We start from the raw sequence: 57,671 nt of genomic DNA on the forward strand, positions 1-57,671 counted from the left end.
TACCAAAGCAATTTATTTTGGTAAAGCTGTAAAATCAACTTTTGAAAACGAAGTAATTTCTTGGGATCGTAAACATTACGAATATCCAGATAATCCTAAAAATATACAGATTACACAGTTTCATAACCCTGTAATTCCTGATGGACAAGTTTCTTGTTTCAGAAATGATGGATCTCAATTTACTGTGAATTTAACGCAAGTTCATATTGAAGAAGATGCTGCTAAATTGATGCATGAAAAGAAAGTCTCTTTAGTCGATTTTAACAAAGCTGGTGTTCCTTTAATTGAAATTGTTACAGAGCCTTGCATCAGACATATTGAGGATGCGTCTACGTATGCGCAATATATTCAGAGAATTGTTCAAAATTTAAAAATCTCTGAAGCAAATCTTGAAAAGGGGGAATTTAAATCTGATGTTTCTGTATCACTTAGAAAAAAACACAGCTATAATTTAAACCCAAGAACAGAAATCAAGAACTTAAATTCTTTTAAGTTTATGATTGAAGCTTTAAAAGAAGAAGTAGAAAAACAATTAAACTATTATATAGAGCACAAAGAATTTAGACCAGACCAAACTACAGTATTGTTTGATGCAGATTTAAAGCAAACCAAAACAATGCGTAAAAAGGAGTTTGAAGCGGATTATCGTTTTATTTCTGAACCAGATTTACCTTTTGTAAGTATTAAAAATGTTGTAGAAAGTATAGATGTTGATGTTAGTTCTTTACCTTTTGCTGTTGAATCTATTTTGATAAAAGGAGGAGTTTTACCACAAGATGCTAAGTTTTTTACTGCAGATTCATTGCGTTCTGAAACTTTTATTGCTATTAATAACGTGATAAAAGATCCGTCTTTTGTAGCTAAAACTTTGGTAAATAATATTGCTGCTGATGAATATGCCAATATTCATAATGTAGATCAGTTAATTGAAATTTTTCAATTATTTAAAGCAGATAAAATTACGTCTGTTTTAGTTCAAAATGGAATTACAAGATATTTAAAAGATAGAACTTTCGATTACAATAAATATTTTGAAGACAATACCATTTCTGAAGATAAAATTAAGGACGCTGTATCTAAAGTAATATCTGAAAACGAAGCAATTGCCAACGACATCAAAAACGGAAATCAGGGTAAAGCTGGAATTTTAGTTGGTAAAGTCATCAAAATTATTGGTAAAGGAGCTTCAGGAAAAGTGATTCGTGAAGAAATTTTATCTCAAGTTAAAAGTTCAGGGTCAAAAGTTCAGAGTTCTGAAACTGTAAAAACATCTAAAACTGAAACTAACAAAGACAAATCAAAATCTAAAGTTGAAGAGGAATTAAAAGAAACTCCAATCATCATAAAAGATGAATATAGAACCCATAAAATATCGGAATTATCTGATGATTCTATAAATACAGAAGTAACATTATCTGGCTGGGTTTCTAGTGTTCGTGATCATGGAGAATTAATTTTTATCGATTTACGCGATTCTAGTTATCAAGTTTTTCAGGTTCGTTTAAGTAGAGAAACTTTCCCAAATTTAGATGAATTGGTAAAATTAAAACCAGAAACTGTAATTATGGTTACTGGTATTGTTGTTCAGAGAAGAGAAGATGATTATAATGCAGGTTTAAGAACTGGTAAAATAGAACTTGAAACATCTGCATTAGAAATTTTAAACCTATCTAAAACTTTGCCTTTTGAAATAAAAAGAGCAATGAAAACCAATGAAAATGTTCGTTTTCAATATAAGTTTTTAGATCATAGAAATGATGAAGTTCGCAAAGCAATTGTAAATCGTCATAAAGTTATAAAGTTATTACGTGATATTTTAGATGAAGAAGAGTTTTTAGAAATAGAAACGCCAATTTTAACTGCAGGAACTGATGAAGGGGCAAGAGAATTTATTGTGCCAACCAGAAAACAAGCAGGTTCTTTTTATACGTTACCACAAGCACCTCAACAATTTAAGCAAATGTTGATGGTTGGTGGATTTGAGAAATACTTTCAAATAGCACGTTGTTTTAGAGATGAAGATTCTAGAGGAGATCGTCAACCAGAATTTACACAATTAGATATAGAAATGGCATACGCAAGTATGCAGCAAATTATAGATTTAAACACAAAAATGTTTAATGAAATAGTGAAGAAAATCTATGGTAAAAAATGGATTTTACGTCCTTTTGAAGTAATTACTTACAAAGAAGCTATGGATAAATATGGTTGTGATAGACCAGATTTACGTTATGGTTTAGAAATGCAAGATATTACAGACATAGTAAAAGACACTACTTTCCAGGTATTTAGTAAACCTATTGATCAAGGTGGAATTGTAAAATGTATAAAAGTTTCTGCGGAAGAACAAGGAAACAAACGTATGTCTAAAGGTCAGATAGAAAATTTGACTGCAATTGCGCAACAAAATGGTTTAGGTGGTTTGGCATATATTATTGTAAATGAAAATGATTTACAATCGCCAATTATTAAGTTCTTAGGTGAAGAAATTGCAGCCAACATTATAAAAGCAACTGATGCTCAAATTGGTGATATTGTATTTTTCTCTGCTGCTGATTATGCAACCGCAAACAAAGCTTTAGATGCTGTTCGTCAAGAAATGGGACGAATTTTAAGACTGATAAATCCGAAGGAATTAAGACCTGCTTGGGTAGTAGATTTCCCGATGTTTGAAAAAACAGATGAAGGCAGATGGACGTTTACACATAATCCATTCTCAATGCCAGCCGTATACGATTTAGAAAAACATATGAATGGTGAAGATGAAGAAATAGGAACAATCATCGCTCAACAATACGATTTAATCTTAAATGGTTATGAAATTGGTGGTGGTTCTGTACGTGCACACAAAGCAGAAATTCTAGAAGCAACCTATAAAAATATGGGTTACAACAAAGAAGAAATGATAAAAAGTGTTGGAACAATGTACAAAGCGTTTCAATATGGTGCACCTCCTCATGGAGGAATTGCTTGGGGTGTAGATCGTTTAATGATGATTTTAGAGAAAAAAGCTTCTATTAGAGAAGTAATGGCTTTCCCTAAAACTGGAACATCAGAAGATTTATTATTTAATGCACCATCAATTCTTTCTGATAAAAAAGTAGAAGAAATGAATGTTAAGATTATGAGATAGATTAATAATTTTATCGAATTAATAAACAAAAAAAATCCTGCTTTACGCAGGATTTTCTTTTATCAACAATACAAACAATATAACTATTTTAATAAAAATTACTTTCTTAAAGGAACTGCGATATTAGGATAATCTGTAATAATACCATCAACACCCATTTTAAGTAAATTTATCATATCTTCTTTTTTATTAACTGTCCAAGGAATTACTTTCATATTTCGCTGATGTATTGCATCAACTTCATTTTTGTTTACTAAAATGTAATATGGACTATAAATCTGAGGTACAAAACTTAACATTTTTAGATTCGTTTTTGCATCATTTTGGTAAGTTAAAAACGCCAATCTATATTCTGGATATGTTTTATGAAGGTACTCAAGAACTCTCGGATCAAAACTTTGTAAAGTGATTCGTTTTACTGGTAATTTCGATTTTTTTAATTGCGTAATAACCAAATCAGAAAAATCTTTTACGGATGGTTGATACCCTTTTTTCTCATCATTTGGAGTACTTTTAATTTCTATATTATAATAAACTTGTGAATTTATATGTTCTACATAATTAATCACTTCAGATAACAAAGGTTTGTAAGCAATACTCTTTTCTTGCTCAGAAAACTTTGCATTACCTAAAGAACCTACATCGTATTTTTTTATTTTTTTATAATTATTTTTATAAAAATTAAATGCCAAACCTTCTTCTTTAGTAATTCTTTCGCCTTTTGCATCTAAAACAATTTCAGCATTTAAATAAGGTTCATGAGATACTACTACTTTATCATCTTTACTAATTACAACATCTAACTCTATTGTATTTACGTTTATATCTAATGCTTTTTTAAAAGCTTGAAGCGTATTTTCTGGAGATAAACCTCTGGCTCCTCTATGCCCTTGAAGATCAAAATTATATTGTTGCTTTTTTTCTAAAATTACATCATCAATAAATTGAACAGTTTCTTTGTAAACACTTTGCCAATCTTTAGATCTTAAATCGCAACCAATTACATGATTCCCAGTTTCTGGAAAAGCAATTTTTACTTTTTTTTCTGTTGATGTTCCTAAATCATCAAACATTTTTAACATGGCAGGTACAGAAACTACTTGATCTTGTTCTTGCTCATTTTTGTAATAATACCCAACAAATACAGGTGCTTTTACTTTAGAAAAAGTTTCGGGTTTCATAGTAGCTACAATCATCTTTATTAGAGCTTCATAACCATCTATATGATAAATTGTAGACCAAAATTTAGCTTCCTCTGCTGGTCTTTCTTGCTTCATAATTTCACTCCCTTTGTTCATTTTGATAAATCCTGCTTTACCTTCTGGGGTAACAATCATTTTAAAAGCCGGATTTTTAAGATCTATAAAAGGCGAATACATAATTAAACCCGCAATAGAACTCTCTTCTGATGCTAATTTTAAACTTAAAGAACCACCAGTAGAAGTACTTACTAAAATTATTTTTTTTCCGATAATTTTACCAATTGACAATGCTTCTTTTGCTGATGCTAAATAGTTTTCTGGTGTTAAATGTTTAAAACTATCTTCTCTATTAATTCCATGTTCTTTTAAACGAGACATGTAAACATTGGCCTTGTATTTTTTAGAAAGCTGGCTCATAATTGGTTCTCCTTCTCTGCTGCTTGCTCCAAAACCATGTAAATACACAAACGCAATTTCCGATTGTTTTTGATTAAAATTATCTGCCCAAATAATTTTTGCTTGATTATTTGGTTTGATATTTAAAATGCTTTTTTCTTTAGCATTTACAATACTTTCTATTGTTTTTATCGATTTTACTTCTTGTCCAAAAACTGCCAAATGAATAGCAAATAATAAAACTGAAATTAAAAATGTTCTTTGCATAGGTATTCAATTTAAAAAGCTGACTAAATCTAATTAGTCAGCTTTTAATTCTCTTTATCTTATTATTAAAATTTTGCTTTTACTTGAACACCAAAAAATCTTGGAGCACCTGCAATAAAAGTTGGAATGCCAAATGCACCACCAGTATTACCAGCATCAACAATAAATTCTTTGTCTAAAACATTGGTCATATAAAAGTTAATTTCATAATTTTTATCAACAACTAAACCTGTTCTAAAGTTTAACAAACCATAAGCATCTTGCGAAATTTCAGGTAAGTTAGTTTCTTCAAAAAATACTTTAGATTTATAAGTATATGTAGGTCTAAAAAAGTAATCTAATTTATTATTGACTTCTATATTAATATTAAAACCTGCTGAAAAAGAATTCTCTGGAGTTAATCTAAAAGTATTACCTGCTAATTCTTGCACATTTCCATCAGAATCTACATCATCAAAAGAAGCATCTATATACCCATAATTTGCAAAGAAACTAGACGTTTTAGAAAAAGCATATTGCAAAGCAACTTCAAAACCAAAAGAACTTGCATTACCACTATCTTCTGTTGTAGCTGTTAACACTCCGTTTTCTAATTTAGCCACTGATGTTTGAAAGTTAGAATAATCGTATATGTAAGCGTTTACATCAAATTGCAATCTATTGTCTAAAAATAATGATTTTGCACCTACCTCATAAGACCAAACAATTTCATCTGATAAAACATTGGTTTCTGTTGCAGTTACATTGATAACATTAGGTCTTCTTCCTATAGAGGTTGTACCAAATAATGTAATATTTTCGTTAACATCATAATTTACTGCAAAACGTCCTACAGCAGATAAAAAGTTTTCACTAGCTGATATTTTTCCATTGGTTAACGCAAATAATGTATTTGGAAAATTACCTGACAAATAACCTAAAAAAGATGGTGTTTCTGCATCTTCTACTTCGTAAGCTGCGTTAATATTTTCTAGAGTTGCTCTTAAACCTAAGGTAAATGATAATTTATCTGTAACATCATAAGAAGCATCAATAAAAACATCACCTGAATAATTTTCTCCAAAATTTGTATACGTTTCTTTGTTAAAAGCACTTAATGGAGCACCAGCAATTGCACCAAATGTAGCTGGATCGTTAGGAATATTTGGCAATAAAATAGGCAATCCGTTTACAACAAGATTTGCAGGATTTAAAAGTAACATTGCCACACTTCTCTCATCATATTCCCAAGGCACACTTTGCGAACCATCTTCGTAGAAGAAATTAGCTCCAAAAAAACCTCTGAATTTATCATCATTATCAAAATTAAATCTAAATTCTTGACTGAATTGTTTACCAATTGATATTTCATTGAAGAATAAAGCTGGAGCTACAGTCCCATCTGCATCAAAAGCTTCATTAGAATCGAATTCTCTGTATGCAGTAGTTGATGTTAAATCCCAAACATCGTTAAAGCTATGCTTTAAAATTGCAGTTATACCCCAAACTGTTCTATCTAAACCTAATTCTTCTCCTCTTTCTAAATCTGCAAAAGTATTAGGGTTTGTATCTCCACCTAAAGGCGCATAAGTTCCGCTTTTAAAAGAAGTACCTGGAGGTGTGTCTTTTTGCCAATTTGCAATAACATCTAAACTTGTATTATCATTTAATAAATATTTAAAAGAAGTTCTAAATGCTACTGTTTCTTTTCCGTTTAAATCGCCACCAGAAATATTTTCAATAAAACCATCTCTACCATTGTAAATTGCAGCAGCTCTAAAAAATAATTTATCATCTACTAAAGGCGTATTAAAATGTCCTGTTGCTAAAAATTGATTAAAATTACCATATCCTAATTTTACAGAACCAGAAGTTTCGTTTTTTGCTTTATTTTGAATGATATGCATTGCGCCTATTTGAGCACCTCTACCAAACAATGTTCCTTGTGGCCCTTTTAAAACTTCTACACGTTCTATATCAAACAACTCAACAACAGAACCTCTAGATTTACTAATAGAAACTCCGTCTTGAAAAATAGAAACTCTTGGCTCTACTCTAGAATCTCCACTATCACTTGTAATTCCTCTAACCACAATACCTGGGTTATTTACACTCTGAATTTGAACTTGAAAACCTGGCACATATTCTGATAAAGCATCATATTCAAAAGTTCCTTGATTTTCTAAAAAATCTGTACCATAAGATGTAATTGCAATTGGTACATCTTTATTTTTTTGTTCTCTTTTTTGAGATGTTACCACAACACCCTCTAACATATAAGAACTTTCTTTTAACACAAAGTTCTGCACAGATACTGGCTTATTAATTACAATTTCTTTTGTAATTGTATTGTACCCAACATAAGACACTTGAATAGTGTAGGTTTCATTTGGTATATTTTTTAATAAAAATGCACCATCAAAATCTGTAGTTGTTCCAATAGATAAGTCTTTTAGAAAAATACTAGCCCCCATAATTGGCTCTCCCTGTTCTGTAGCAACTACACCTTTTAACGTATTCGAATTTTGAGCATTAATACTAAGTATACCCAAAAAAATTATTGATACTGTAAATAAAAATTTTAAACGCATTGTATTTTTGAATTTTATGAATTGTTATAAAGTTCAAATTTATACCTGCGGTTTTAGAAACTTGTTAGCTTATTGTAATCTTAGAGTTACTTATTTTATTACATATTGTTAATTTTTAGTAAAAGTTTTACCAAATATTAATAATTTATTTAACTCTTATTAATGATATTTTTTTTCGAATTTAAAAATCTTTTTAATGTAATGAAACTTGATATTGTAAAACAGCCATTCCTTTATAATTTTTTTGTTGCATTGTAGTAGCATCAAAAACAGGGCGATGTTGGTATCCCAAACTCAACTTATTATTATGAGTTCCATTCAATAAAAAGTTTAGTGTAAAATCGTAAACTGTCATTTGCTCATTTAAAGCATCCCAATTAGAACTCTGAACAGCAATATTTGGCTGAATAACTATTGGGTAATTTAAAACCTTTGTTTCTTTAAAAGCATAACCTAATTGCAAGTACAATGTTGTTCCTGTACCAATCATCGGAAATGCAACTCCTGCCCCATTAAAATCTGTACCACCTCCAGTTGTTGGATTATTTGCTCCAATATTTCTAATATAATCCTTTCCAAAATCATAATCAAAATAACCTAAATAGCCAGTAAATGCATCTCCATTAGATATAGGAAGGTTTAAAAAAGAATCTACTGCCCAATGTTTCATATCATACAAATTAGTATTTGTTAACAATGCATCACCATTACTCATACTTTTTTCTTGATATTGAAAACCAGCACCAATATTAAACACTTTTTTTCCTTTAACATAAGTACCAGGTAAATAAGCTGACTTATTAGATTCGTGATTTAAAAATTGATATTTTACATAAGAAGATGTTCTTATTCTTGGTCTATTATTTGCAAAATCTACTTTTCCATTTGGCACACTTGTTACCAAAGTTGGTCTACTAAAAGAAATTCTATAATCTATTTTACTAATTTGTCCTTTAGCCCAAATACCTAATGAACGACCTATATGATCGTTTTTATTTACAGTTGTTAATACAAATAAAGGTGAATCTAACCCCATTAAAGATTTACTAGAACGCACATTATATCTACTTAAACCTTGCCAACCAGATTTACCAAAACCTACTTCAAGCTTTTTACTGAAAGAATACTCTGCATATAAATCTAAAATTTCAATAGGAAAACTACGATCTTGAAAATTATAATTATTACCTCCAAAAATTGAATATAAAAACAATTTTGGAGTTACTTGAGATGAAATAGGAATACGTAATCGTCTTAAAGAAACATCTAAATAACTATTTGTAGTTTCTCCATTTATTAAAGATCCCTCATTTAAATCAGAATACCTAAACCAAATCTGAGTAGTTAAATTCCATTTAATTTTAGGTGTAAATTTTTCTTTTTCTTGTCCTTTTAAATTAATTGTAGAAAAAAGTACAATTAACATCAAACATTTTATAATTACCTTCATTTTTTATTGCTCATTTATAAGACAAAATTAGAATGAACTTTCCTTATAAAATGTGACATTAATCATATCTAAAGAACTTTTTAGACCGCATTCTAGTTTTAGAAAAACATCAAAACATTTAAATTAAAGAACTTTGAGTTTTCTGTAAAAAAGAGACTCATCAAAAAACACTGAAATCTAATTTAAAACACTTTTTAGAGGTTTTAAGACACTTTTAAACTTATCAACAATTCAGACTTTTATCAATAAAAAACTTTTAAAACTTATGTTTTTCCTTATATTTGATAGGTTGTATTTTTTACAATCAACAATCAAATAATAGAAAATTTAGACAGATAATGAGCGAAGAAAAAAAGCATAATTATGATGCCTCCAGTATTCAGGCATTAGAAGGTATGGAGCACGTAAGAATGCGTCCTTCAATGTATATTGGTGATGTTGGAGTGCGTGGTTTACATCATTTAGTGTATGAAGTTGTAGATAACTCTATTGATGAAGCAATGGGTGGTTATTGTGACACTATTAATGTTACAATTAATGAAGACAACTCTATAACTACCAAAGATAATGGACGTGGAATCCCAGTAGGTTTACACAAAAAAGAAGGTGTTTCTGCATTACAGGTTGTAATGACAAAAATTGGTGCAGGTGGTAAATTTGACAAAGATTCTTATAAGGTTTCTGGTGGTTTACATGGTGTTGGTGTAAGTTGTGTTAATGCATTATCAGATCATTTAACAGCTACAGTTCATAAAGAAGGTAAAGTTTGGCAACAAGAATACGAAAAAGGAAAAACTTTATATCCAGTAAAAACAATTGGAGAAACTGATTTTACAGGTACCATAGTTACTTTTTTACCAGATAAATCTATTTTTCAACAAACTACAGAATACAATTACGAAACTCTAGCAACTAGAATGCGTGAATTAGCGTATTTAAATAAAGGAATTACTATTACTTTAACTGACAAAAGAAATTCTGATGATGAAGGTAATTTTATCTCAGAAACTTTTCATTCTGATAAAGGTTTGCCAGAATTCATTCAATATTTAGATTCTACACGTGAGCAGTTGATTGCAAACGTAATTTCTATGGAAGGCGAAAAAAACGGAATTCCTGTAGAAGTTGCTATGGTTTACAATACTTCTTATGCAGAAAATTTACACTCTTATGTAAATAACATCAACACTCACGAAGGAGGAACACATTTATCTGGGTTTAGACGTGGTTTAACAGGTACTTTAAAAAAGTATGCAGATGAATCTGGATTATTAAAAAATGTAAAGTTTGATATTGCTGGTGATGATTTTAGAGAAGGTTTAACAGCAATTGTTTCTGTAAAAGTTTCAGAACCACAATTTGAAGGACAGACAAAAACGAAACTTGGTAACAGAGAAGTTACTTCTGCAGTATCTCAAGCAGTATCAGAAATGTTATCAGATTATTTAGAAGAAAACCCAATTGATGCTAAAACTATTGTACAAAAAGTAATTTTAGCTGCAACTGCAAGACACGCTGCACGTAAAGCACGAGAAATGGTGCAACGTAAAACAGTAATGTCTATTGGTGGTTTACCTGGTAAATTATCTGACTGTTCAGAAACAGATCCTGCTCAATGTGAAATATTTTTAGTTGAGGGAGATTCTGCAGGTGGAACAGCAAAACAAGGTAGAGACAGAAACTTCCAAGCTATACTTCCACTTCGTGGAAAAATCTTGAATGTTGAAAAAGCAATGCAACATAAAGTTTTTGAAAACGAAGAAATTAAAAACATGTTTACTGCTTTAGGTGTTTCTATTGGTACAGAAGAAGATCCAAGAGCTTTAAACTTAACTAAAGTACGTTATCATAAAGTAGTTATTATGTGTGATGCCGATGTTGATGGTTCTCACATTGCTACCTTAATTTTAACTTTCTTCTTTAGATATATGAGAGAAATGGTAGAGCAAGGTTACATTTACATTGCTACTCCACCTTTATATTTAGTAAAAAAAGGTCAGAAAAGAGAATATGCTTGGGATGATAACCAACGTGATTTAATTGCTCAAAAATTAGGTGGTGGTGTTAACATTCAAAGATATAAAGGTCTTGGAGAGATGAATGCAGAACAACTTTGGGATACAACTATGAATCCTGAATTTAGAACTTTACGTAAAGTAGTTATCGACAACGCTACAGAAGCAGATAGAGTATTCTCTATGCTAATGGGAGATGAAGTTCCTCCTCGTAGAGATTTTATTGAAAGAAATGCAAAATATGCGAATATAGACGCATAATACCTAAAAGGTAAATAAACAAAAAAGGTGTAAGAAAATTCTTACACCTTTTTTTATTTCTATATTCTATTTTTATCTGATACTAAAACCTGCTCTCAATGAAAATACATCATACTCTTGTGTTGCATATTCAGCTGCAATATTTAAGAATAATAATTTTATACTTAAACCTAAATTAGCTTTCATAGAGCTACCATCATATTTTAAACTAATTGGGTCTGTATATGTAGTATTAGAAGCTGATGTTGTGTAAGAACCCAACATATTAACATCTGTTTTATAGTTTGTTGTACCTACACCACCATAAATAGTAAAAATCGAAAGTTTTTTAGATGCCAAAACTTGAAAGATAAAAGTCTTTGTATTAAACTCTAATGCTTGAGTTGGCTGATCTTCTGGATCTATAAAGAATTTAGATTTTACATCATTCCATCCAACTAAAGCAGAAACATCAAAAGGTAAACGTTTAACGAAAGGTATCCATTGTTTTAAATCGTGTTTAATACCAAAACCAAATGTTGAAAATTGATAATCTGTATCATTTTGCTCTGGAATGTATCTTATTATTAAATCTGTATTTTTAAACAAACCAATACCAGCTTGCAACATTGCAGAAGGAACAACATTGTACCCAATAGCTTCTTTTAAACCTGAACCTGGTAAAGATGACGTAGAAATAGAATTACCTGTGTCATCTGTAAATGTTAGTAAAGGTCTATCATCTAACTTTTGAGACCCAAATAATGTTGGTAATTCTGCAGAAGAAATACTAGAATCTTCTAATTTAATGTTAGAATAATCTGCATTATTAAAAGTAAAAGTTTCTGCTGAAGAAGGCACAGAAGCACCATTTGCAATTACAGCAATATCAAATCCAAATAATTTGTGAGTTTTTGCAGTTGAATACCAACCTCCATTAATTCCATTTCCAAAACCTGTAGGAAAAGGTTCTACATATCCTTGTAATAAAGCTCTTGCATCTGCAACACCACCTTCTAAAATAGATTCTAATTCAATTTGTGAATATGAAGTTAACGTAAATGCAGTAAATAAAAATAAAAATACTTTTTTCATATAGTTTATAGTTTAGTTAATTTTAGATAAGTTATTGCACTTTACTGTACAGTAGCTTTAATTTTAAATTTCAAATTGATAGTAAAATTATCATCTGCAGGTGTTTGAGTAAAATCAGCTTTAATTACATAAGGAAAAACACCAGCATTAACTACTGATAAAATACTTGATGCGTTTGTAGGTATAATTACTTCTACACCTTCTCCTTTAGTTAAAGTTAGAGTTTGATTTATATTAATAGGCCCTACTGTTAAATCAAAATTACCTGTAATCGCTTCTCCAGAAAAATCATCTTCTAAGGTTAATGTAACTTTTTCAATTTCTGCTTCAACAAATTCACTTGCATTGTCTAATAAATCTTGAATATTAGTAGAATTAGAAGTTTCAAATGAAGTTGCAGTGTTTAATCCTGTAACCACAGCATTACTCTCAAATTCATCTATTACAATAAATTGTATTTCTCCATCTTCTTCACAATTACTAAATGTAAAAGCTACAAAAAGCACTAGCATTGTTTGAATAATTTTAAATTTTTTCATAATTTTTTTATTTATAAGTTATTAAATGTTGTTTAACAAATATAGAAAAATAATGTAGGTATTATTTACAATTCATACAAGATTCAATACAATTGATACAACTTTTACACATAAACTCGTAATATTCTTTCCAATTTATAGATAAAATCAATAAAATTCGTAACTTTTTTTATGACATATATCACAATAAAACATTCAGAATATTGTATTTTTGTGATTAGATTTATTTAACAAATTTTAAAAATATTTATATGAAAGTTACAGTTGTTGGTGCAGGTGCAGTAGGTGCAAGTTGTGCAGAATACATTGCAATCAAAAATTTTGCTTCTGAAGTAGTAATTTTAGACATTAAAGAAGGTTTTGCAGAAGGTAAAGCAATGGATTTAATGCAAACAGCTTCTTTAAACGGTTTTGATACTAAAATCACTGGAAGCACAAGCGATTATACAAAAACTGCAAATTCTGATGTTTGTGTAATTACTTCTGGTATTCCTAGAAAACCAGGTATGACTAGAGAAGAATTAATTGGTATTAACGCAGGAATCGTAAAAACTGTTTCTTCTAGCTTAATCGAACATTCTCCTAATACAATAATTATTGTGGTTTCTAACCCTATGGATACTATGACGTATTTAGTTCATAAAACTACAGGTTTACCAAAAAACAGAATTATTGGTATGGGTGGTGCTTTAGATTCTGCTCGTTTTAAATATAGATTAGCAGAAGCTTTAGGTGCGCCTATTTCTGATGTTGATGGTATGGTTATTGGTGGGCACTCAGATAAAGGGATGGTTCCTTTAACAAGATTAGCTACTCGTAACTCTGTACCTGTTTCAGAATTTATTTCTGAAGAAAGATTAGAACAAGTAAAACAAGATACTAAAGTTGGTGGTGCTACTTTAACTGGTTTATTAGGCACATCTGCTTGGTATGCTCCAGGTGCTGCAGTTTCTGGTATGGTACAAGCTATTGCTTGCGATACTAAAAAAATATTCCCATGTTCTTCTTTATTAGAAGGTGAATTTGGTTTAAATGATTTATGTATTGGTGTACCTGTTGTTTTAGGTAAAGATGGCATAGAAAGCATTGTAGAAATTAGTTTAAGTGATGCTGAAAAAGCTCATTTAGAAGAATCTGCTGTAGGTGTTTCTAAAACTAATGGTTTATTAGAATTATAATATAAAGTCTTTTTTATGACTTATAAAAATCCAGCTCAATGAGCTGGATTTTTTGTTGCATCTATTTAAAAATTAGATTCTCTTTTTCAGACAATCCATTATTCTAATTTTTATTTAGCAATGTAAAGTATGTATTTTTGTAAAGTAATTGCTAAAAGATGACAAACCAAACAAACACTATTTTAAAAAAAATATTCGGTTATGATAATTTTCGTCCTCTGCAAGAGGAAATTATCAACAGAACTTTAGAAGGTAAAGATAGTTTTGTTTTAATGCCAACTGGAGGAGGAAAATCGATGTGTTTTCAAATCCCTGCCTTACTTTTTAACGGTATAACTATTGTAGTTTCGCCATTAATTTCATTGATGAAAGACCAAGTACAAGCCTTAAAATCAAACGGAATTAAGGCAGATTTCTTTAACAGCTCTATTTCTGTTGAAGAAGAAAACAACGTCATCAACAAAGCAATTAATGGCGATTTACAACTCTTATATTTATCCCCAGAAAAACTAATATCAGTAAGTAATTCTTGGCTTAAACAATTAAAAATAAAATTAGTTGCTATAGATGAAGCGCATTGTGTAAGTATGTGGGGGCATGATTTTAGACCAGAGTATACTCAACTAAAAGTATTTAGAAACTCGTTAGCCAATGTACCTTTTATAGCTTTAACTGCTACTGCAGATAAATCTGCTAGAAAAGATATTGAAGCACAATTAGGTTTAAATAATTCAAAATTATTTATCTCTTCTTTCGATAGAAAAAACTTGAGTATTGAAGTAAGAGGACAAGTTACTAAAAAGAAAAAATTACAAGAAATTATCAATTTTATAAAAAGGAGAAAAAATGAAAGTGGTATTATTTATTGTTTAAGTAGAAAAAACACAGAAGAAGTAGCTAACTATCTTCAAAAAGAAGGGCATTCTGTGGCTTTTTATCATGCAGGAATGAGTAACGAAGAAAGAGAAAAAACTCAAACTGATTTTATAAATGATGATACAAAAATAATTGTAGCAACTATTGCTTTTGGTATGGGCATAGATAAATCTAATGTTCGTTTTGTAATTCATTACAATTTACCTAAAAATCTTGAAGGTTATTATCAAGAAATTGGTAGAGCAGGTAGAGATGGTTTACCTTCTGAAACCCTACTTTATTACAATATGAGAGATTTTGTATTGTACAGCCAATTTGCAGACGAAGGTGCAAACACTGCAATGCAAAAAGAAAAGCTAAATAGAATGTTGCAATTTGCAGAAGCAAAATCTTGTAGAAGAAAAATATTATTGTCTTATTTTGGAGAACATCTTACCCAAAATTGTGGCAATTGTGATGTTTGTGAAAATCCACCACAAGATTTTGATGGTACTATTTTATCACAAAAGGCACTTTCTGGAATTGCTAGAATGAAAGAAAAAGACGGAATTACAATGCTAATTAATGTTTTAAGAGGTAGCAATAATGCAGATATACACTCAAAACAATATTTTAATCTAAAAACTTACGGAATAGGAAAAGATGTTTCTTTTTTCGATTGGAGAGATTATATAATTCAAATGGCAAACCAAGGTTTGATAGAAATAATGTATGCAGAAAACTCTGCTTTAAAAATAACACCTATTGGTTGGCAAGTTTTAAAAGGCGAAAAAAAGATTAGATTAACAACGCCTATTAGTCCAAATGATAAAAAGAACAAACAAAAAACAGTAAAAGCGACCATTATAGGTGATGTAAATAACGATTTATTTACAGCCCTAAAAAAATTAAGACATTCTATATCTAAAGAAGAAAATATGCCTGCTTACATTGTTTTTAATGATAAAACATTAAAATTAATGGCAAGTGAATTACCAACATCAGAAAATGAATTTTTAGCCATTTCTGGAGTAGGTATAAATAAAATGGAAAAATATGGTGAAGATTTTATGCAGATAATTCGCCAATTTAAAAATGTGGAAAAACCACGTAAAACACCTACAACACAAAAAACTTTAGATCTTTATAAACAAGGCTTAAATCCAAAAGAAATTGCAGAAAAAAGAGAATTATCTGTAACTACTATTTTTTCTCATTTATCTCAACTATATACAGAAGGCAAAAATATTGATCTTAAAAAATATGTTACACAAGATATTATTGATAAAGTTAAAACCGTTTTTAATCAATTTAATCAAAAAATGGAATTAAAACCCATTTACGAAAAACTTAACGAAGAAGTTTCTTACAGCCAAATTAGAATCAGCATAACTTTAATTCTAAAAAAAGAGTAATTTTATTGCTTTCTGTAGTTATTGATTATCAGTTTTATATTACTTTTTTAAGAAAAAAACTGTTATTGCTAAATTTGAAGTTTTATACTTCTACAAAAAGCAATCTTTTTTTATATATTTGGCGCATGAACCCAAAATGGTACTTTAGTGCACTTTTAGTTTTATTTACTTTTCTTGGTACTTTCCACGAAAATATTCCTGTACCCAATCAAGAAATTGTTTTAGAGTTTAATAATTCTAAAATAAATGATTCTGAAAAGGAATTTACATTAGCCGATATAAAAAATCGCTTGACTACTGCTGGCGCATCAAATATTAAAATTCAAGAAGCTAAAAATGGTAGGTTAAAAATTTCATATTACAGTTCAGACCAAGTTTCTTATATTAAAGAAGCACTTTCTCAAAAAAATGAAATTGCTGTTAGAGAATCATCTAACAACCAAAAAAAATATCCATCAGAAAAAAAATCTAAATTTAATTTTGATGTTTATGAATTAGAAAATGAGGCAGATTCATCAAATTTTGATGGTAATTCTATTATAGAAATCAAATATGATTCAGAGAGGTACACAAATCAACAAAATTATGCTTCATCAGAAAAAATATTATTAATTGAAGCCAATACTGTTTATAAATCAAAATCTAGATTTTACAAACAATTATTTATAGTAAAAAATAGTACTTCCCACAACATACCAGAAGTTAGAGCTGGCCCTTTTTATTACTTATCTTAAACAATTTAAGTAGATAATTTTAAAATATCTACCTCAGAATGACGCGATTTCGCAATCTTCTGAAAACAAATCAATAAACATAATTAAATGTCAAAAAGTTCGAGAAGTTATCTATATTTGCTCGTTTTAAAAATTTTTGACTAAAACTATATCAAATGCAAAATAAAGGATTAATTAAATTATTCGCTATTCTTTTCGGATTAGTGAGTTTGTATCAACTATCATTCACATTTTTAGCTAATAAAGTTGAAGATGATGCTGTAACTTACTCTAACAACAAAGCTGTTGATAGTGATGATGCTAGACAAAAAGCAAGTTACGAAAGAAAATATTTAGATAGTGTTGCCAACAAAGACATTATAGATTTAGGAATAGCACAATATTCTTATAATGATGTAAAAGACAAAGAAATGAATCTTGGTCTTGATTTAAAAGGTGGTATTAATGCAATTTTACAGGTATCTGTAAAAGAAGTATTAAAAAGCTTAGCTAACGACTCTAAAAACGAAGCATTTAATACTGCTTTAGAAGCTGCAGATGTTAGACAAAAAAGTAGTAACTTAAATTACTTAGATTTATTTTTCGAAGAATTTGAAAAAGTTGCAGGAACTACAAAATTAAGTGATCCTTCTATTTTTGGTACAAAAGCTTTAAGTGATAAAATTTCTTTTGATGAAGCAAACATTACTGTAAGAGAAACTTTACAAGAAGAAATTAATAGTTCTATTGGTACTGCTTTCGAAGTTTTAAGAAGTAGAATTGATAAATTTGGTGTTACACAACCAAACATTCAAAGAATTGGAAATTCTGGTAGAATTCAAATTGAATTACCAGGTGCTAAAGATATTGAGCGTGTTACAAAGCTAATTACTAGTAAAGCTGAATTACAGTTTTGGGGTGTATACACTAATGCAGAAGTACAAAACTTTTTCTTTACTGCAAATGCTAAAGTAGCAGAAATGTTAAAAGATGATTCTGTTTTAGAGCAAGAAAAAGATACAACTAAAAAAGATGATATTGATGATTTATTAGGTGAAGAATCAGATTCTACTAAAGTTCAGAAGAATTTATTTACTTACTTAATGCCAAATTTTGCACAATCTCAACAACAATTAAATTCTACAGTTGCTTATGCTAGTGTTTTAGATACAGCTACTGTAAACGATTTATTATCTAAAAAAGAAATTAGAGCATTATTACCTAATGAAATTAAATATGCAAAATTTTTATGGGATTATAAATCTAACACAAGTGCAGATGGTACAACTGAATTAATTGGTTTATACGCTATTAAAGGTAACAGAAATGACAAACCAACTATTGAAGGTGATGTTATTTTAGATGCTGGTCAAGTATTTGATCAATTAAACAAACCAGAAGTTTCTATGACTATGAATAGTTCTGGAACTAAACAATGGGCAAAAATGACTGCTGATAATGTAGGTAATTTTGTTGCTGTTGTATTAGATGACTACGTTTACACTGCTCCTTCTGTAAACCAAGCAATTACTGGTGGTAGAACTTCTATTTCTGGAGGAACAATGACTGTTGCAGAAGCAGAAGATATTTCTACTGTATTAAAAGCTGGTAAATTACCTGCTGCTGCAAGAATTATTCAAGCAGAAGTTGTTGGGCCATCTTTAGGACAAGAAGCTATTAATGCAAGTTTCCTATCATTTGGTTTAGCTATTGTTTTAGTTTTACTTTGGATGATTTTATATTATGGTAAAGCTGGTGCTTTTGCAGATGTTGCTTTAATTGTAAATATTTTATTCATCTTCGGTATTTTAGCATCTTTTAATGCTGTGTTAACTTTACCTGGTATTGCTGGTATTATCTTAACAATTGGTATGTCTGTAGATGCCAACGTAATTATATTCGAAAGAATTAAAGAAGGATTATTCAAAAAGAAAGGATTAAAACAATCTGTAGAAGAAGGTTTCTCTGTTAAAGGAGCATTATCTGCAATTATTGATGCAAATATTACTACATTATTAACAGGTATTATTTTATATATTTTTGGTACAGGACCAATTAAAGGTTTTGCATTAACGTTAATGATTGGTATTGCAACATCATTATTTACAGCTGTATTTATTACTCGTTTATTAATTGATGGAGCAGTAAACAAAGGTTCTGTATTAACATTTAATACTTCTATTTCTAAAGGATGGTTCCAAAATATAAATGTAGAGTTCTTAAAGAAACGTAAGATTGCTTACATTATTTCTGGTGGTATTATCATTGCTGGTATTATTTCTATATTCTCTATTGGTTTAAAACAAGGTGTAGACTTTAAAGGAGGTCGTTCTTATGTTGTTCGTTTTGATCAAGACATGAATGCTACTGAAGTTTCAAGTACTTTAAAAGATGCTTTTGGTACAGCTCCTGAAGTGAAAACTTATGGTGAGTCTAATCAACTTAAAATAACAACAGTTTATAAAATTGATGAAGAAGGTACAGAGGTAGATGATCAAGTACAAAACGCTTTATTTACTGGTTTAAAATCTTATTTAGGTAATACAACTTACGAAAACTTTAAACCTGGTTTCGAAAAAGAAGGTGCAGGGGTTATGAGTTATATGAAAGTAGAACCAACTATTGCAGATGATATTAAAACATCAGCTTTATATGCAGTTTTTGGATCTTTATTAGTAGTTTTCTTATACATCTTATTACGTTTTAGAAAAGTATCTTTCTCTATTGGAGCTGTAATTGCAGTTTTCCATGATGTTTTAATTGTATTAGGTGTTTTCTCTATTACTTATAGTTTTATGCCTTTTGATATGGAAATTGGTCAATCATTTATTGCAGCCATACTAACAGTAGTTGGTTACTCCTTAAATGATACCGTAGTTATTTTTGATAGAATTAGAGAATTTACAGGTTCATATCCTAATTGGAAATACAGCGAAGTTGTAAACAAAGCATTAAGCTCTACATTAGGTAGAACTATAAATACATCTTTAACAACATTATTAGTAATGTTAGCCATCTTCTTATTTGGTGGTGATTCTATTAAAGGATTTATGTTTGCCTTAATTGTAGGTGTAGCAGTTGGTACATATTCATCTTTATTTGTAGCAACACCAATAATGTTCGATACAACTAAAAAAGAAGAAAAGAAGAAATAGTTCTCTTTTAAATAAAAGAAACCGTTTTTAACTCTGAAAATCAGATTAAAAACGGTTTTTTCATTAAATATATCTGTTATATTTGCATTCTTATGAGTATTTTAAAACTTCACGATTTATACTTTAAACCTTTCATCAAAAAAGATGAAATAAATGCTATTGTAAAATATTTAGCAGAACAAGTAAAAGACGATTTACCAAAAGACGAAGTACCTATTTTTGTAGGTATTTTAAACGGATGCTTTTTATTTGCTGCAGATTTTATTAGAGAATTTAATGGTAATTGCGAAGTATCTTTTGTAAAACTAGCCTCTTATCAAGGAACATCAACAACAGATACAGTAAAACATTTAGTTGGTATTAATGAAGATTTAACAGGCAGAACTGTTATTATTCTAGAAGATATTATAGATACAGGAAACACGCTCCAAGAAATTTATAATATCTTTAAAAACCTAGATGTTAAAAAATTAAAAATAGTATCATTATTTTTTAAACCAGATGTGTTTAGAAAAGAATTACCAATAGATTATATAGGTAAAAGTATTGAAGACAAATTTATTGTTGGATATGGATTAGATTACAATGGAATAGGAAGAAATTATCCAGAAATATATCAATTAACACCAAAACCCAAAATGAAAAACATCGTATTATTTGGCCCTCCAGGAGCAGGAAAAGGAACACAAGCAAACTTCTTAAAAGAAATGTACAATTTAGTACACATTTCTACAGGAGATGTATTTCGTTTCAATATTAAAAACGCTACTGAATTAGGTTTACTAGCCAAAAAATATATGGATGAAGGCGATTTAGTGCCAGATGAAGTTACCATTAATATGCTAAAAGCAGAAGTAGAAAAAAATGCAGATGCCAATGGTTTTATTTTTGATGGTTTTCCAAGAACACAATCTCAAGCAGATGCTTTAGATACTTTTTTAGGTGATAAAGGCGAGCAAATTAATGCTATGGTTGCTTTAGAGGTACCAGAAGATGTTTTAGTAACTCGTTTACTAGAAAGAGGAAAAACAAGTGGTAGAACAGACGATACTGATGAAAGCAAAATTAGAAATCGTTTTAACGAATACAACACAAAAACTGCCATTCTTAAAGATTATTTTGATGCACAAAACAAATACTATGGTATTGATGGTGTTGGTTCTATAGAAGATATTACCAAAAGAATTGCAGAAGTATTTGATACACTGTAAATTCTAGATTTAAAGTTTAATATTCAAGATTGAATACTATTAATTCATAGAGTTGAAGAGATATAAATTTTTCATAATTATAGTTATAAGTTTTAATCTTCTATCTTGTGTAAGCAATAAATATCTAAAACTTGTAAAATCTGAAAAAAAATATCCTAAATTAGACTATTTTGATTCTTTTGCTACGATTCAGATTGTAGAAAGAACAAATAAATTTTATTATAGTGATTCTTTAACAAAAAGATTTTCACTTAAATTAGACTCTATAATTGATTCTAACAAAGAAAATTATAGAATAAACAATAAGATTAAAATTTCTAATGATAAATTAAGAGATAGTATAAATAGAGAAATATCTTCTTTGTATTACAATCTTACTTCTCCTTTATTTGGAGCAAATAAAATTAAAATACCCAAAGTAATAGATTCTCTTCTTGAATCAAGAAAACAAAGATTTGCAATAGTTGTAAAAGGTTTTGGATATATATACAATAAAGAAAATACAATTTTAAAAAAAGTAAAAGGTAGATTAGTTAATTTAGCAACAATAGGATTTGCAGGAACTCCTCCCATAAAAAACCAGCTAAGTTTATCTTTTTTAATTATTGATTCAAAAAAAGATGAAATTGCTGCTTATATTGGTTTGCCTCCTGTATATAAAAATCCAATGGATAAAGTTGCAACAAAAGCAAATCTAGACAATTTATTTATAGGTAACATTGTTGACAAAAAACTACAATACTAATAATTATGACAGAAGGAAACTTTGTAGATTACATAAAAATATATGCCTCTTCTGGTAAAGGCGGACAAGGTTCTGCACATTTACACAGAGAAAAATATATAACCAAAGGTGGTCCTGATGGTGGTGATGGAGGACGTGGAGGACACATAATTTTACGTGGAGATAAAAATATGTGGACTTTATTTCACCTAAAATTTAAACGTCATTTTAGAGCAGAAGGTGGTGGAGCAGGAAGTAAAAGTAGAAGTTCTGGTGCAGATGGTGAAGATATTTATGTTGATGTACCTTTAGGAACAATTATTAAAGATGCTGATACTGATGAAGTAATTGTAGAAATTACCGAAGACAAAAAAGAAGTTGTTTTATTACGTGGTGGAAAAGGTGGACTTGGAAACTGGAATTTTAAATCTTCTACAAATCAAACTCCAAGATATGCGCAGCCAGGTATGGATGGTGCAGAAGGTTGGTTTAGAATTGAATTAAAATTATTAGCAGATGTTGGTTTAGTTGGTTTCCCAAATGCGGGTAAATCTACTTTATTGTCTGTTATAACTTCTGCAAAACCAAAAATTGCAGATTATGCTTTTACAACCTTAAAACCAAACTTAGGTATTGTAGAAAACAGAAATCATCAAACTTTTGTAATGGCAGATATTCCTGGTATTATAGAAGGTGCAGCAGAAGGTAAAGGTTTAGGACATCGTTTTTTACGCCATATAGAGCGTAATTCTGCGTTGTTATTCTTAATTCCTGCAGATTCTGATGATATTAACAAAGAATATGAAATCTTGCTAAATGAGCTTAAAAAACACAACCCTGAGTTATTAGACAAAGATAGATTATTGGCTATTTCTAAAACTGATATGTTAGATGATGAGCTAAAAGCAGAAATAAAAGCAGATTTACCAAAAGGTATAGATGCTATATTTATATCTTCTGTTGCTCAATTTGGTTTACAAGAACTAAAAGATAAACTTTGGAAAATGTTGAATTAGTCTTAAAGACAAGTAATCTTATTTAATTTAAAATAATTAGGTTAAGAAATCAGAAACAACTAATCGTATAACAAAGTAATTTTTGTTTCTGATTACTTTACCAAAAGTTGCTGACCAATAGAAATGGTGTTGTCATTTAAACCATTAAGCTTCTTTAAAAAATCTACAGTAATTCCAAATTTTCTACTAATTGAATATAAAGTATCTCCTTTTCTAACTTGATACATATTCTCTTTGCTCTTTTTAATTACAATCGGTTTTTTAAAGGTTTTACCTTCGTTTAACTTTTTAATTTCTTTGGTATATTTTCCTTTTTTTACATCATCAAATTCATATAATTTATAGTCTTTAATGATTTTTAAAAGCTTAACAGGATATTTTTTATCTGTAGCATAACCCGCTTTTCGTAAACCATAAGCCCATTTTTTATAGTTTTTTATATTATAATCAAACAAAAAAGCATAGCGTCTTCTTTGGGTTAAAAACAAAGAATGATCGTTGTAAGAAGTTTCTGGATACACGTATTTTCTAAAACACTCCCCTTTTTTATCATCATCATGATACACACGTTCCCCTGTCCAACCTGTATGGCATTTAATACCAAAATGATTATTAGATTTTAAAGCCAGTTCACTTCTACCTCTACCCGATTCTAAAATTCCCTGAGCCAAAGTTATACTTGCAGGTATTTTATATTCGTGCATTTCTTTTACAGCAATAGGCGCATATTTTCGAATATAAGCCAATGTATATTTATTTAAACTTGGGTTTTTCTTTTTTAATTTCTTGGTAAGTTCTACTTCGTTTACAGATGGTAACTCTATAGGTTTTGGCTCTACAATTACAACTCCAGGATTTTTCTTATTAACTACTTTCTTTTTAGAACCACAACTGGCAAAAAATAAAATTGAACATAAAAAAAATAAAATCCTAAACTTCATATATTATTGTATTATTTGTTGTCCTTTTCTTTTTAACTTTTGATTAAAACCCTCTATACCTTGAATTCCACCTGTATGAATTGCTAAAATTTTAGTGTTTTTAGCAAATTGATTTTTATCAACCAAATCTAAAATTCCGAAAAGCATTTTACCTGTGTAAACAGGATCTAACAAAACATCAGTTTCTTTTTTAAAATTGTTGATGAATTGAATTAAAGCATCATTATACTTTGCATAACCCCCAAAATGATAATTAGTTTGCAAGTTCCAGTTCTTTTTTTGCACAAACTGATTGATTTCATCAACTAAAAACTCTCCTTTTAAAGCAGGAAAACCAATTATTTTTTGATGATTATCAGAAGCATTTATCAAGCCAGAAATTGTACCTCCTGTTCCTACAGCTGTACAAATATAATCGAAATTCACATCATCATTTGTTAAAATCTCTTCACAACCTTTAATGGCAAAATCATTTGTACCACCTTCAGGAATCAAATAAAAATCGCCAAATTTTTCTTTAAGTTGATTTTTAAATTCAACATCAGATTTATTTCTATAAATAGCTCTTGAAACAAATTCAAAAGTCATTCCGTTTTTATGAGCTTCTCTTAAAGTTGAGTTATTAACTAATGTTTTTTCTAAATCGTTCCCTAACTCATCACCTCTAATGATACCAATAGTTTTATAACCGCTTAAATTACCTGCTACTGCAGTAGCTAAAATATGATTGGAAAAGGCTCCACCAAAAGTTAGTAATACTTTTTTATTTTGATTTTCAGCTTCTTGAATGTTATACTTTAATTTTCTAAATTTATTACCAGAAACAAAAGGATGAATTAAATCTTCTCTTTTTATAAAAAGCTCAACCTTTTTTTCTTCTAAAACAGGAAGATGAATTTGTTGATTCTTAATATCTAAGGGCAATATGATAAAAGGATTTTTTGCTAAGCTCAATACTAGTTTTAATAAGCAGTAAAAATAATAGATTTCTAATCAAAAAGTTACATCTGCACATTTGATTTTTTTTACAAGTAAACCATAAATTTATAAATTAATATTCAAACTATTTCCAAAAACTCTATTCAACTGAAAATCAATAAATAAAACAACAATACCAATTATTAATAATCATAAATGCAATTTTCATATAATTGTACTTAATTAAGAATTGAAGCAAATATTTTAAAATATTCAATTTTTAATTGAAAACAATTATATAAACTGTACTTTAACGTACCAAATTCTAATAAAATTTTATGATTGTTTATAACGGACCTTATTTAAAAGTAAAATTTGAAATTGAAAATAATAGATTTATTAATTCCTGGAACACACCACCTAACAGTGTTTTATCTTTTAAAAGTGAATTATTACAATATCGTAAAGCTTTAGAAAAAATAAATCCAATCCAAATTATTTGGTTGCAGCAAAACTTTACCTATAATATTGATGATAAAACTAAACTTTGGGTAGAAGAAAATATTTTAAAACCAAGATTTGAAGCTGGTTTTGTTACAGCAGATAAAGATGGCTATCATCCAATAGCTTTTGTTGTAGGTCAAGATGTGCTTTCTCATATGGAAGTTATGGGTGTTTTTGATGAACCCTCTCCAAGTGTTTTTAATCCAAAGCATTTTGCAACTGAAGAGGAAGCAAGAGTTTGGTTAAACAAAGAATTTATTATTGCTCCAAACAACATTAAAGAAAAAGAACTAATTTATAAAGGTTTAAATGAAAATGGTGAAGCTATACTAGAATTAAGGAGTTCTCCTTCTGAGATTGCAAAAACAATAAAAACTTTTCAATCTATTTTTGAAGAAAATGAATTTATTAAAAAGAATTTAGACAAGTACACTAGCTTAACCAAAAGAGAATTAGAAGTATTATCTTACTTAGGTAAGGGAAATAAGCATAAAGAAATTGCTGACACTCTTTTTATTTCTATTCACACTGTAAGAGAACATATAAAAAAAATTAAACTAAAATTAAAAGCTAAAACTAGTAAAGAATTATTACAATATTATAATGCATTTATAAAAAAATAGTATCTAAAAAAAAAACGAATTTAACAACCATATTTTTGCATACATATTCTAATAGAATATTAAAATTATCAAAAATCATATTCCATGAAAAACAATTTATTACTTAGTTTATTAGTGGTTTTGCTACTTTCTTGTAATAGCAAATCAACATTAAATAGTGTATTTGTAAAAGACCTTAACCAACTTAATAAAGCAATAAAAGAAGTAAAACCAGGTACAGAAATTGTTTTAGCTAATGGTGTTTGGAAAGATGCTGAAATTAATTTTTATGGAGTTGGTACACAAACTAAACCTATAATTTTAAGAGCAGAAAATTCTGGAAAAGTTTTTATAGAAGGTAAATCTTTTTTGCATTTGGGTGGGCAATATTTAAAGGTTGATGGTTTGTATTTTAGAAATGGATATTCGCCTAAAAATAGCATTATCTCTTATCAAATAAACGAAGATTCAACTGCTTTTTATAGTAAAATAACAAATTGTGTTATTGATGGATTTACAAAACCAAGCAGGTTAACAAACGATCATTGGATTAACTTTTTTGGCAAACACAATACTTTAGCTCATTGTTATATTACAGGAAAATCTAATGATGGTGAAACATTGCGTGTTTTTCAAACAGGTAATAAACATAATAGCAATCATCATCAAATTATAAATAATTATTTTGGCCCAAGACCAAGAAAAGGAGGCCCAAGAGCAGAAACCATTAGAATTGGAGATAGCAAAACACACATGACACCTGGTTATGTAAACGTTTCTAATAATTATTTTGAAGCTTGTAATGGCGAAGTTGAAATTATTTCTGATAAAACAAATTTCAACACTTTTACGGATAACATTTTTTACAAATGCGAAGGATCTTTTGTATTAAGACATGGAAGTTTTGCCAAAGTAAATGGTAATATTTTTATTGGTGATGACGATTCTGATTTTTATGGGGGAATTCGTGTAATCAACACAGGTCATTGGATTACAAATAACTATTTCTATAAAATAAATGGATCTGAATTTAGAAGTCCTTTAGCTGTGATGAACGGAATTCCTAAATCTCAATTAAATAGATACAGGCAAGTAACAGATGTTGTAATTGCTCATAATACTTGGGTAGATTGCAAAATGCCTTGGCAAATTGGTGTTGGCCAAAACAAGAAAAGTGCAGGTGTTTTACCTGAAGTAGAAATTAGATCTGCACCTCCTATTCGTTCTATAATTGCAAATAATTTAATCTATAATCACGAAACAGAAAAAACTTTAGTGGTAAATCATGATAATATTGATGGTATTTTATTTAAAAATAATGTGCTTGATAATAATAAAGTTCCTTTTACAGAATTTAACGCGCTACAACATCAATCTTTAAAAATAAAAAAAATAAATGATTGGTTATATGCTCCAGAAAATGGACAAACTGGCTTTATTAATGAAACTTATAATGGTTTTGAATTTGATAAAATTGACAAAGACTTGTTTAATAGCGATAGAATTAATCAGAATTATGTAGGTGCAATTAGCAACTTAATTAAAGCAGAAAAATTTAAAATTGATAAGAAAAATTATGGCCCAAGCTGGTTTTCTACAGAAAAAATTGAGGTAGAACCAACTGTATTTAAAGTATCAGCCAAGGAAAATGAATTAGCAAACACACTAAAAAAAGCAAATTCTGGCGATATTATAGATTTGATTGATGAAAACTATCATTTAAAATCATCATTAAAAATTGATAAAGAAATTACTTTAATTTCTAGTTCTAAAAACAAAGCAAAATTGATTTTTAAAGGTGATAAAAATTCTCCTTTATTTGAAATGAATCCTAAAGGAAATATCATTTTAAAAAATATTTCAATTATAGGTAACAAAGAACACTTAGCCTTTGCACCTTTAATTATGAATATGTCTTCTGCTTATAATATTTTGACTGAGAATTGTAATGTTGAGGGTTTTAAAACTGTATTAAAAGCTTCTAAAGGATCTTTTTCTGATACTATAAAAATGGTAAACACTACTATTAAAAATTGCGAAAATGGTTTTATTTTGGCTGCAGAAGAAAAAGGAGATTACAATGCAGAAATGGTAACTTTTAAAGGTTGTAATTTTGAAAATATTAATAAAAATGTGATTCACTTTTATAGAGGTGGTTATGACGAATCTACTATTGGTGGTATATTAACTTTAACAAATAATACTTTTAAATCTTGTGGTAAAAAAGAAAAAAGTGGTGTTTTAATAAAAAGCAGAGGTATAGTAAATGTATTTTTAAACGAAAATACTTTTAGTAATAACCCTGTTAAATTGGTTGCTCTTTTATGGGGTGTTAAAAACAATCATCATAAAAACAATACTGTTATAAACTCAGGAAAAATAAAGGTTGAAGAGCAGCAGAAATTAGATCTTTTGTATTAATAGCTTAAATCGTAAGACACTTTTTATTAGACTGAGCCAAATTGTAACAATTTGTTTTCAATAACAACTAAACTTTCAATAATAAAAACTATTTTAAGAACGAATTTATTCTAGTATCTAAATACTTAAATTTAAATTCTTACCTTTAAACTAAGTTACGCTATTATTGTAATTTCTTTATATTTTGCAATCTCCAAAGGCAGACCTGAAAAAGAAAGAAAAAGTTTAAGGCATGAAAAAAAGAAAAATTGTTTCGATATTACTTTTGATTACTGGACTAATTTTAAGTGTCACTTTTATTTTAAAAATTGAATTCCCACAAAGTTTTGAACCTTATTTTAAAAGAGAATACTATAACAAGTTTGGAGCTCTAGCCATAAGTCTAGAATTAACCTTTGCAAGCTATTACTTATTAACGGAACACAAAAAAACAAATTTAGCTCTTGCAATTTTTGGTTTTACAGCTTTATTAGATCCTGTTTTTAATATAATAGGGCTTTTTAAAAGTATTGTTCCCATTTACGGCACAATAATTTTAACAATTTGTGCTATCGTTAGTTTGTACCTAGCATTTGCTAACACTTTTAAACTAAAACCATTGTCTTATTTAGCAACTATTTTAAGTATTGTTCTTAGTGTTATAATTGAATTTTTCTTCAATTATTTTCAATAAATACTCCTCATTTATTAAAGTTTCTAGAGCAGGTTACTTATAAAAAAACCTAGGAAAAATTAGAAACTTCTGCTTCTACTTTCTCCCACTCTTCCATTAAAGTATCTACTTTTGCTTTTTTAGCTTTGTAGTTTTTAAAGAAATTAGGTTTAGCAGAAACTTCATCGTAATTTTTTGCTAGTTCTAAATCTAGTTTTTCTACTTCAGCTTCTAAATCTGCAATTTCAGTTTCTATTTTAGAAAGCTTGTTATTTAGCTTTTTTAACTCTTTTTCTTGCTCTCTACTTAATTGATATGCTTCGTTTTTAGAAGTATCTTTTTCTAATTTTACTACAGTTTTCTTTTCAGCTTCACGTAAATTTTCCATTTTGTGTTGCTCTAAGAAATAATCAATATCACCTAAATATTCTTTTATTTCTTTGTCTTTAAATCCATAAACAGTGCTAGTTAAACCTTGTAAAAACTCTCTATCGTGAGAAACTACAATTAAAGTACCATTAAAATTATTCAACGCTTCTTTTAAAACAGTTTTAGAGGCAATATCTAAGTGATTTGTTGGCTCATCCATTATTAAAACATTGAATGGCTGTAATAATAATTTACATAAAGCTAACCTGTTTCTTTCTCCTCCAGAAAGTACTTTAGCTTTTTTATCTACAGCATCTCCACCAAATAAGAAAGAACCTAACATATCTCTAACACGCATTCTGTTAGAGTCTGTTGCAGCATCTTCCATAATTTCTAACACTGTTTTTTCTGGTGGTAAATATTCTGATTGATTTTGCGCAAAATACCCAACTTCTACATTATGACCGAGTTTTAAATGCCCTTCAAAAGGAATTTCGCCTACCATCATCTTAGCTAAAGTCGATTTTCCTTGTCCATTTTGCCCAACAAAAGCAATTTTACTATTTCTTTCTATTAATAAATCTACACCTTCTAAAACATGTTTATCTCCATAACTTTTAGACAAATCTTCTGCTTCAACAATAATTTTACCAGGTTCTTTAGAAATAGCAAAACGCACATTCATGGCTTGGTTATCATCTTGATCAACTTCAATCAACTCAACTTTATCAAGCTGTTTCATTAAAGATTGTGCCATAGATGCTTTGCTAGCTTTTGCTTTAAATTTATTGATTAAATGTTGCTTTTGTTTTATTTCTTTTTCTTGATTTTTCTGAGCTTGTAATTGTTTTTCTTTAATTTCTGCTCTTAATAATAAGAATTGAGAGTATGGTTTTTTATAATCGTAAATTTGCCCTAAAGAGATTTCTATAGTTCTGTTGGTTACGTTATCTAAAAACATTTTATCGTGAGAAACCAACACAATTGCGCCAGAATAACCTTTTAAAAAGTTCTCTAACCAAATAATTGATTCGATATCTAAGTGGTTTGTTGGCTCATCTAGCAACAAAATATCATTGTTTTGTAATAACAGTTTTGCCAACTCTATTCGCATTCTCCATCCACCAGAAAAAGTATCTGTTAGTTTATTAAAATCTTCTCTTTGAAAACCTAAACCTTGTAATATTTTTTCTGTATCTCCTTGATAATTGTAACCTCCAAGAAGTTCGTAACGTTCTTGTTTGTCTGTTAAATCTTGTATTAATTGCGTGTAAGAATCGCTCTCATAATCTGTTCTTATGGTTAACTGATTATTAATATCTTCTAATTCTAACTCAATTTTTTTAATTTCTTCAAAAGCTTGGTATGCTTCTTCTAAAATGGTTCTTCCTTCTACAAAATCTATATCTTGTCTTAAAAAACCTATTTGCACATCTTTATCAAACGCCATAGTTCCTCCACTACTTTCTATATCTTTAGAAAGTACTTTTAGTAAAGTCGATTTTCCTGCTCCGTTTTTACCAATCAGACCAATTCTATCTCCTTTATTTAATTTAAAAGTGATACCAGAAAACAAATCAGTTCCCATAAAAGAAACTGTTAAATTATGAACGTTTAACATGAAATGTAATAATTGTTACTTAATTAAAGTGGTAAAAAATTTACCTTTGCAAAAGTAGATAAATTTTAAAGTTATGATGTTTAAAAAAGGGACAAAATTATATAGTATTGCAAATGGTAAATGCCCTAAATGTCAAGAAGGAGAATTCTTTAAGTATTCTTTTACTTTTAATCCATCAAAAATCACAAAATTACATGATAATTGTTCGCATTGTAATTTAAAATATATGATGGAACCTTCATTTTTTTATGGAGCTATGTATGTAAATTACGGTATTACAGTAGCTATTTCTATAGTTGTTTTTGTAATTACAAAACTTGGTTTAGACTTTAATTTATTACAATCTTTTTTAGCTGTTGTTGCTGCTCTTTTTATTCTAGCACCCATAAATTTACGATTATCTAGAATTCTATGGATAAACATGTTTGTAAGTTATGATGAAAAATGATATACCAATCTTATTAAAAACTATTTTTTAGGGTACTAATACCCAATTATTTGATGTTTTTTTTGCGACTTTTACATTTTTCAACTAATCCCCTCCCTAATGAAACAAGTAAAAATATTTTATTTATGTTTATTATTGTCACATACTATTTTTTCAAATCATAACAAAAGTAATTATAATACTGCCCAAGACTTACATTTTACAAAACAAAATAAACCTATTCAGTTAAAATCTTTAGTACACTTAATTGATGATACTAAAGACTCAAAATCTTTTAAAGATTTTACCTTACAATATCTAGAACTTGCGTTTAAACAAGACAAACATAGCGTTGCTACCTCCAAAATTTTAAGCTTATGCTCTAGAATTGAAATGGAATTTAACGATCCTGATTTTGCAATTCTTTTACTAAATAAATTAGAAGAACATACAAACAAGATTAATGATACTTATCTTTTAGGAGGAATTTATCAGAAAAAAGCAAGAGCTTATTATGATAAAAGTAATTTTACAAAAGCCTATAAAAACTGTAATATTTCTATAAAAAACTATGGTCATACAGCAAAAGATTCGCTTTATAAAGCAGATGCTATTTTTTTAAAAGGACAGATATTAGTAAAAACAAATAATTTCATTGACGCCATTAAAAACTACGAACTAGCTTCTGTTTATTATGAAAATTTAAACGATTTAACTTACACTTTTTTTATTAAAACAGCAATTATTTCTATTTATACTAAAATCGGTTTAAACGAAATTGCTATAGAAAAGCTATTAAATATTATAGCTAAAAAAAAGTCTTTAAAATACAACATTGGTTTAACTTCTAATTATTACAATTTAGCAATTAACTACAAAGAAGTAGGTAACATAAAAAACTATAAAGCATATTTAGATAAAGCATTAGCACATAAAGAAAAGAGTAACGATAATGATGGCTTTATACCCTATTATCAAACTGCAATTGCCCAATATTATTTACAATATGGCAAACTATCTCAAGCAGAAATATTTTTAAAAAAAGCTGCTTTAGAAATTAAAACTGACAATGCTAATTCAATTAGTAAAGATTTTTTTAATAAAATAAAATGCTTTTACCTTTATAAAAATCATCAACCAAAAAGTGCCTTGAAATTAGCACAAAAAACGATATTGGAAATTGAAAAACAAGGTGATTTAGCATCTAAAAAAGAATTAAATAAATTAATTTTTGATATTTACATCGATAAAAATGATGCTAAAAATGCGTTAAAATATTATCAATCTTTTACCAAAATAAAAGACTCAATTACTAATATTAATTCAGTTAGTGTTGTTAATTATTATCAAACTTTATCCGAAAAAGAAAAAGAAGAACAATTACAGAATAATAAAATAATCCATTTAAAAAAAAAGAATAAAACTAAAAAAGAATTACTAATTGCAATTATAATTTTTATAGTTCTTTTATTAATTATCATCTACTTATATTGGAATAGACTACTCTCTATAAAAGAGAAAAAAATACAAATAAATTATTCACAGAAACTATTATTAGCTCAAGAAGAACAAAGAAAAAGAATTTCTAAAGATTTACATGATGGTTTAGGGCATAGTTTATTACTAATTAAGCATAAAATAACATCTATAAAAGACAAGTCTCTAGAAAAATTGATTAATGATGCAATAGAAGAAATGCGAAGTATATCTAGAGCTTTATACCCTTTTCAATTAAAAGGTATTGGCTTAACAAGTGCATTAGACAACCTTATGCGTAAACTCGATGATAATAGCGAAACTTTTATTTTTGGTGATATTGATAATATTGATAATATTTTAACTGTTGAACAAGAGGTTAATGTATTTAGAATAATACAAGAATGCCTTACTAATATTATTAAACATGCAGATGCAAGTTCTGCTAGAGTAACCTTAAAACTAATTAAAAAGAATCATATTTACATTATTATTCAAGATAATGGAATTGGTTTTAATTATATAGAAAAATTAAATGATAATAAAAGTCTCGGATTAAAAACTATAAATCAACGAGTAGATTTTTTAAAAGGTTCTTTAAAAGTCTGTTGCGTAAAAAAAAATGAAACCGTTATTAAAATTTTATTTCCTTTAAAATGAAACAATCTATTTATATAGCAGACGATCATCCTATTTTAATAAAAGGTTTAAATGAGTTGTTAATTGAGAAAAAAATGAATGTGATTGGCATTGCAACAGATGGCCAATCTGCTCTTAATTTTATTATTAAAAACAAACCAGACATTGCCATTTTAGATGTAGAAATGCCTAACTTAACAGGTATAGAGATTGCTGATGAATGCAAAAAAAACAATATTATTACCAAAATTATTTTAATTACACTTCATAAAGAAATAGACCTGTATTTAAAAGCCAAAAAACTAAACATTTATGGATATTTACTAAAAGAATTTGCTTTAGAGGAGATAGAAACTTGCATAAATTCTGTAAAAAATGGAATTCCATATTTTAGTAAAAACGTTAAAAAATATATTGGTTTTACAAACGAATCCAATTCAATTTTAAAAGAGCTAACCTTAGGTGAAAGAAGAATTTTAAAATTAATTTCGCAACACAAAACAAATAAAGAAATTGGACATATCTTATTTACATCACCAAGAACTATAGAAAAACATCGTAGTAAAATTATTACCAAACTTAACTTAGGTCAGCAAACTGGTTCTCTTTCTAAATGGGTTTTAAAAAACAAACATCTATTTAACTAAAGATTAATTTATTATGGGTATTAATACCCACAAATAATTTATAAAATTTTATTTTCTTTGGTTTGAATTTAAGTATAAAAATCAAATCCTATTATAAAATACAAAGAAATTAAAACACATTTAAGCCCCCCAGAAAGCAATCTTTTTCTTATGAATCAGGTTGCTTTTTCAAGAAAAATTATAAACAAGTACTTCTTAATTAAAACAATTATTTAAATCTATTAATTGCTATTTCTGAATCTAACTCCTTACCTGTTTCTAAATGAAGAAATAATTCCTTGGCAACTGTAGGTGCAATCATTACTCCTCTTGTGCCTAAACCATTTAAAATTGCTAAATTAGGATATGCAGGATGTTTACCTACCAAAGGTCTTCTATCTCTAACTGTTGGTCTTACACCTGCTGTTTGATATATAATTTTATAAGGAACTGTAATTACTTTTTTCAATTTTTCGACTAACTCTTCTCTACCCTCTTCTGATGGATTTGAGGTTTTATCTTTCCAATTAAAGGTTGCTCCTACCTTATAATGATTATCTCCTAAAGGAAAAATAAATAATGTAGATTTTAATAAAAAATTGATTTTTAAATCTGGTGAGTAAATAGTTATTAATTCTCCTTTTACTTCGTTTAATGGCAAATAATTGAAAAATAAATTATTGGCCATTCCAAAGCCTTCACAAAAAACAATTCTGTTGGCTTTAATACCATTGTAATCTAACCAATCTTCTTTGAATTTTATTTGTTGATGTTCAAATTTTTCAAATCGGATTTTATTTGCTAATTTTAAATAGGTTCTATAAGTTTCTACTAACTTTTTAGTATCTATTCTTCCTGTGTTTTTTACATTTCCGAAACCAAAATCTGCTATTATTCCATCTCGTTTTTTAGCTTCTATTTTTGGATCTAAATAATCTATAAGTAAAGGTTTGTCTGCAGCTTCGAACCAATTATTTTGGTCTTCAATTGATTTAAAAACTTTTTTGGTTTCTATTTTTTTATCGAACTTAGTATTGAACTTATTTTCTAAACGTTCATAAAATGGTAAAGCTACTTGTAATTGTTGTTTAGCGTTCCAAACTGGGGTAAATCTTTTTAAAATAACAGGATTATAAACGCCTCCTGCCACTAATGATGATGTTTGAGAATCGTCTTCGAACACCATAAAAGTTTTATTTGCAGTTAATAATTCTTCTACAAACGCTAAACCTGCTAATCCTAAACCAACTATTATATAATCTACCTTCACAATGTAAAAATAAATAAGTTTTACTTGTTTTTACTAGTTTTCTATAAGTTTATAAATAGGCTTAGCCCAGATTGTAGCATTTGTTTGAGCTCTTTTTTATATTTGGCTTCTATTCTATTTGTGGTTTAATAATAATTACTTGTTAAGTTTACAAATAGTTAATTTAAATGGATAAAAAAAGCGAGTGCGAAAAGCTGGAAATAGCTACAAAAAAAATCGCTTACTTGCGTAAACGATTTTAGATATTTCTAATTAGGTAACATTAATAGTTCCACATATCAATTTCTTTGTTTCTGATATCTTCTTTTATTTTATCTGCTTCTAAAAGCTGAAATAAAGAGTTACCTCTAACATAATCTGAAATAGATCTATTACCATAAATATTTTCTTCTCTTACAATTACACCACTAAATCGTCTTGCATTTAATAAATGATCGTAAGATATTGGGTGAGATGCATTCATTGGATTAAATACTTTTGCATCGTGTAAAACTTCTCTTGCAGATGGAAAGAATACCCAGAATAACTCGAATAAAGTTTCGTCTTCTACACCTTCTACACCTATTGTTTGTACATCTTTACCCATTGGTGCTAATGCTAGTAATCTGTATTTCATTTCGCCTTGACGTTTATCAAAATACCACATACCTTTTATCATATAACCCCCAATATCTTCTGCTCCTAAATTATAAGTATCTGAAAAACCATTTTCTTCACGAACATTTACCAAACGAGATTCTATTTCATCTTGAGTTATTTTAGATGTAAAAAAAGAATCTGTATAAGCATCTGTTATTTTACCTTGCCTAATTCCTTTTACTAGTGTATCAAACAAAGATCTTCTGTCTGGAGAAATGTTTGTAGTATCTATTGGAAAATAATAAGGTAAATTTATTTTCTGATTTAAATCTATAAACTCCCAAACTACTTTAGACCACATTACATCTCTATCATCTACATAACCATAAGGTATTGGCCCATCATTGTCAGAAAGCAATTGTTGCTCATTTTTTTTACCTATGTCTTCAGGATCTTTAGCATTTAGTAAACCTGCTTGCGCACTTACTAAACCCGAAGTTATAAGGGCTAAAAATAATATGAAACCTTTTTTATACATAATTTAATCTTTTATCCTAATTAGTAAGCTCTATGTTTACTGGTAATACCTTTTTAATTGGCACACCATTAGCTGTAGCTTTAATATCGTAAATATTAATTTGATCTCCTCTTTTAGCTTTTGCTAAAACTTTTTTAGCGGCTGCACTTAAAGTTGTTCCATTAACAATAATTGTTAATTGACCAGGAACTTTTATTTTAAAACTTTGAACTTTTATTGTTAAATCAAATTCAAAATCTGGTAAACCTGCTGCAATTGGTGTTCTAGACAAACCTGATTTTGGCATTCTTACTGTACCATATTGACCACGAACAGAACCCATAGCTGCTGGTATATCTTTAATTCTAAAAGTTGCTTTAGAGTTTACAGTTTTACCACTACTTAATTTTGCACTTACATTGATTGTAGCTGTGTTACCAGATCCAGGTCTTAGACTATATTTACCTCTACTACCTGTTAATCTACCACCTGCAGCAGAAACATTTAAGTTATTGTCTCCAACACCTGGTAATGAAACAGAAATAGGGTTATCTAAACCTCTATAAACTACATTCATTTTATCTGCAGAAACTACTGCATTACTTGGTTCTGGAATTACAGAATAAGAACTCTCAAAAGGTACTTCTACAACTTCTCCATTTTGAGTAAATGCAATTTTACCTTTAATATCATGATTACCAACATTACCTGCAGGCATATCTATAATTACTTGACCAGATTGAATGTTTTCGTAATCTTTTCCATTTAAAATTACATTATCAGGAATCATAGTAGCATCATAACGTCCTAAAACAATTTTACCTGTTACTTTTTCACCTGCGAAATATGCATTTTTATCTAATGCAACAATACCTTTATAATTATTTAACGATAATGCTTCTTCTAATTTACCACCTAATAAAGAACTAACAATATCTGCTTCTGTATTTTTAATATCAGCTTGCATTTGTGTTAAACTTGTTAAAGAAGCTACTAAAGGAAAACCTTCATATCTTGCATTTAACCATTCTACTGTGTTTCCTGTTTTACTATTTTTAACTGGTTCAGTAGAAAATCTATCTTTTATTGCTGGAGTAAATTTGCTGTTTTCTCCTAAAACATTGATAACATTGGTTCTGTAACCATCAATTTTACCTAAAAACTCTTGACCTTCTGTTGTGTATCCATCACCTTCAAAAAAGTAAACGTCTAAGAACTCAGTCTTATCCATTGCTTCATAATCTTTTTTGTTCTCTATATCAGCAGTCATTTTAGACTTTAGCTCTTCTAGATACGCATAAAATTCATTTGAGTAATTCTTTATTTGATTCGCTTGTTTATTTAATTCACCAAACTTTGCTGCTTGTTCAGAAGCTTTTGTTGCTAAATTAGCGTAAGCTTCATTGTTTTTTTCTGTTGTAGAAACGTTATTTTCTGTAAGTTTTTCGTTCATTACACCAAAAGCAGATAACACCTCTTTACTCATATTCATTGCTAACATTGCAATAAATACAAGATACATAAGGTTTATCATCTTCTGTCTTGCTGATAGTTTTCCTCCTGCCATAGCTTAATTAATTTTTTTAAAGTTATACATATAAATTAACTAATTATTTGCTTGACATTGCAGATAGCATATTACCATAAACCCCATTTAAAGAAGATAGGTTTTTTGCTAAAGAATCCATTTGATCTTTTAATTTTTGAGTATTTTCTACTACTTCTGTATTTAAAGATGCTTGTTTTGATGTATTTTCTACTTGAACTTTATATAAACTATTTAAAGATTCCATTTGCACTGCTGCTAAAGAAACTTGTTCATTGTATTTGTTAGTTGATGCTACTGTTTCTGATGCAGATGATAAACCTTCTGCAGCATTTTGAAAGTTTTTCATACTGTTACCTAAACTAGACATTAAAGATGAATCTATTTTTGCATCTTGTAATAACTTATCTAATTTTTGAGATAACATACCTTCTGTACTAACTTTCTCTTCTTTTTCTTTTTTATAAGTGTCTTCTCCTAACTCTGGGTAAACTTTAGACCAGTCAAACTCATCTTCTGGAGCATCAAAAGCTGATACAGCAAATACAGCTGCTTCTACTAATAAACCAATAGTTAACATTAAACCACCAGTTAAAGGACCAAATGATATGTGTTGTATTTTAAATAATGCTCCAATAATTACTACTGCAGCTCCCATTCCGTAAACGAAATTCATTGTCTTTTTATACCCTCTTGATTGTGCCATTTTTTGTGTTTTTGTTATTTGATTACTTATTCTTTTTTCTAACTTTTTTTACTTATTTGTTGTTCCTATATAGTTCTGAACTGTTCTAAAGCCTATATAACTTCTTGCTGTATCTGCATATTCGTAGTCTCTAGAAGCAACTTCTAAATAATATGCAACATCTTTCCAAGAACCTCCTCTAACAATTTTTCTCTTATTCTTTCTATCCTCAACATTAGGGTTCATGGTAGAAGCCATATAGTAAGAAGATAAATTATATGCAGTGTTTGTCCATTCAGAAACATTACCTGCCATATTATACAAACCATAATCATTTGCATTATAAGATTCTGCTTCTACAGTATATAAAGCACCATCTACAGCGTAATTACCTCTTACAGGTTTAAAGTTTGCTAAGAAACAACCTCTATCACTTGTTGTGCTTCCTGTTCCCCAAGGATATGTTGCAAATTCTAAACCACCTCTTGCAGCATATTCCCACTCAGCTTCTGTTGGTAATCTAAAATCAGGCACTAAAGTAGAACCTTTTCTCTCTCTTAAATAATCGTTTTTCTTTTTAGTTCTCCAGTTACAAAAAGCATTTGCTTGCCCCCAACTTACACCAACAACAGGATAGTCTCCATAAGATTGGTGATAAAAATAATCTTGGTGCATAGGGTCATTGTATGAATAATTAAAATCTCTAACCCAAACTGTTGTATCTGGATATATGTTTAACACTTCTGTTTGTACAAAATCTTTTCTGCTACCACCTTTTCTGGCTGCATTATCTCTGTCAAACCAAGAGTACTGATAATTTAAAAGCTTTGTATTAAAAGTTCTAACACCATCTACAGCTTCTTCTTTGCTGATATATACAGAATCCATTACTTCTACGTAATCTACATCTGGAAAATCTTCTTTAACCCAAACTATTTCTTCATCCCAATTTAAAGGCTTAATAGTATCAAAACTCCAATAGTTTTCATTCATATATTTTTGATACGCATTAGAATCTGTAGTATCTGCAGCTTTATAAGCATAACTCTGAATACCAGAAGTACGATTATTTCCATTTGGATTTGGAGTGGCTCCTAAAGAAGCAAATTCAGCTTGTTCAGCTAATTTTGTTCTTACTATAGAATCTCTTACCCAAAATACAAACTCTTTATACTCTTTGTTTGTAATTTCAGTTTCATCCATGTAATATGGCCTAACAGTAACCGTTTTTGTAGGTGTGTTTAAAGTACCTAAAATATCTTGATCTTGCTTACCCATTGTAAAAGAACCACCTGGAATTAAGGACATTCCATAAGGTTTTTCTGAAAACCATTTTTTCTTTGCCTTAACACCTACTAATTCTCCTCTATCATTAGAACCACAACTGTAAAAAACGGTTATTAAAAGTGCAAATATTGCTGCTTTTTTCATATTTTATTTTTGTCTTTACTAAAAGTTCGTAAACCTATTATTTTTTTTGCTAAAATACAATGTTGAAATTACATTTTAACGTATTCATTTTTATTAAATTCTTAAATTACATCATTTTTTGCATTGCTTTATACCATCTTTCAGGTATAATTTGCTTGGTAGCATCTATGTAATCGTTATAAGTACATGGTATTAACGCATGTCTTTTGTATTTATTATCTGATAAAATATTAATCTCAATCCACCATCTACCAGTTTTATTACTTTTATAAAACACTAAAGGATCATCATCTTCCAAAATTACGGTAAATTTTTGATAATTCTCTTTGCCAGAAAAAGGATAATCTTTTACTCTAAAATTAACACCTTCAATAAAATACCAAATCATCTGCGCAATTAAACTCGCAGTTTGATGATTATTATCGTATTTAGAATTGTATTCATAAATACCAAATGATGAAACTTTATCGCTTATCCCTGCATACCTTGTAATAGCACAAATTTCTTCGCCATAAAAACCATTTGGAGATGCATTATTATTAGCTGGAGCATCACTTTGCCTAACTGCACCCATATCTATAGAAACAATATCTGCATTTCTAAAAGCTGGTTCTATGTTTTCTAATTCTTTGGCTTTACCTAATCTACAAGTATCAAAGAAAAGTGAATCGAATAAATCAATTTCTCCTTGAGAATTAAAATAAGTTTGATACCCAACATTACTATAATTGAACAAATTATTAGGCTTTTGCATAATAATTTTGCTCAAATAAGATTGTGAGGTAAGTTCATCTTCTAAACTACCCATATCAAAACGACTATCTACAGCAGTAATGTTTACAGATTGCTCTAAAGCATCGTAAGCTCTATAATTTACATAGGTAAGATCTTGACCTCCACCAATAATTATAGGTATAATATCCTTTTTTAAAAGAGAGGTAATAATTTCTGAAACCGCAAAATAAGTATCAGAAACAGCTTCTCCTTTTAAAACATTACCTAAATCTGCAATTTCTGCATTCCAATTTCCAGGAAAAAGTTCATATAGTTTTCTTCGGATGAAATGTAAATTATCTCCACAACCAAAATTGTTTTCAGAATTTCTATCTTCTTCTACACCAAGAATAGCTAGTTTAACATCATCTAAATCAGGAAAACCTTCTTGTTCTGTATAAATTTTAATTCTGTTCCCCAAACAATATGGAGAATGCAGCACTAAATGCGCTAAAGCAGTTTCTTTTACAGGGGATAAGAAGTCTTTATTCATCAATTTTTTTGAGTATGCAAGATATAAAAAATCTTATTTCTTTTTGGTTGTTTTTCTTTTTGTTACTTTTTTCTTTGCGGCTTTTTTCTTTGGTGTTTTAGCCTCAATCATTTTTACAGCCTCTTCTTTAGATAGTTTTTCGATTTCTGTTGTTTTAGGTAATTCTATCTTAATTTTACCTTTTAAAACGTTAAAACGCCCCCATCTTGCTTTTTCTACACGAATACCAACATCTTCCCAATTATGGATAACTTTGTCTATTTCTTTCTGTTTTTTAACTTCAATTAATTCAACAATATCGTCATCAGAAAGATTATCAAAATCGTATTTTTTATTTACATTGATAAACATTGAATTCCATTTAATAAATGGCCCAAAACGTCCTACACCTTTTTGAACAGGTAAATCTTCGTAATGATAAATAGGCGCATCTGCTTTTTGTTTTGCCCTAATTAAATCTTCTGCTCTTGGCAAATCAACCTCCATTGGGTTTTCTCCTTTGTCTAAAGAAACAAACATTTTTCCAAAACGAATGTATGGTCCAAATCGTCCATTAGAAACAATAACTTCTTCGCCTTCGTAAGTTCCTAAAGTTTTTGGAAGCAAGAATAATTCTAACGCTTCTTCCATTGTTATTGTACCTAAATGCTGGTCTTTATTTAAGCTAGCAAACTGCTTTTCTTCGTCTTCTGGAGCACCAATTTGAGCAATTGGCCCAAATTTACCCAAACGTACTAAAACTGTTTTTCCACTCTCTGGATGTTTCCCTAAAATACGTTCTCCAGATTCTCTTTCTGCATTTTCTTTTACATCTTCTACATTATCGTGAAACTTAATGTAGAAACTTTTTATCATTTCTATCCAATCTTCATCACCTTCAGAAATATCATCAAAAGAATTTTCAACTTTTGCTGTAAATCCAAAATCTAAAATGTTAGAAAAATTAGCTACTAAAAAATCGTTTACAATATTACCAATATCAGTTGGCACTAATTTATTTTTATCTGAACCTGTTTTTTCTGTCAGTTGCTGACTTTTCACAGTTCCATCAACCAAAATCATTTGCTCATAATTTCTTTCTACACCTTCATTCTGACCTTTTTCTATATAACCTCTTCTTTGAACAGTAGAAATTGTTGGTGCATAAGTAGATGGACGACCAATACCTAATTCTTCTAATTGTTTTACCAAAGATGCTTCAGTGAACCTGTAAGGAGGACTTGTAAAACGCTGTGTAGCATTAATAAAAGCGTAATTTAAGTTTTCACCAACTTTTAAATTTGGTAACATTCCTGCTTGCTCTTCTTCTTCGTTATCAGTTCCTTCTAAATATACTTTTAAGAAACCATCAAACTTTATCATTTCTCCATTCGCAGTAAAGACTTTCTTATTCTCAGAATTTTCAATCTTTATATTGGTTCTTTCTAACTGAGCATCACTCATTTGTGAGGCCAATGTTCTTTTCCAAATTAAATCATACAATCTAGTTTGGTCATACTCAATATCAACAGAATGCATTTTCATATTTGTAGGTCTAATAGCTTCATGGGCTTCTTGAGCTCCTTTAGCTTTCGACTTAAAAACACGTTGTTTACTATATTCTGCACCATAATAATTGGTGATTTCTTCTTCAGCAGCATCTCTTGCATCAACAGATAAATTTACACTATCTGTTCTCATGTAGGTTATTAAACCTGCTTCATACAAACGTTGTGCAACTTGCATTGTTCTACCTACTGCAAAACCTAACTTACGAGAAGCTTCTTGCTGTAATGTTGATGTTGTAAATGGTGCTGCTGGCGATTTTTTTGCTGGTTTTTTAGTTAAATCTGCAATAGAAAAATCAGCATTTGCACAAGATTTTAAGAAATCTTCTGCAGCTTTTTTAGAATCAAAATTCTTTGGGATAGCAGCCTTAAACTTTTTACCTTCATCATTCGTAAATTCTGCAACTACCTTATAATGTGTTTCTGCTTTAAAATCTAAAATGCTTCTTTCTCTTTCTACAATTAAACGTACAGCAACAGATTGTACTCTTCCTGCAGATAAACCTCCTTTTACTTTACGCCATAAAACTGGCGATAATTCATAACCTACAAGACGATCTAAAACTCTACGTGCTTGTTGAGCATTAACCATATCATAATCTATATCCCTAGGATTTTCTACAGCTTTTAAAATGGCTTTTTTAGTAATTTCATGAAAAACAATACGTTTTGTGTTTTCATCTTTTAAATCTAACTGTTCTTTTAAATGCCAAGCAATTGCTTCTCCTTCACGATCCTCATCACTTGCTAACCAAACAGTTTCTGCTTTTTTTGCTAAAGTTTTTAATTTTTTAACTACAGGTTTTTTATCTGTGGATATTATATACTTAGGGCTAAAATCGCCTTCTACATCTATACCCAATTCTTTGGATGGTAAGTCTGCAATATGACCATAACTCGATTCTACTTGAAAATCTTTTCCAAGAAATTTTTCGATGGTTTTTGCTTTTGCAGGTGACTCAACTATTACTAAATTCTTTGCCATTTATCTTTCTTTTATCACTAAAACGCTTTAAAAACGTAGCTTTTCTCTCTGCAAAAGTAGTCAGTTTTTTGTTAAAAAAAATTTTTTCATCACTTTTCGATAAATAATTAACAGATTTACAACAATATTTTTTCTGCCAATTTGTCATTAAAATATAAATTTGGTTGTATCTTTGCCCACCTTCAAATGTTAAATTGAGAGATGGAACAAGTAGAAAAAATTATCGACGAGAGAATACAAGGCAAAGCGCTTGTTACTGAAAATAAAAAAGAAAATTCTAAAAAATTATTCATTGAAAGCTATGGTTGTCAAATGAATATGAATGATAGCGAAATTGTTGCTGCAATCTTAGACAAGCAAGGTTACAACACTACTCAGGTTTTAGAAGAAGCAGATTTGGTATTAGTAAACACTTGTTCTATTAGAGAAAAAGCAGAAACCACTGTACGTAAAAGATTACAGAAATATAATAGAGTAAAACAAGAATCTAACAAAACAATGAAAGTAGGCGTTTTGGGCTGTATGGCTGAGCGTTTAAAAGAAAAATTCTTAGAAGAAGAAAAAATTGTTGATTTAGTTGTTGGTCCAGATGCCTATAAAGATTTACCAAATTTATTAGAAGAAGTTAATGAGGGTAGAGATGCTGTAAACGTAATCTTATCTAAAGAAGAAACATATGGAGACATTTCTCCTGTTCGTTTAAACTCTAATGGAGTTTCTGCATTTGTATCAATTACAAGAGGTTGTGATAATATGTGTACTTTTTGTGTAGTTCCCTTTACTCGTGGACGAGAAAGAAGTCGTGACCCTAAAAGTATTTTAGAAGAAATTCAATCTATGCTTGATAAAAACTTCAAAGAAATTACGCTTTTAGGTCAAAATGTAGATAGTTTTCTTTGGTTTGGTGGTGGTTTAAAAAAAGATTTTAAGAAAGCTACAGAAATGGCACAAGCTACAGCAGTAGATTTTGCACAATTGTTAGATATGTGTGCTACCAAATTTCCTAAAACACGTTTTCGTTTTTCTACATCTAACCCTCAAGATATGAGTTTAGATGTTATTCACACTATGGCTAAACACAAAAACATTTGTAAATACATTCACTTACCAGTACAAAGTGGAAGTAATGCAATGTTAAAAGCGATGAACAGACAACATACTCGTGAAGAATATATGGAGTTGGTTGATAATATTTATAAAATAATTCCAGAAATGTCTTTATCACAAGATATGATTGTTGGTTTCTGTGGAGAAACAGAACAAGACCATAAAGACACATTAGACTTAATGGAATATGTAAAATATGACTTCGGATTTATGTTCGCTTATTCAGAAAGACCTGGAACTTTAGCAGGTAAAAAAATGGATGATGATGTGCCTGCGGATGTAAAAAAACGTCGTTTAACAGAAGTTATAGATTTACAACAAAAACACGCATTATACAGAACTCAAGCTCATTTAGGAAAAGTTGAGGAAGTTTTAATTGAAGGCACTTCTAAGAAAAACTCTAAAGAATGGAAAGGAAGAAACACACAAAATACAGTAATCGTTTTTCCTAAAGAACATTATAAATTAGGCGATTTTGTAAATGTAAAAGTAGAAGATTGTACCTCAGCAACCTTAAAAGGAACTGCTGTTGGTTATTCTGATAATAATTAAATAACCCCTCCTAACCTTCCAAAAGGGAAGAAACTCCAATCTTTATGGAAAATTGGGGTATTTAGGTTGGAGTTTTAAAATTAAAAAAAATACAAGACAAAGAAATCAAAAAGACGTTCAGAATTCCTTCCCTTTTGGAAGGTTAGGATGGGCAAATTTTTCCCCTTTGGGGAAATTAAAAGGGGCTTATGGAAAACTTACAAGCATTAAAACAACGTTTTGGAATTATTGGAAACGATATTCAATTAAACAGAGCTTTAGAAAAAGCAGTTAGAGTTGCACCTACTGACATTTCTGTTTTAGTAACTGGAGAAAGTGGTGTTGGTAAAGAAAATATTCCAAAAATCATACATTCTTTATCGCACAGAAAACACGCAAAATATATTGCTGTAAACTGTGGTGCAATTCCTGAAGGAACAATTGACAGTGAATTATTTGGCCACGAAAAAGGCTCTTTTACAGGTGCTACACAAGATAGAAAAGGATATTTTGAAGTTGCTGATGGTGGAACTATTTTTTTAGATGAAGTTGGTGAATTACCCTTAACAACTCAAGTACGTTTATTGCGTGTTTTAGAAAATGGCGAATTCATAAAAGTTGGTTCATCTAAAGTATTAAAAACAAATGTTAGAATTGTAGCAGCAACCAATGTAAATATGCAGTCTGCAATTCAGAAAGAAAAATTTAGAGAAGATCTATATTACAGGTTAAGCACAGTAGAAATTAACTTACCAGCTTTAAGAGAGCGAAATGAAGATATTCATTTATTATTTAGAAAATTTGCTGCTGATTTTGCTCAAAAATACAGAATGCCATCTATCAGATTAGATGAAAGTGCTGTAAATATTTTATTAAACTATCGTTTTCCTGGTAACATCCGTCAGTTAAAAAACTTAGCCGAACAAATTTCTGTTATTGAAGAAGAAAGAACAATATCTGCCATAAAACTACAACAATATTTACCTAATAACTCTGGTAATTTACCAGCAGTTGTTGGTGGTAAAAAAGAAAATGACTTTTCTACGGAACGTGATATTATGTACAAAATTTTATTTGATATGCGTAATGACATCAACGATTTAAAGAAATTGACGTTAGATTTAATGAAAAACGGCAATGTTGATGAAGTACAAGAAGAAAATCATCGCCTTTTAGAAAAAATTTACAACGATAAAGATCTAGAAGATTTAGATATCGAAGTTTTAAACATACCTCAAGACTCATCAACAGAAAAAGATTATGATTTTATTGAGACTATTGAAGAAGACGAATCTTTATCTTTACAAGACAAAGAAATAGAGATGATTAAAAAATCTTTAGAAAAAAACAACAACAAACGTAAATTGGCAGCTAAAGAATTAGGTATTTCTGAAAGAACTTTATACAGAAAAATAAAACAATATGATTTGTAAATTTCTGCAAAGAACTCTGTAAGTAACGATGAGAAAAACACTTTTAACCTTAATATTATTAACTTTAATAGAATGTAAATCATACACATTTAAAAACTTTGATATAGGAAACGCTAAAACCCTACAAATAGATTTTTTTAGAAACGAAGCAACTTTGATAGAACCACAATTAAGTAAAAAATTCACAGAGAGTCTTCAGAGTTTATTTATAGAACAAACAAAATTACAATTAACAAACACTAATGGGGATTTGTTTTTTAGTGGTGAAATTACAGATTACAACATTACACCTATAAGTGGAATATCAAATCAAACTGCAGCACAAAATAGACTAACAATGTCGGTTAATGTTAGATTTGAAAATAAATATAATAGTAATAAAAATTTTGAGAAAGTATTTTCTTTCTATTCAGATTTCGATGCAAACGCTCAACTTTCTGGAGACCTTCAAAATAATTTGATAAATCAAATCAATGAAAGAATTACTCAAGATATTTTAAACCTATCAATTGCAAATGATTTTTAAAATGAAAAAAATAATTTTATCCTTAGTTATAATTACAACACTAATTGGTTGTGGAGCTTACTCTTTTACAGGAGGTAATACAGGTGATGCAAAAACAATTCAAATTGATTTTTTCCCAAATCAAGCTCCTTTAGTAGAACCAACACTAACACAACGTTTCACTAATGAATTTCAAGATTTATTTACACGCCAAACAAATTTAACGCTAACAAACTCTAATGGAGATTTACATTTTAGTGGAGAAATTACAGGTTACAGAATTACTCCTTTAAGTGGAACATCAGATCAAACTGCTGCTCAAAATAGACTAACAGTTACAGTAAATGTTCGTTTTGAAAATAAACTAGAAGAAAAAGACGATTTCGAAAAAAACTTTTCTTTTTATTCTGATTTTGATGCAAATTCTCAGTTAACGGGTAGTATTTTAGAAAGTGCTTTAGACGAAATTTTAGAAAGAATTACTCAAGATATTTTTAATGCATCAGTTGCAAAGTGGTAGTAAATTAGATGTTGGAATAAAAAAATAGCATTTTGAATAAAAACACATTCTTAGAGGTCTTAAATGAAAACCAAAAAATTCAACAATTAGAAACTGTTGAGTTAAAATCTATTGTTGAAACATATCCATATTTTCAATCAGCAAGAGCATTATATTTAAAAGGATTAAAAAATCAGGATAGTTTTAAATACAACAAAGAATTAAAGATTACTGCAGCTTACACTGCAGACAGAACTGTTTTATTTGATTTTATTACTTCTAAAAAATTCACAAATCCTAACGAAGAAATTCATCAACAAATCATTGATAAAATTTCTGATGAAACTTCTATTGAATCTGCTGATGAAGAACCAGAAGTTACATCAACTAAAGAAGAGACTCCTGAAGAAATACAATTAGAAGAATTAACATCAAAAGAAACAATATCAGAAGAAACAAAGGTTGAAGCTACTAAAAAAACAATAGAAAAAAATGTTGTAGAACCTATAAAAGAATCAGAAGAAAAACTAGAGATAGGAAAGCCAATTGCATTTAATACTTCAGAAAACCATTCTTTTAATCAATGGCTACAATTATCAACAAAAAAACCAATTGTTAGATCAGAATCATCACCTAAAAAAGTATCTAAGAAAGTTAAGATTATAGAAAAATTCATACAAAGTAACCCAAAAATCGAACCACTTTCTAAAGACAAAAAATTAACTATAGCTGTTACTAAGAACATGCAAGACTCCTCTTTAATGACAGAGACTTTAGCTAAAGTTTATTTAGAACAAAAGAAGTATGAAAACGCAATACAAGCTTACCGAATTTTAAGTTTGAAATATCCAGAAAAAAGTGGTTTCTTTGCAGACCAAATAAAAAGAGTACAAATTTTACAAAAACATAAATAATGAGTTATACAGCATTTTTAATCGTAATTTTAATTGTAGCAGTAGCTTTAATTTTAATAGTAATGGTTCAAAATCCTAAAGGTGGAGGGTTATCTTCTTCTTTTGGTGGTGGAGGTGCACAATCTTTAGGAGGTGTACAAAACACAAATAACTTTTTAGATAGAACTACATGGACATTAGCTATTGCTATGTTTGTTCTTATCTTATTATCTAACGTTGCAATTCCAAGAGCTAATTCTAACGACATGAATTTAGACAATACTTTAGATGGTATAGAAACTACAGTTCCTGCAGAAAATAATGCACCAGCAACAAATGATAGTATTAACTAACTATCAATTATAAAATATTTAAATGCCAACGTAAATGACACGTTGGCATTTTTTTTTGCATAAATTCTAAGGATAAAATCAATCAAAGTAAAATTGTCAGTTTTATTCTGATGGCATAATTTCTGACAATTCTTTAAGAGTTAATAATAATTTAATTAATTAAAAATTTATATACAATGAGTTTAAACATTAAACCTTTAGCAGACAGAGTTCTTGTAGAACCTGCTCCAGCAGAAACAAAAACAGCTTCTGGATTAATAATTCCAGATAATGCAAAAGAGAAACCACAAAAAGGAACTGTGGTTGCAGTTGGTAATGGTAAAGTTGATGAGCCTTTAACTGTAAAAGTTGGAGACACAGTTTTATATGGTAAATATGGTGGAACTGATTTAAAATTAGAAGGTAAAGATTATTTAATGATGCGTGAATCTGATATTCTAGCAATTATATAAATAGAGCTATTTGCTTTTGGCTATTTGCCTTTAGCAAAAAAATAAAAATTAATGCAAACTATTTTAGCAAAAAGTCAAGAACTAACAGCTAAAAGCAAAAAACATAAACAATGGCAAAAGATATAAAATTTGATATTGAAGCAAGAGATGGCTTAAAACGCGGAGTTGATGCGTTAGCAAATGCAGTAAAAGTAACTTTAGGACCAAAAGGAAGAAATGTAATTATTTCTAAATCTTTTGGAGCGCCAACTGTTACCAAAGATGGTGTTTCTGTTGCAAAAGAAGTAGAATTAGAAAACGAGCTAGAAAACATGGGAGCTCAAATGGTAAAAGAAGTAGCGTCTAAAACCAATGATTTAGCTGGTGATGGAACTACAACTGCTACTGTTTTAGCACAAGCAATTGTAAAAGAAGGTTTAAAAAACGTTGCTGCAGGTGCAAACCCTATGGATTTAAAACGTGGAATTGACAAGGCTGTAGAAGCAATTGTTGCAGATTTAGAAAAACAAACTCAAAAAGTCGGTAATTCTTCTGATAAAATTCAACAAGTAGCTTCAATTTCTGCAAATAACGACTCAGTTATTGGAGATTTAATTGCAACTGCTTTCGATAAAGTTGGTAAAGAAGGTGTAATTACTGTAGAAGAAGCAAAAGGTACAGATACTTATGTAGATGTTGTAGAAGGTATGCAGTTTGATAGAGGTTATTTATCTCCTTACTTTGTAACTGATGCTGATAAAATGATTGCAGATTTAGAAAATCCTTATGTATTATTGTTTGATAAAAAGATTTCTAACTTACAAGAAATTCTTCCAATATTAGAACCAGTTTCTCAATCTGGAAGACCTTTATTAATTATTGCAGAAGATGTAGATGGACAAGCTTTAGCTACTTTAGTAGTTAATAAATTACGTGGTGGATTAAAAATTGCTGCTGTAAAAGCTCCTGGTTTTGGAGACAGAAGAAAAGCTATGTTAGAAGATATTGCAATTTTAACTGGTGGAACAGTAATTTCTGAAGAAAGAGGATTTTCTCTTGAAAATGCAACGTTAGATTTATTAGGTACTGCAGAAGGTATTACTATTGATAAAGACAATACAACAATTGTAAATGGTTCTGGTGATGTAGAAGCCATTAAAGCAAGAGTAAATCAAATTAAAGCTCAGATAGAAACTACTACTTCTGATTACGATAAAGAAAAACTACAAGAACGTTTAGCTAAATTAGCTGGTGGTGTTGCAGTTTTATATGTTGGTGCTGCTTCTGAAGTAGAAATGAAAGAAAAGAAAGACAGAGTAGATGATGCTTTACACGCAACAAGAGCTGCTGTAGAAGAAGGTATTGTTGCTGGTGGTGGAGTTGCTTTAGTTAGAGCTAAAAAAGTTTTAGAATCTTTAGCTACAGATAACTTAGACGAAACTACAGGTGTTCAAATTGTAAACAAAGCAATTGAATCTCCATTAAGAACAATTGTAGAAAATGCTGGTGGTGAAGGTTCTGTAGTAATCAACAAAGTTTTAGAAGGTAAAAAAGACTTTGGTTACGATGCTAAAACTGAAACTTATGTAGATATGTTAGAAGCTGGTATTATTGATCCTAAAAAAGTAACTAGAGTTGCATTAGAAAATGCTGCTTCTGTTGCTGGTATGATTTTAACTACTGAATGTGCTTTAGTTGATATTAAAGAAGATGCACCTGCAGGTGGTGGAATGCCTCCAATGGGTGGTGGAATGCCAGGAATGATGTAATAGTAAATTGTTACTGATAATTTATTTTCACTTTATGTGAAACGTAAAAAATCCGATAGAAAATTCTATCGGATTTTTTTATTGACAAACATTTTTCAAATATTTAAAATCTGAAAGAAAATTATTAATTCGTTTTTTTCTTCTTTTTCAACTCTCCATTATGTTCTTTCACAATTTCATCTTCTCTGTATTTACAGCAAGGATGCACAGAATTGTATGCTTCTGTTGCAGCTACTAATTTTTTATCTTCTTCTAGAAGGATATCATGCCCAACAGCTAAAATATTTTTTTGCACTGTTGCAACATCAGATTTACGCTCATCCATAATTAGGCTTAATTGATGTGTTTCTACACTCCAAACTGCGAACTTTACTCCCTTTGTTTTTAAAGCAGCTGTTTCAATTCTATTTTTACACATTCCACAAATACCATCAACTTTAAAAGAAGTTTTTGCATTTTTATTCTTTTTTACTTCTTGAGACTGAACAGAAAACCCAATCAAAAACAAACTAAATACTAAAATTATTTTTTTCATTTTTATTATATTTTAAATTATTGTTATTATTTATTAATTACTTAATTTTAAATCTTAATCCTGCATAAATCGATCTTCCAAAAATAGGTGCATACACAATTGTAGTATCAAAATTTGCTCCAAAAGGATCCTCACTAGCTAAAATAGGATTATTTTGTTGAACATTTGTAAGATTTTCACCTCCAAAATAGACTTCAAATTTACTGTTGAAAACCTTTGTAATTTGAGCATTTAACAATTGATAAGGTTCTGAATTTACTGGTAATTGATATTGCTCTGGATTAGAACTTGTATTTGGCAAACGCTGTGTACCAATATTATTAAAAGTAATATCAAACCTCCATTGTGCATCTTTTTCTGTCAATTCAGTTTCATAAGAAAGGTTTGCAAAAAAACGATCTTTTGGCTGTATTGGTTTTTGCAAATTACCAGATTTATAATCAGAAGAAATGTCAAAATATTTGTACGCAGTTCGTAAATTAAAATTAGGTGCCAAATTATAATTTACTTCTAACTGAAAACTGTTTGCAATACTTTTACCTTCTAAATTATAAAATGAAATTTCTTGAGGATTTTCCCAATCAACAATAATTTGGTTATCAAATTTTGTTTGATAAAAATCGAAAGTAACATCTCCTTTTTTATCAAAAAGATTAAATTTTTGTAAATAAGAAACTCCATAATTCCAGGCAATTTCAGGATTTAATCCGTAGATATTACCGCCAACATTATCAATATTAATCTGTCTAGAACTTGCAAACATTTGTTGATTTTCTGCAAAAATATTTGCACTTCTTTTTCCTCTACCTACAGAAGCTCTAAATACACCTTTTTCCCAAGGCACATATCTTACATGTAATCTTGGCGTTACAAAAGCACCCAACAAATTATGCCTATCTACTCGTAAACCAGCAGTTAAACTAAAATCTTCTAAATTATCGAATGCGTATTCGAAAAAAGCACCAACAGAAGTTTCAATTCTTTCATAATCTGTAAAATCAACTAATTCATCGTAGTTATCATGCGTAAAACTAATTCCGGTTTTAAAATTATTTCTAGTGTCACCTATAATTGATTTAAAAATAATATTAGAATAAATACTTTGGTGCTGTATATCGTATGTCTTTAAACCAAAATAAGAATCTTGTTGATGATTACTATAAGCTACCTGAAAACTTACACTTTGAAAAGGTAATTCTGGAAAAACATAACCTAACTTTGCTGATGTTTCAAAACGTTTTGTATCAATTTCACTACCCCAAGCATTTGTAGTGCCTTTATCTAAGTCTGGATTAAATTTGATTTCACCAGTCTGTTTTTCATCATTTAAAAAACGAAGATTTATAAAGCTTACCCAACCTTTTTCTGCATCTGTAAATTGCCAACGATTCATTACATTAATTTGATTAGACAATGGCATATCTAAAAAATTGTCGTTGTTTTTATCAAATTTCTCCCCTCTATAATTTCCATGAACATACAAACCTGTATGCCATTTATCAGAAACTTTTTTATTAAAATGTGTATTTAATTCTAACCTTCCGTTTAAAGATGAATACGCATTAAAGAAAAATTTATTATCAAACATAGGTTTTACCAATTCTGCGTTTATTTGTCCAGAAATACTTTCAAAACCATTAACAACAGAACCTGCACCTTTTGTAATTTGTATACTTTCTACCCAAGTTCCTGGTGTAAATGTTAACCCAAAAACCTGGCTAGCACCTCTTACAGAAGGTATATTTTCTTGGGTAATTAACAAATACGGACTTGTTAAACCTAACATTTGTATTTGTTTTGTACCTGTTAAAGCATCAGAAAAACTTAAATCTATAGACGGATTTGTTTCAAAACTTTCAGCTAAATTACAGCAAGCTGCTTTTAACAATTCAGCAGAATTAACGGTAAACATATTTGTGGTTGATAAAAAAGATTTCTGAACAGCATTTCTTTTGCTCTTAATGGTAATCTCTTCTAAATCACTTTCTGCAGTTAAAAAATGATGAATTGGTTCTAAACCTTTAATTGTAATTGTATCTGTTTTATAACCCAAATAACTAATTACTAACCTAGTATATTCTTTTTTATAATCAATTGTAAACCAACCTTTACTATTGGTTATTGCACTAACATTTGTATTAAGCCAATGTACTGTGGCACCTTCTACACCCAAATTATCTTTCGGATTATTCTTATCCATAATCATCCCTTTGTAAGTAGTTTGAGAATAGATGAGAAAAGGCACAAATAGCAGTAAACTATTTATAATATTTTTTTTCATTATTGTGTTTTTATTGATTTGATGTAAAAATTTATCCTAAAAAAAGGACATAAATTTTCTTAATTTCTGTAATTACAGAAACAACATTTGTAAAGAGTATGTAACCTTAAAAACGGTTAAACAACTCTTATCAATAAAATCAAATTAAAAAAGTTTGGTGCAATACCTGAAAATCTTTTGGGAGATCTGGAGGAGAAAAATCTTGATAAAAAATGTTTTTAGATTCATTTTTTATCAATAATTCTTTGAAAGAAATGATATAAGCAGTTAAAAACTTTTGGTTTTCAAAAGTTATTTTTTCTGTTTTCTGAGTTTGCAATTCGTCTTGACCTTCTACTTTATGAACCTCATCTTTGCAACAGCTTTTCATTTTGGTTTCGGAAATCGCATTCATCTCCATTCCACAAACTTCAGTATCACCTGTAAAAGAAACATCAACTAAAAAATCTCCACAATAATGTTTTTCTACGGTAAAAGAAAACGTAGAAAATAGCACAAAAAATGCTAAAGTAATGGATGCTATTTTAGTAAATTGTTTTTTCATTTCTGAATTGCAAATTTACAATAAGTAAATTAAAAATTTTGTTAAACTAATTTAAGAAATGAAATAAAAAGCAGAAATATTAAATAATGAAATTTTTGATTTATTTTTGCAGACAATTTTATAATATTATGAACGTACCATTTTTAAAACAAGAAATCGACAAAATAATTACATCTGCTTCAACTATTGAAAAAAAACTGCAAACTATTTGCAATTTTTTAGAAGGTGAAGTCTCTTATTATGATTGGGTGGGTTTTTATTTTAAAAACGGAAACAAAGAAGAACTTAAATTAGCACAATATACAGGCGAAGAAACTGAACACACAATTATACCTTTTGGTAAAGGGATTTGTGGACAAGTTGCTGTTAGTAACGAAAATTTTGTTGTGCAAGATGTTTCTGAGCAAGGCAATTATATTTCTTGTGGTTGGAAAGTAAAATCTGAAATTGTAATTCCTATTTTTGTAAAGGGAGAAAATATAGGTCAAATTGATATAGATTCTCATACTGCAAATACATTTTCTGCAAAAGATGAGGAGCTTTTAGAGTATGTTTGTGAAAAATTATCAAAGATTCTTTAATTTCTTTGATTTTTATTTGGTTTTTACTTAAATTTGATGAATATAACTCAAATTCGTAACAATCAAACTATTAAAATGAGAAACCAAGACACTACCGCTACTTTTTCTTCACAAAATTCATCAACAAATTATGCTTCAAAAACACAATCTTTAATTTATCAATTTAGAGATTGGATAAGAGAATTTTTAGATAATGCCGAGTAAATTTTCTACTTTAATAAATTGTTAATTACTACCCTATTTTGTTACTATCTTTTATTGTGTTTTCTTTAAGGTTTGTTTAGTTTTGCGTGCTTAACAATACAACTAAAAATGAGCACTTCAAAAACGATTAAATCTGCATTAATTTCTGTATTTCACAAAGATGGTTTAGCACCAATTGTACAAAAATTAAACGAATTAGGAGTAACAATTTATTCTACTGGTGGTACAGAAAATTTTATTAAAGAACTAGGCATAGATGTAGTTCCTGTAGAAGATGTTACCTCTTACCCTTCTATTTTAGGAGGAAGAGTAAAAACTTTACATCCAAAAGTTTTTGGAGGAATCTTAAACAGACAAGATCATGAAGGTGATGTTGCAGAAATGCAAGAATATAAAATTCCACAATTAGATTTGGTAATTGTAGATTTATATCCTTTTGAAAAAACTGTGGCTTCTGGAGCTCCAGAACAAGATATTGTAGAAAAAATTGATATTGGTGGTATTTCTTTAATTAGAGCATCAGCAAAAAACTTTAAAGATACTTTTACAGTTTCTTCTATGGAACAGTATGATGAGTTTTTATCTATTATAACAGAAAATAATGGTGAAACTTCTTTAGACCAAAGAAAAAAGTTTGCTGCAAAATCTTTTAATATTTCTTCTCATTACGATACTGCAATTTTTAACTATTTTAATGAAGATGAAGTAGTTTTTAAAGCAAGTGAAACCTCTTCTAAAACTTTAAGATATGGAGAAAACCCACATCAAAAAGGATATTTCTTTGGAGATTTAGAAGCAATGTTCGACAAATTACATGGTAAAGAATTAAGCTACAACAATTTGTTAGATGTAGATGCTGCTGTAAATTTAATGAATGAATTTGTAGACGAAGATCCTACTTTTGCAGTTTTAAAACACAATAATGCTTGTGGTTTTGCACAAAGAAACACAATTAAACAAGCTTATGTAGATGCTTTAGCTGGTGATCCTGTTTCTGCTTTTGGTGGTGTTTTAATCGCTAATAAAGAAATAGATGCAGAAACTGCAACCGAAATTCATAAATTATTTTGTGAAGTTGTAATTGCACCTAGTTATTCTGATGAAGCTTTAGCAACGTTAAAAGGTAAGAAAAATAGAGTTATTTTAATTCAGAAAACTACAAAATTACCTGTTCAGAATGTTAGAACAGCTTTAAACGGGTTATTAGTACAAGATAAAGATTCTAAAACTGATACTTTAGAAGATTTAACTTATGTTACCAATACAAAACCAAGTGAAAGCGAAATAAAAGATTTATTATTTGCTTCTAAAATTTGTAAGCACACTAAATCGAATACGATTGTATTTACTAAAAACAATCAATTATTAGCAAGTGGAACAGGACAAACAAGTAGAGTTGATGCTTTAAGACAAGCTATAGAAAAAGCGACTAGTTTTGGTTTCGATTTAAAAGGAGCAGTTATGGCAAGTGATGCATTTTTCCCTTTTCCAGATTGTGTAGAAATTGCAGATAAAGCAGGAATTACAAGTGTAATTCAGCCAGGTGGTTCTATAAAAGATCAATTAAGTATAGATTATTGTAATACCAACAACATATCTATGGTAATGACTGGAACTAGACATTTTAAACATTAAGAAATTAACAGTTTTACAGATTAATTTTATTAAATTTGTAAGATTACACACTTAAAAATAAGAAAAATATTTTATGGGTTTTTTTGATTTTATGACAGAAGATATTGCGATTGATTTAGGAACCGCAAATACTTTAATAATTCATAATGGAAAAGTTGTTATAGACAGCCCTT

The 57,671-nt window shown here is 29.1% G+C and carries 45 protein-coding genes (2 of these 45 running past the window's edge); 27 read left to right on the forward strand and 18 right to left on the reverse strand.

Annotation, left to right across the window (positions count from 1 at the left end):
* Positions 1–3,133: the 3' portion of a bifunctional amidotransferase subunit GatB/aspartate--tRNA ligase AspS gene (gene gatB/aspS, locus ACJJVK_RS02520; RefSeq protein ID WP_405562828.1), read on the forward strand. The gene continues 203 nt to the left of window position 1, outside the view; only the last 3,133 of its 3,336 coding nucleotides appear in the window; the start codon falls outside the window, past its left edge; its stop codon occupies positions 3,131–3,133.
* A 98-nt stretch (positions 3,134–3,231) separates the two neighbouring features.
* Here the strand turns inward: gatB/aspS and ACJJVK_RS02525 are convergent, their stop codons facing one another.
* From ACJJVK_RS02525 to ACJJVK_RS02535, 3 genes are all read right to left on the reverse strand, one after another.
* Complete coding sequence (locus ACJJVK_RS02525) at positions 3,232–4,998, reverse strand: glycerophosphodiester phosphodiesterase family protein (protein ID WP_405562830.1); 1,767 nt, start codon at positions 4,996–4,998, stop codon at positions 3,232–3,234.
* Between the two features lie 65 nt (positions 4,999–5,063).
* Positions 5,064–7,568, reverse strand: coding sequence for a TonB-dependent receptor (locus ACJJVK_RS02530; RefSeq protein WP_405562832.1), 2,505 nt, complete (start codon positions 7,566–7,568; stop codon positions 5,064–5,066).
* A gap of 193 nt (positions 7,569–7,761) precedes the next feature.
* On the reverse strand, positions 7,762–9,018 hold the full coding sequence (locus ACJJVK_RS02535; RefSeq protein WP_405562834.1) for a porin: 1,257 nt from the start codon (positions 9,016–9,018) through the stop codon (positions 7,762–7,764).
* A gap of 338 nt (positions 9,019–9,356) precedes the next feature.
* Here ACJJVK_RS02535 and gyrB point away from each other — a divergent pair, with 338 nt between their 5' ends.
* A complete protein-coding gene (gene gyrB, locus ACJJVK_RS02540) occupies positions 9,357–11,294 on the forward strand; it encodes a DNA topoisomerase (ATP-hydrolyzing) subunit B (protein WP_215992892.1) in 1,938 nt (645 codons plus the stop codon).
* Between the two features lie 72 nt (positions 11,295–11,366).
* On the opposite strand, the gene ACJJVK_RS02545 is transcribed toward gyrB, so the two are convergent.
* Positions 11,367–12,368: a DUF6588 family protein gene (locus ACJJVK_RS02545; RefSeq protein ID WP_405562836.1), complete on the reverse strand. Its 1,002-nt coding sequence runs from the start codon at positions 12,366–12,368 to the stop codon at positions 11,367–11,369.
* Positions 12,369–12,409: 41 nt separating this feature from the next.
* Entirely contained in the window at positions 12,410–12,907 is a 498-nt protein-coding gene (locus ACJJVK_RS02550; RefSeq protein ID WP_215992890.1) for a hypothetical protein, read from the reverse strand.
* A gap of 251 nt (positions 12,908–13,158) precedes the next feature.
* Between ACJJVK_RS02550 and mdh the strand changes: the two genes are divergently transcribed.
* The 7 genes from mdh to obgE all read left to right on the forward strand — a co-directional run bounded on the left by mdh (position 13,159) and on the right by obgE (position 23,174).
* Entirely contained in the window at positions 13,159–14,085 is a 927-nt protein-coding gene (mdh, locus tag ACJJVK_RS02555) for a malate dehydrogenase (protein ID WP_405562840.1), read from the forward strand.
* 158 nt (positions 14,086–14,243) lie between these two features.
* The gene (gene recQ / locus ACJJVK_RS02560; protein ID WP_405562842.1) at positions 14,244–16,355 is read left to right on the forward strand and encodes a DNA helicase RecQ; all 2,112 of its coding nucleotides are present in this window, start codon (positions 14,244–14,246) and stop codon (positions 16,353–16,355) included.
* Between the two features lie 125 nt (positions 16,356–16,480).
* Positions 16,481–17,089 carry a hypothetical protein gene (locus ACJJVK_RS02565; RefSeq protein WP_405562843.1) on the forward strand — a complete coding sequence of 203 codons (609 nt, stop codon included), beginning with the start codon at positions 16,481–16,483 and terminating at the stop codon, positions 17,087–17,089.
* Between the two features lie 155 nt (positions 17,090–17,244).
* The gene (gene secDF, locus ACJJVK_RS02570) at positions 17,245–20,223 is read left to right on the forward strand and encodes a protein translocase subunit SecDF (protein ID WP_405562846.1); all 2,979 of its coding nucleotides are present in this window, start codon (positions 17,245–17,247) and stop codon (positions 20,221–20,223) included.
* A gap of 92 nt (positions 20,224–20,315) precedes the next feature.
* Positions 20,316–21,434 (forward strand): adenylate kinase, encoded by a 1,119-nt coding sequence (locus ACJJVK_RS02575; protein WP_405562848.1) that lies wholly within the window; start codon positions 20,316–20,318, stop codon positions 21,432–21,434.
* A 52-nt stretch (positions 21,435–21,486) separates the two neighbouring features.
* On the forward strand, positions 21,487–22,179 hold the full coding sequence (locus tag ACJJVK_RS02580; RefSeq protein WP_405562850.1) for a hypothetical protein: 693 nt from the start codon (positions 21,487–21,489) through the stop codon (positions 22,177–22,179).
* A 5-nt stretch (positions 22,180–22,184) separates the two neighbouring features.
* Positions 22,185–23,174: a GTPase ObgE gene (obgE, locus tag ACJJVK_RS02585; protein ID WP_215992883.1), complete on the forward strand. Its 990-nt coding sequence runs from the start codon at positions 22,185–22,187 to the stop codon at positions 23,172–23,174.
* A gap of 92 nt (positions 23,175–23,266) precedes the next feature.
* Here the strand turns inward: obgE and ACJJVK_RS02590 are convergent, their stop codons facing one another.
* Both ACJJVK_RS02590 and ACJJVK_RS02595 read right to left on the reverse strand, forming a co-directional pair.
* Positions 23,267–24,115 carry a glucosaminidase domain-containing protein gene (locus tag ACJJVK_RS02590; protein ID WP_405562854.1) on the reverse strand — a complete coding sequence of 283 codons (849 nt, stop codon included), beginning with the start codon at positions 24,113–24,115 and terminating at the stop codon, positions 23,267–23,269.
* A gap of 3 nt (positions 24,116–24,118) precedes the next feature.
* Positions 24,119–25,069, reverse strand: a complete 951-nt coding sequence (locus ACJJVK_RS02595; protein ID WP_405562857.1) for a 1-aminocyclopropane-1-carboxylate deaminase/D-cysteine desulfhydrase — start codon at positions 25,067–25,069, stop codon at positions 24,119–24,121.
* A gap of 302 nt (positions 25,070–25,371) precedes the next feature.
* Between ACJJVK_RS02595 and ACJJVK_RS02600 the strand changes: the two genes are divergently transcribed.
* From ACJJVK_RS02600 to ACJJVK_RS02610, 3 genes are all read left to right on the forward strand, one after another.
* Positions 25,372–26,160: a LuxR C-terminal-related transcriptional regulator gene (locus ACJJVK_RS02600; protein WP_215992881.1), complete on the forward strand. Its 789-nt coding sequence runs from the start codon at positions 25,372–25,374 to the stop codon at positions 26,158–26,160.
* An 84-nt stretch (positions 26,161–26,244) separates the two neighbouring features.
* A complete protein-coding gene (locus tag ACJJVK_RS02605; protein WP_405562859.1) occupies positions 26,245–28,560 on the forward strand; it encodes a chondroitinase-B domain-containing protein in 2,316 nt (771 codons plus the stop codon).
* Positions 28,561–28,792: 232 nt separating this feature from the next.
* Entirely contained in the window at positions 28,793–29,233 is a 441-nt protein-coding gene (locus ACJJVK_RS02610; protein ID WP_405562862.1) for a hypothetical protein, read from the forward strand.
* A gap of 49 nt (positions 29,234–29,282) precedes the next feature.
* Here the strand turns inward: ACJJVK_RS02610 and ACJJVK_RS02615 are convergent, their stop codons facing one another.
* Positions 29,283–31,202, reverse strand: a complete 1,920-nt coding sequence (locus tag ACJJVK_RS02615) for an ABC-F family ATP-binding cassette domain-containing protein (RefSeq protein WP_405562865.1) — start codon at positions 31,200–31,202, stop codon at positions 29,283–29,285.
* Between the two features lie 73 nt (positions 31,203–31,275).
* On the opposite strand from ACJJVK_RS02615, the gene ACJJVK_RS02620 reads away from it, so the two are divergent.
* The 3 genes from ACJJVK_RS02620 (at position 31,276) to ACJJVK_RS02630 (ending at position 34,391) form a co-directional block, all read left to right on the forward strand.
* The gene (locus ACJJVK_RS02620) at positions 31,276–31,650 is read left to right on the forward strand and encodes a DUF983 domain-containing protein (protein WP_354667543.1); all 375 of its coding nucleotides are present in this window, start codon (positions 31,276–31,278) and stop codon (positions 31,648–31,650) included.
* A gap of 99 nt (positions 31,651–31,749) precedes the next feature.
* A complete protein-coding gene (locus tag ACJJVK_RS02625; protein WP_405562867.1) occupies positions 31,750–33,765 on the forward strand; it encodes an ATP-binding protein in 2,016 nt (671 codons plus the stop codon).
* A complete protein-coding gene (locus tag ACJJVK_RS02630) occupies positions 33,762–34,391 on the forward strand; it encodes a response regulator (protein WP_405562870.1) in 630 nt (209 codons plus the stop codon). The genes ACJJVK_RS02625 and ACJJVK_RS02630 overlap by 4 nt, the downstream gene beginning before the upstream one ends.
* Before the next feature lie 208 nt (positions 34,392–34,599).
* On the opposite strand, the gene ACJJVK_RS02635 is transcribed toward ACJJVK_RS02630, so the two are convergent.
* From ACJJVK_RS02635 to topA, 7 genes are all read right to left on the reverse strand, one after another.
* Entirely contained in the window at positions 34,600–35,640 is a 1,041-nt protein-coding gene (locus ACJJVK_RS02635) for an NAD(P)/FAD-dependent oxidoreductase (RefSeq protein ID WP_405562872.1), read from the reverse strand.
* A gap of 262 nt (positions 35,641–35,902) precedes the next feature.
* On the reverse strand, positions 35,903–36,757 hold the full coding sequence (gene gldN / locus ACJJVK_RS02640) for a gliding motility protein GldN (RefSeq protein WP_215993833.1): 855 nt from the start codon (positions 36,755–36,757) through the stop codon (positions 35,903–35,905).
* Between the two features lie 16 nt (positions 36,758–36,773).
* A complete protein-coding gene (gene gldM, locus ACJJVK_RS02645) occupies positions 36,774–38,303 on the reverse strand; it encodes a gliding motility protein GldM (RefSeq protein ID WP_215993834.1) in 1,530 nt (509 codons plus the stop codon).
* A gap of 43 nt (positions 38,304–38,346) precedes the next feature.
* Entirely contained in the window at positions 38,347–38,988 is a 642-nt protein-coding gene (gldL, locus tag ACJJVK_RS02650) for a gliding motility protein GldL (RefSeq protein ID WP_215993835.1), read from the reverse strand.
* Between the two features lie 48 nt (positions 38,989–39,036).
* Entirely contained in the window at positions 39,037–40,398 is a 1,362-nt protein-coding gene (gene gldK, locus ACJJVK_RS02655) for a gliding motility lipoprotein GldK (protein WP_215993836.1), read from the reverse strand.
* Between the two features lie 106 nt (positions 40,399–40,504).
* Positions 40,505–41,665 carry a formimidoylglutamase gene (locus ACJJVK_RS02660; RefSeq protein WP_405562876.1) on the reverse strand — a complete coding sequence of 387 codons (1,161 nt, stop codon included), beginning with the start codon at positions 41,663–41,665 and terminating at the stop codon, positions 40,505–40,507.
* A gap of 33 nt (positions 41,666–41,698) precedes the next feature.
* Positions 41,699–44,197 (reverse strand): type I DNA topoisomerase, encoded by a 2,499-nt coding sequence (topA, locus tag ACJJVK_RS02665; protein WP_405562879.1) that lies wholly within the window; start codon positions 44,195–44,197, stop codon positions 41,699–41,701.
* Between the two features lie 201 nt (positions 44,198–44,398).
* Between topA and miaB the strand changes: the two genes are divergently transcribed.
* The 8 genes from miaB (at position 44,399) to groL (ending at position 51,718) form a co-directional block, all read left to right on the forward strand.
* Complete coding sequence (miaB, locus tag ACJJVK_RS02670) at positions 44,399–45,856, forward strand: tRNA (N6-isopentenyl adenosine(37)-C2)-methylthiotransferase MiaB (RefSeq protein ID WP_405562882.1); 1,458 nt, start codon at positions 44,399–44,401, stop codon at positions 45,854–45,856.
* 188 nt (positions 45,857–46,044) lie between these two features.
* Positions 46,045–47,268 carry a sigma-54-dependent Fis family transcriptional regulator gene (locus ACJJVK_RS02675; RefSeq protein WP_215993840.1) on the forward strand — a complete coding sequence of 408 codons (1,224 nt, stop codon included), beginning with the start codon at positions 46,045–46,047 and terminating at the stop codon, positions 47,266–47,268.
* A 28-nt stretch (positions 47,269–47,296) separates the two neighbouring features.
* Positions 47,297–47,794: an LptE family protein gene (locus ACJJVK_RS02680; RefSeq protein WP_405562885.1), complete on the forward strand. Its 498-nt coding sequence runs from the start codon at positions 47,297–47,299 to the stop codon at positions 47,792–47,794.
* A gap of 1 nt (position 47,795) precedes the next feature.
* A complete protein-coding gene (locus ACJJVK_RS02685; RefSeq protein ID WP_215993842.1) occupies positions 47,796–48,293 on the forward strand; it encodes an LptE family protein in 498 nt (165 codons plus the stop codon).
* 32 nt (positions 48,294–48,325) lie between these two features.
* Complete coding sequence (locus ACJJVK_RS02690; RefSeq protein ID WP_405562887.1) at positions 48,326–49,186, forward strand: hypothetical protein; 861 nt, start codon at positions 48,326–48,328, stop codon at positions 49,184–49,186.
* Positions 49,186–49,518: a preprotein translocase subunit SecG gene (gene secG / locus ACJJVK_RS02695; protein ID WP_068362851.1), complete on the forward strand. Its 333-nt coding sequence runs from the start codon at positions 49,186–49,188 to the stop codon at positions 49,516–49,518. The genes ACJJVK_RS02690 and secG overlap by 1 nt, the downstream gene beginning before the upstream one ends.
* A 176-nt stretch (positions 49,519–49,694) precedes the next feature.
* The gene (groES, locus tag ACJJVK_RS02700; RefSeq protein WP_068362848.1) at positions 49,695–49,970 is read left to right on the forward strand and encodes a co-chaperone GroES; all 276 of its coding nucleotides are present in this window, start codon (positions 49,695–49,697) and stop codon (positions 49,968–49,970) included.
* A gap of 110 nt (positions 49,971–50,080) precedes the next feature.
* The gene (gene groL, locus ACJJVK_RS02705; RefSeq protein ID WP_068362846.1) at positions 50,081–51,718 is read left to right on the forward strand and encodes a chaperonin GroEL; all 1,638 of its coding nucleotides are present in this window, start codon (positions 50,081–50,083) and stop codon (positions 51,716–51,718) included.
* A 124-nt stretch (positions 51,719–51,842) separates the two neighbouring features.
* On the opposite strand, the gene ACJJVK_RS02710 is transcribed toward groL, so the two are convergent.
* From ACJJVK_RS02710 to ACJJVK_RS02720, 3 genes are all read right to left on the reverse strand, one after another.
* The gene (locus ACJJVK_RS02710; RefSeq protein ID WP_405562890.1) at positions 51,843–52,253 is read right to left on the reverse strand and encodes a heavy-metal-associated domain-containing protein; all 411 of its coding nucleotides are present in this window, start codon (positions 52,251–52,253) and stop codon (positions 51,843–51,845) included.
* 37 nt (positions 52,254–52,290) lie between these two features.
* On the reverse strand, positions 52,291–54,534 hold the full coding sequence (locus ACJJVK_RS02715; RefSeq protein WP_405562892.1) for a TonB-dependent receptor domain-containing protein: 2,244 nt from the start codon (positions 54,532–54,534) through the stop codon (positions 52,291–52,293).
* A gap of 139 nt (positions 54,535–54,673) precedes the next feature.
* Positions 54,674–55,078 carry an HYC_CC_PP family protein gene (locus ACJJVK_RS02720; protein ID WP_405562895.1) on the reverse strand — a complete coding sequence of 135 codons (405 nt, stop codon included), beginning with the start codon at positions 55,076–55,078 and terminating at the stop codon, positions 54,674–54,676.
* A 128-nt stretch (positions 55,079–55,206) separates the two neighbouring features.
* Between ACJJVK_RS02720 and ACJJVK_RS02725 the strand changes: the two genes are divergently transcribed.
* The 4 genes from ACJJVK_RS02725 to ACJJVK_RS02740 all read left to right on the forward strand — a co-directional run.
* Positions 55,207–55,659 carry a GAF domain-containing protein gene (locus tag ACJJVK_RS02725; protein ID WP_215993847.1) on the forward strand — a complete coding sequence of 151 codons (453 nt, stop codon included), beginning with the start codon at positions 55,207–55,209 and terminating at the stop codon, positions 55,657–55,659.
* A gap of 36 nt (positions 55,660–55,695) precedes the next feature.
* Positions 55,696–55,863 carry a hypothetical protein gene (locus ACJJVK_RS02730; protein WP_405562898.1) on the forward strand — a complete coding sequence of 56 codons (168 nt, stop codon included), beginning with the start codon at positions 55,696–55,698 and terminating at the stop codon, positions 55,861–55,863.
* 108 nt (positions 55,864–55,971) lie between these two features.
* Positions 55,972–57,498, forward strand: coding sequence for a bifunctional phosphoribosylaminoimidazolecarboxamide formyltransferase/IMP cyclohydrolase (purH, locus tag ACJJVK_RS02735; protein ID WP_405562900.1), 1,527 nt, complete (start codon positions 55,972–55,974; stop codon positions 57,496–57,498).
* Positions 57,499–57,571: 73 nt separating this feature from the next.
* Positions 57,572–57,671, forward strand: the 5' end (the start) of a protein-coding gene (locus ACJJVK_RS02740; RefSeq protein ID WP_215993850.1) for a rod shape-determining protein. Its footprint extends 929 nt past the window's final position; only the first 100 of its 1,029 coding nucleotides appear in the window; its start codon is at positions 57,572–57,574; its stop codon lies off the right edge, out of view.

Source organism: Polaribacter sp. Asnod6-C07 (assembly GCF_045063625.1).
GTDB lineage: Bacteria > Bacteroidota > Bacteroidia > Flavobacteriales > Flavobacteriaceae > Polaribacter > Polaribacter vadi_A.

What these genes read in the sequence shown, in the direction of transcription:
- ACJJVK_RS02525 (WP_405562830.1), bottom strand. Translation starts at nt 4,998, where the DNA reads ATGCAAAGAACATTTTTAATTTCAGTTTTATTATTTGCTATTCATTTG.
- ACJJVK_RS02530 (WP_405562832.1), bottom strand. Translation starts at nt 7,568, where the DNA reads ATGCGTTTAAAATTTTTATTTACAGTATCAATAATTTTTTTGGGTATA.
- ACJJVK_RS02535 (WP_405562834.1), bottom strand. Translation starts at nt 9,018, where the DNA reads ATGAAGGTAATTATAAAATGTTTGATGTTAATTGTACTTTTTTCTACA.
- gyrB (WP_215992892.1), top strand. Translation starts at nt 9,357, where the DNA reads ATGAGCGAAGAAAAAAAGCATAATTATGATGCCTCCAGTATTCAGGCA.
- ACJJVK_RS02545 (WP_405562836.1), bottom strand. Translation starts at nt 12,368, where the DNA reads ATGAAAAAAGTATTTTTATTTTTATTTACTGCATTTACGTTAACTTCA.
- ACJJVK_RS02550 (WP_215992890.1), bottom strand. Translation starts at nt 12,907, where the DNA reads ATGAAAAAATTTAAAATTATTCAAACAATGCTAGTGCTTTTTGTAGCT.
- mdh (WP_405562840.1), top strand. Translation starts at nt 13,159, where the DNA reads ATGAAAGTTACAGTTGTTGGTGCAGGTGCAGTAGGTGCAAGTTGTGCA.
- recQ (WP_405562842.1), top strand. Translation starts at nt 14,244, where the DNA reads ATGACAAACCAAACAAACACTATTTTAAAAAAAATATTCGGTTATGAT.
- ACJJVK_RS02565 (WP_405562843.1), top strand. Translation starts at nt 16,481, where the DNA reads ATGAACCCAAAATGGTACTTTAGTGCACTTTTAGTTTTATTTACTTTT.
- secDF (WP_405562846.1), top strand. Translation starts at nt 17,245, where the DNA reads ATGCAAAATAAAGGATTAATTAAATTATTCGCTATTCTTTTCGGATTA.
- ACJJVK_RS02575 (WP_405562848.1), top strand. Translation starts at nt 20,316, where the DNA reads ATGAGTATTTTAAAACTTCACGATTTATACTTTAAACCTTTCATCAAA.
- obgE (WP_215992883.1), top strand. Translation starts at nt 22,185, where the DNA reads ATGACAGAAGGAAACTTTGTAGATTACATAAAAATATATGCCTCTTCT.
- ACJJVK_RS02590 (WP_405562854.1), bottom strand. Translation starts at nt 24,115, where the DNA reads ATGAAGTTTAGGATTTTATTTTTTTTATGTTCAATTTTATTTTTTGCC.
- ACJJVK_RS02600 (WP_215992881.1), top strand. Translation starts at nt 25,372, where the DNA reads ATGATTGTTTATAACGGACCTTATTTAAAAGTAAAATTTGAAATTGAA.
- ACJJVK_RS02605 (WP_405562859.1), top strand. Translation starts at nt 26,245, where the DNA reads ATGAAAAACAATTTATTACTTAGTTTATTAGTGGTTTTGCTACTTTCT.
- ACJJVK_RS02610 (WP_405562862.1), top strand. Translation starts at nt 28,793, where the DNA reads ATGAAAAAAAGAAAAATTGTTTCGATATTACTTTTGATTACTGGACTA.
- ACJJVK_RS02615 (WP_405562865.1), bottom strand. Translation starts at nt 31,202, where the DNA reads ATGTTAAACGTTCATAATTTAACAGTTTCTTTTATGGGAACTGATTTG.
- ACJJVK_RS02620 (WP_354667543.1), top strand. Translation starts at nt 31,276, where the DNA reads ATGATGTTTAAAAAAGGGACAAAATTATATAGTATTGCAAATGGTAAA.
- ACJJVK_RS02625 (WP_405562867.1), top strand. Translation starts at nt 31,750, where the DNA reads ATGAAACAAGTAAAAATATTTTATTTATGTTTATTATTGTCACATACT.
- ACJJVK_RS02630 (WP_405562870.1), top strand. Translation starts at nt 33,762, where the DNA reads ATGAAACAATCTATTTATATAGCAGACGATCATCCTATTTTAATAAAA.
- gldN (WP_215993833.1), bottom strand. Translation starts at nt 36,757, where the DNA reads ATGTATAAAAAAGGTTTCATATTATTTTTAGCCCTTATAACTTCGGGT.
- gldM (WP_215993834.1), bottom strand. Translation starts at nt 38,303, where the DNA reads ATGGCAGGAGGAAAACTATCAGCAAGACAGAAGATGATAAACCTTATG.
- gldL (WP_215993835.1), bottom strand. Translation starts at nt 38,988, where the DNA reads ATGGCACAATCAAGAGGGTATAAAAAGACAATGAATTTCGTTTACGGA.
- gldK (WP_215993836.1), bottom strand. Translation starts at nt 40,398, where the DNA reads ATGAAAAAAGCAGCAATATTTGCACTTTTAATAACCGTTTTTTACAGT.
- ACJJVK_RS02660 (WP_405562876.1), bottom strand. Translation starts at nt 41,665, where the DNA reads ATGAATAAAGACTTCTTATCCCCTGTAAAAGAAACTGCTTTAGCGCAT.
- topA (WP_405562879.1), bottom strand. Translation starts at nt 44,197, where the DNA reads ATGGCAAAGAATTTAGTAATAGTTGAGTCACCTGCAAAAGCAAAAACC.
- miaB (WP_405562882.1), top strand. Translation starts at nt 44,399, where the DNA reads ATGGAACAAGTAGAAAAAATTATCGACGAGAGAATACAAGGCAAAGCG.
- ACJJVK_RS02675 (WP_215993840.1), top strand. Translation starts at nt 46,045, where the DNA reads ATGGAAAACTTACAAGCATTAAAACAACGTTTTGGAATTATTGGAAAC.
- ACJJVK_RS02680 (WP_405562885.1), top strand. Translation starts at nt 47,297, where the DNA reads ATGAGAAAAACACTTTTAACCTTAATATTATTAACTTTAATAGAATGT.
- ACJJVK_RS02685 (WP_215993842.1), top strand. Translation starts at nt 47,796, where the DNA reads ATGAAAAAAATAATTTTATCCTTAGTTATAATTACAACACTAATTGGT.
- secG (WP_068362851.1), top strand. Translation starts at nt 49,186, where the DNA reads ATGAGTTATACAGCATTTTTAATCGTAATTTTAATTGTAGCAGTAGCT.
- groES (WP_068362848.1), top strand. Translation starts at nt 49,695, where the DNA reads ATGAGTTTAAACATTAAACCTTTAGCAGACAGAGTTCTTGTAGAACCT.
- groL (WP_068362846.1), top strand. Translation starts at nt 50,081, where the DNA reads ATGGCAAAAGATATAAAATTTGATATTGAAGCAAGAGATGGCTTAAAA.
- ACJJVK_RS02710 (WP_405562890.1), bottom strand. Translation starts at nt 52,253, where the DNA reads ATGAAAAAAATAATTTTAGTATTTAGTTTGTTTTTGATTGGGTTTTCT.
- ACJJVK_RS02715 (WP_405562892.1), bottom strand. Translation starts at nt 54,534, where the DNA reads ATGAAAAAAAATATTATAAATAGTTTACTGCTATTTGTGCCTTTTCTC.
- ACJJVK_RS02720 (WP_405562895.1), bottom strand. Translation starts at nt 55,078, where the DNA reads ATGAAAAAACAATTTACTAAAATAGCATCCATTACTTTAGCATTTTTT.
- ACJJVK_RS02725 (WP_215993847.1), top strand. Translation starts at nt 55,207, where the DNA reads ATGAACGTACCATTTTTAAAACAAGAAATCGACAAAATAATTACATCT.
- ACJJVK_RS02730 (WP_405562898.1), top strand. Translation starts at nt 55,696, where the DNA reads ATGAATATAACTCAAATTCGTAACAATCAAACTATTAAAATGAGAAAC.
- purH (WP_405562900.1), top strand. Translation starts at nt 55,972, where the DNA reads ATGAGCACTTCAAAAACGATTAAATCTGCATTAATTTCTGTATTTCAC.